The organism is Glutamicibacter sp. 363 (assembly GCF_052379505.1).
In the GTDB taxonomy this organism is placed as follows: Bacteria; Actinomycetota; Actinomycetes; order Actinomycetales; family Micrococcaceae; genus Glutamicibacter.
Window position 1 is genome coordinate 1 of record NZ_JBQSYR010000025.1, and the last position, 57,671, is coordinate 57,671.

Consider the following 57,671-nt stretch of genomic DNA (forward strand, 5'->3'; position numbering starts at 1 on the left):
GTCCCCAGACTTTTGCCGAGGGCCCGATTCTCTTCAAAGAATCGGGTCCTCGCATTCTTTAACGGTGAATGACACCAACCCCTTTGGGACATTGTTCTACCTAGCGTAGAATCGATCTGCAGGGTCAAATACTCCAACTGAACGGTAGCTCTTCGTGCTCAAGGACTTCGGCGCCACTCGCGTAATGCGCGGTTGGCTAGCTGCGAGCCTGTGCACCTGGACGGCATTCGCTGCGCACGCACACAGTGCGCCAACGCGAGCCTCGCTCGTGGTGATGGTTTTGATTACCTGCGTCTCGGCGGTCATCGCTACCTCCATGCTTGGCAAGAAATTCAGTTTGCCAGCTACCAGCATCGTAGTGCTGCTCAGCCAAGGGCTCTATCACCTGGCTCTGTCCGTCATGACTCACCATGCGCCGGCCGCATTGCCGATGACTCAACAACATGCCGGGCACCATCACGGTGCTGAGCTGACAGGAAATATCGCATCACAGTACGGTGCCGTGCAGTCCGATTCGATGCTCTACGCCCACATCTTGGCGGCGGTGACCAGCATTGTCGTATTGCATACCGGCGAACAGCTCTTGGCGATCATTGGTGGCCTGCTGACGTTGAGCACGGTGCGCCACATTCTGGCCCGCGCCCGAAGGCTCGTTCCAGAATTTCCGCAGGCACCAGCGACATTCATCGAACCGGTACTGAACCAAATCTCTGTCCTGCTCCGGCTTCCCGCCCGACGCGGGCCACCTTCCAACGTGTTGACCCTCTTCGCCTAAACGAATCAATACGCTTCGATCGTGCACCGAGGTGCACCGATCATTGGAAGGAAAAATCTTGAAAAACCTTACAAGCCAGCAGTCATCCCGCACGCACCTCGTGCGACTTTCGGCCGCCATGCTCGTGGCATTCTTTGCCGTGTTCAGCAGCATTAGCGCCGCTTCGGCCCACGACCAATTGATCTCCTCGGATCCTGCCAGCGGTTCGACAGTGACCGAATCACCGGAAGAAATCGACTTGGAATTCTCCGGAGTATTGCAGCAGCTTGCTGGAGCGGAAACCAGCGTGGTGGCCTTGAGCTCCGAGGACGGGACAAAGATCGCCAGCGAAGCTACGACCGAGGGCACCAACGTCACAGTGGTACCAGAGACGAATCTGAGCTCGGGAGCGTACACGTTGACCTACCGTGTCGCCTCCTCTGACGGACATCCAATCGAGGACAGCATCTCCTTCACCGTAGACGTGGCAGCGGAAGCCAGCGAGACCGCTAGCGCCTCAGCAAACAACGCGCCGGTGGAATCGGAACCCGCAGACCAGCAGCCTGAGCCGATTCAGGAACTCGGCTCACAGGTGAACCCGATTATTTGGGTCGTGCTTGGTGTGGTGATCCTCGGTGCTGCCATTGCGGTACTGGTGAAATTCACTCGCCAGAATAAGTAGGCCGCAGCGCCCCACGCGCAACAGCATCCACCTTTATGAGATCTTCGCAAGGCGAGGTGAGCCAGAGTAATACCGGCTGACCGATCGCGCGCATTTGCGCGCCCGATTCGCCGACCCTGCTGGATCAAGCCTTGCGAGCTAGCGAAAGCTGACACACCAATGAAGTATTTCAAGCTCACCGCCGCTCTTGCCGCGGCCACCACGTTACTGCTGACCGGTTGCGCTCAAGAACCCGCGAGCACAGCACCACAAAGCTCCACCGAGCAGGTGCCGGACACCCAGGCAGAAAATCTGCGAACGAACGAGACCTGGGCTAAAGCCGCCGAGTATGGCATGAGCGCCGCGTTCGGCGAATTGCGCAACGAAGGCGACTCAACGCTGGAACTGGAGTCTGTCACCGATAAAACTCACGGCACGGTGATAGAAATCCATGACACGCAGGACCAAGGCGCCGAAGCGCGGATGGCGCAGCACGAAGGTGCATTGCTCATCAAGCCAGCCGAAGAAGTGGTTTTGGCTCCCGGCGGCACGCACTTCATGTACATGGATTTGAAGACCGAGCTGATTGCCTCGCAAACCTCCACGCTGGAACTGAACTTCAGCGATGGCTCCAGCGCTGAAGTGCAGTTCCCGATACGCAACTTCAGCGGCGCCAACGAAAGCTACCACGGGTCGTCCGAAGAGCATGCTGAACACGAGGGCCACTAGATGGGAGCGGCTAATGTCCAACCGACTAGGCGCGTAGTACTCGGTGGTTCGGCCGCCGCAGCCATTGGCGGCGTCTTTGCGGGCTTCGGCGCTGGGCGCGCTACCGCCGCCGAGAACGGTGGTGCCGAGCCAAAGGCAACCGACGCTGCGCACAACCCGCGATTCCAACCTTTCCACGGTAAATATCAAGCGGGTATCCTCACGGAACCGCAGGCTCATGCGGAATTCCTCGGATTCAACATGCACCTTGACGGGCTGGACCGCTCCGAGCGGATCGAACGGATTCGTTCGATCCTCAAAATGCTGACCGCGGACGCCCAGCGGCTGATGTCAGGTAGGGGAGTGCTTGCGGATACCGAACCGGAAATGTCGCATGCGGCAACCGATTTGACCGTGACGGTGGGAATCGGCCAAAGCATCTTGGATCTTCTCGGGCATGACTCCGCGGTCTTGGGAAAGCTTCCGGCCTTCGCGGGAGAGAAACTCGACGCGCGCTACGGCCAGAGCGATCTGCTCATTCAATGCTGTGCTCAAGATCCGACCGTGCTGCACCATGCGGTACGTGCACTGCGTAAGAATCTACGTGGAATTACCGAACCCGCCTTTGCCCAACGCGGTTTCATGCACGCGGCTCACCCCTTACGCCAAGGCCAGGGATTCCGTAACCTGTTCGGACAGCTCGACGGGATCAACAATCCCACCGGGGAGGCGCGCGAATTAGCGGTGTTTGGCGATGCCCAGGAGCCGAGCTGGATCGCCGGCGGCACCACCTTGGTGCTTCGCCGGATCGAAATGAATCTGGACGAGTGGGACGAGGTGGATCGGGCCGGTCGCGACTTCGCTCTGGGGCGACGGCAAAGCGACGGCTCTCCGCTATCCGGGACGAAGCCAACGGATCCGGTGGATCTGCAAGCGGTCGACGGCATGGGTTTGCCTGCTGTTGCGGCTCATGCCCACGTGGCCAGAGCGAAACCGGAAACGGCTGATGAGGTACTGTGGCGCCGCGGCTATAACTACCACGAGACTCAGAGCTCGGGGTTGTTATTCGCTTCGTACCAGCGCGACCCGAGGCGCAGTTTTGTGCCGGTCCAACACCGCCTGGCGCAAGTCGATGCGCTCAGTGAATGGATTACCCACGTGGGCTCGGCGTTGTACGCAATCCTCCCCGGGGTCGCGGAAGGCAAATATTTGGGGGAAGGCCTATTCTCCCAAATTGAGCAGTAGGAGCACTACCAAGCGGTGAGGCGGTGTGAGATGCACCGCCTCACCGGCCCAAAACCACTACCCGATTCAAAGCCGGGTAAATGCAAGTGAGATGATGGAGAGGTTATGGCCACTCAAACTCCAAAGCCACCGGCGACCAGGTCGGCACCGCAGCAACCCTCCATATCGCGATATCTGCTACCGGCAATCCCGGTTATGGCGCTGGTCTTCCTCGGTGCGGCGCTATTCACCGGAATCGCCGCTCCCAGCGAGCTCGCAGACCCCGGGGCCTTCGTGCGTTGGGCGTTGCCCATCTCCCGAGCGATCCACCACAGCTCCATGGCAATCACTATCGCCGCGCTCATCTTTGCCGCGGTCATACTTCCCCGCAGCACCAAGATCCGGCGCCCCAGCGTCGACGACGTGCGAGTAGAAGTGGGCCAGAGCCATCCGGCTTTCAACCGCGCGATGAACATTGCCGCCGGCGCTGGTGTGGTGTGGACCCTCGCGGCCGCTACCGTGCTGCTGCTGACCTTCTGGGACCTTGCCGGTGTGCCGATGAACCTCGACGCGAGCTATACCGCAGCAATTCTTGACTACATTCTGCAGTTGGCCACCGGCCGGGCCTGGGCTTGGATGATCGTCATCGCGGCGATCACCAGTTCCCTGGCCCTGGCAATTCGTTCGCACACCGGGGTGGGGCTGGCCGCGGTGTTCTCGCTCTTCGGCATTGTCCCCATGGCATTTATCGGCCACGCCGCCGGCGGAGATGACCACTACGGCGCGGTGAATTCCATTGCCCTGCACCTGCTTGCTGTGGTCATCTGGTTCGGTGGCATCGTGGTGCTGGCCTTGCTGTCGCCGACGCTGACTTCTGCCGCCCCCGGACGCTTCGAAACCCGTCCGGTGCTTGCCGGGCTGGTGCTCAGGCGTTTCTCCGCCTTGGCAACGGTCGCCATTGTCTTGATGGCGGGATCCGGTCTGGCCTCTGCAACGATCCGCATCACCGAGCCGGACCAATGGCTTTCGAGCTACGGGCTCGTGGTGATCGCCAAGGTGGGCTTGACTCTGGCACTTGGTTTCCTAGGCTTCATGCACCGCCGAAACGTCATTCCGCAACTGCTGGCCGGGAAACTCACGGCACTCAATGCGGCTTGGCGTGTGGTGCTGGCCGAATTCATCCTGATGGGCGCCACGATGTCGCTGGCTACGGTGCTGGCACGGACCGCTCCGCCCACCGATGACCAGCCCCCGGTGGAGGCCACCCCCGCGCGTCTGCTGACCGGCTATGAACTTCCAGCGCCGCCGACCACTGCCAGCTGGTTCACCGTCTGGCGCCTGGATTGGCTGTGGGTTGCGGCGTGCTTCTTCCTGCTGGCCTTCTACCTCTGGGCGTTTATCATCCTGCGTCGCCGCGGAGATAAGCCAAGCTTCCCGCGGCTGTTCAGCTGGATCATCGGCTTGGTGGTGCTGTTCTACATCACCAGTGGTGCGCTGGCCGTCTATGGCAAGGTGCAGTTCTCGGTCCATATGGTCGACCACATGTCGCTGACCATGATCGCGCCGATCTTCCTGGTGCTCGGAACCCCGATCACCCTGGCCCTGCAGGTGCTTGGTTCACGAACCGATGGAACGCGTGGACCCCGCGAATGGATCTTGTGGGCGGTGCACTCGAAGTATTCGGCTGTGGTCACCCATCCGATCTTCGCCGCGGTGATGTTCGCCGGTTCGATTGTCGTTTTCTACTTCACCCCGATCCTGGAAATCGCGATGAGGTACCACGCGGGGCACGAACTGATGAACGTGCATTTCCTGCTCACCGGCTATATCTTCGCGCTGTCGCTGGTCGACGCGGACCCGATCCCCAAGCGCTACCCGTACCCGATGCGACTGATCGTGCTCCTAGCCACCGTCGCCTTCCATGCCTTCTTCGGAGTGGCGCTGATGGGCAACGAAAACCTGCTGGCTCCGGATTGGTACGGCAATATGGGGCGTACCTGGGGTGGCACCGCGATGGAGGATCAAGTGGTGGGCGCCGGGGCGATGTGGGCCATTGGAGAGGTGCCAACCTTAGTTTTGGCCATGCTCGTGGTGGTTTCCTGGCTGCGCCAAGATAAGAAGGACACCAAACGATATGACCGCCAGGCTGACCGTGACGGAGATGCCGAACTGGCAGCGTACAACGAGATGTTTGCGAAGATGAAGCAGCAAGATGCAAAGGGAGAATATCGTGGCCGCTAAGGTATGGAAGCTGACCGCCGGAATGCTGGCCGGGGCACTGCTATTTTCCTCCTGCTCGGCTCAGGAAACGGGCACCGAAATGCCTGATGACCTCACGCACCAAAAAGCCACCGAGCAACCGAGCGAATCCGCCAAGGATCCAGCACCATCGGACTCCGCGGAAGCCGAACTGACTAAGGCGCAGGTGGTTGCCTCCACCGGTGCGGTGATGGCAGCGACCCTGGGTTTCCCGAACTCACGTCAGATCACCGCGGAAGAGCTCAAGGGCCTCGCGGTCGCCCCGACCGACACGCTGAAGGGTGTGGTCGTGCTGCCCGCGCAGTGCTCGGAACCGGTCGAAGAGCTGAACTGGTCCCCGGCGCAGTTGGGCACCGAGGTTGCGCGCACCGACTTCACCAATGAGGCGCAGAACATTGCCGGATCCATCGAAGTCGCCGAGGTGAAGAACCGCGAGAAGCTGGAGGATCACTACCGCACCGTGTTGGAGATCCGCACCGAATGCGAGAGCGTGAAACTCAATGGACCGGAATACACCGAGACGCTGAAGTTCTCCAGCCCCGGAATATCCGAGGTTGAGTCTCAGTTGTACTACACACGCACCGGAGATTCCGCGAACGCCCGCGAATCGCTGGTGCTATTGCAGAGCAAGGGAGACTATGTGGTGATGGTTTCATTCATGTCCACCGCTTCGCTGGCCGAGCAAGAATTCAACGACGTAGCCAAGACCATCATGGACACCGCGACCGCCCAGCTCTAAACGGCTTAGCATCGCTTCATACTGTTCTGCGGTGCAGGGCTAGTGGCAGATAATTGAAATCTCACTGTCGCATCTAGATAGTGAAGTCGCCTTGAAAGGACAATCATGAGTGCAACTTCCGACTCGGTACGCGCAAACTACAAGGTCAGGGCCAGCGAACTGGTGGGCCGCAACTGGCTGAATACCGGCGGAGAACAACTGAATCTCGAAGCCCTGCGCGGCAAGATTGTCCTTCTGGATTTTTGGACCTTCTGCTGCATCAACTGCCTGCATGTGCTGGACGAGCTGCGTCCGTTGGAAGCGGAGTACTCCGATGTCCTAGTCACCGTAGGCGTGCACTCGCCAAAGTTTGAGCACGAGGCAGACCCGGAGGCGCTCGCCGCCGCGGTGGAACGCTACGAAATCCACCACCCGGTGCTTGACGATCCAGAGCTTGTCACCTGGCAGGCCTACGGCGCTCGCGCCTGGCCGACGCTGGTGGTGCTCGATCCCGAGGGCTACATCGTGGCGCACCTTTCCGGGGAGGGCCATGCCCAGGGGCTGGGCTCTCTGGTCGACGAACTCGTGGCAGAGCATGAGGCCAAGGGAACCCTGCACCGCGGCGACGGACCCTACGTGGCGCCCGAGGCCCGCGAAGGGGATCTGCGTTTTCCGGGCAAGGCAATCGCCTTGGAGAACGGGAACTTCCTGGTCGGCGATTCCGGACACCACCGCCTCGTGGAGCTGGGCAATGACCTGAGCACCGTGGTGCGCACCATCGGCGCCGGGGTCAAAGGCTATGCCGATGGCGATGCGGATACCGCACAGTTCAACGAACTGCAGGGCCTGACCATACTGCCGGCGGAACTCGCCGCGAAGGTCGGCTACGACGTGATCGTCGCCGATACCGTCAACCACCGGCTGCGCTCGGTCAATTTGAGCACCGGGGCGGTCGGAACCGTTGCAGGCAATGGAGTGCAGCGCCTCTTGGACGCGGAGAACGCCCGCCAAGAGCAGCAGCCTACCGAGCTTGGCACCGACGCGTTGAACATCTCGCTGTCCTCGCCCTGGGACGTGCTCTACCACCCCTCGGGCAAGGTCATCATCGCGATGGCCGGCACGCACCAGATCTTCTCCTTCGACCCGGTCACCAGCGCGGTTGATGTCTTCGCCGGCAGCGGCCTGGAAGGCCTGTCCGACGGCAAGCCGCTCGAAGCGTGGTTTGCCCAGTCCTCGGGTTTGACCTTGGACACGAATGACGATGTGTGGATCGCCGACTCGGAGACCAGCGCCCTGCGCCGGTTGGAAATCGACGCGCAGGGCAACGCTGTCGCGGTGCACACCGCGATTGGCGCGGGACTCTTCGACTTCGGTTTCCGCGATGGCGAAGCCGAGCAGGCTCGCCTGCAGCACCCGCTGGGCGTGACCGCATTGCCAGATGGTTCGATTGCGGTGGCCGACTCCTACAATGGTGCGGTGCGCCGGTTCGACCCGGTGACCGGTATGGTTTCGACTTTGGCCAAGGGGCTGAAGGAACCTGCAGACGTGTTGCTGGACGATTCGGTCGACGGGGCCCCGGTGCTGCTGGTTGTGGAGACCAACACCCACCAGCTGATCCGCATCCCGGTTCCTGCCGAGGCGCTAGTGGTAGACGAGGGCGCGAGCCAGACCCAGCGTCCCAAGACCAAGGTGCAGTCCGGGAACCACGAGATCCTGGTGCGTTTCGCGGCGCCGAAGGGCCAGAAGCTCGATGACCGTTGGGGCGACCCGACACAGCTGAAGATCTCCGCCAGCCCCGAAGAGCTGATCCTCGAAGGTTCCGGTACCTCGGTGGGGCTGACGCGCACCTTGGTGCTGAACCCTGAAATTGCCGACGGCGTCCTGCATATCACCGCACGTGCAGCGGCCTGCGACGGCGAGCCCGGCGGCGAGATCCCAGATCATGCCGCGTGCCACCTGTACCAGCAGGATTGGGGCATCCCGGTAGAACTCGATGCCGGCGGCGATAACGAATTATTGCTTGATCTGCGCGGCGTGAACTAGCAATCATGCACTCAGCTCGGGGCGCGCCAAGTATGACTTGGTGCGCCCCGAGTATTTAAGTGACAGGAAATTGAGGAAACCTCACCAATTTTTCGGTACCCGGTCGCTAGACTGGATGCCGACGGGAGGAGTCGAAACATCTGGTGTTCGGCTAATTAATTCGTGGCAAATAAGATGTTCCGGGCACTGGAAGTGCCGAACTATCGTTTATGGGTTATCGGTGCGCTCGTTTCAAATATCGGCACCTGGATGCAACGTGTGGCCCAAGACTGGCTGGTGCTCACCGAGCTGACCGATCATGACGGGGTGGCCACCGGTATTACCACCGGCCTGCAGTTCCTGCCCATCTTGCTCCTCGGGCCCTACGCAGGCCTGGTTGCCGATCGGTATGACAAACGCAAGGTCCTGCTCGCCACCCAGACCTTTATGGGCCTCTGCGCGCTGGTGCTGGGCACCTTGGTCATCACCGGAACGGTTCAGCTGTGGCATGTCTATGTGCTGGCCACCCTGCTAGGCATCGGATCGGCCTTTGACGCCCCCGCCCGTCAGGCATTCGTCTCCGAGATTGTGCCCGGCACCCATCTGACAAACGCGGTGGCGTTGAACAGCGCCAACTTCAACCTTGCCAGGCTCGCGGGACCGGGCATCGCCGGTGCGGTGATCGCCTTGGTCGGGACCGGCCCGGCCTTCCTGCTCAACGGTTTGTCTTTCTTGGCGGTGCTGTTCTCGCTGAGCACCATGAAAGTCTCCGAACTGAGCCAGTCCAAACCCGTGGCTCGCGCCAAGGGGCAGGTGCGTGAGGGATTCAGCTACGTTAAAAACCGTAAGGACCTGCTGCTGATCTTTGCCATGGCTTTTGTCATTGGCACCTTCGGGCTGAACTTCCAGATGACCAACGCGATGATGGCCGCCGAAGTGTTCGGGGTGGGCGCCGCAGAATACGGAATCCTGGGCAGCATTATGGCGGTCGGCACCTTCGCCGGCGCCTTGCTGGCGGCACGCCGCTCGAGGCCACGCTGGCGTTTCGTGATCGGTGGCGGCATCGCCTTCGGTGCGACCGCATTGCTCTCGGCGTTCATGCCGCACTATCTGCTCTTCGCCGCGAGCCTGGTCCTCGTCGGGTTGAGCGCGCTGACCTTCCTCAACAGCTGCAACACCATGGTGCAGACCTCCGTCTCGCCACAGTACCGGGCCAGAGTTCTGGCGCTTTATCTGATGGTGGTGCAAGGCGGAACGCCCCTAGGCGCCCCGCTGGTGGGTTGGCTCGCCGAGCTGCTGGGCGTGCGCGCAGCAGTGGCATTCGGCGCGGTGCTTTCGCTGCTGGTCAGCGTCGTCGCTCTGCTGGTTTGGCAGCGCTTCCGTCCCGACGCGGTGCCATTGCGCACCCAGTTCAGAGAACTCGTACCGGTTCGCAAACGACGAGGCTAATCCGGACTTATTCCTCGGTGCCTGCTACCGGAACCACGCTGACTTCGGAGGTGCTGGTGGTCAGCTGGGCGGTGAAGGAGAACTGCTCATTCACGGTCTTCTTCTCCAGCGTTCCGGTACGCAGATCCTGCTCGGTCAACGACAATTTTGCGGTCACTTTCAACGGGCTGAGCACCCACGCGCCATTGTAATAATTGACTTCAATGGTCGGGTACTTCGCGATGGACCACTCGATGGTCTCGGGGTTCACCCGTGAGGGGGTGTGATAGGCGAAGGGGCAGCCCGAAGGCATCAGCACCTGCTGCGCGGCGCATTCATTGAGGTAGGTGCGTACCTTGGAGTTGACCTGAGCAATAAATTCCTTGGTCGGCTGCGTCTTCAAGGAAATTTCCACCGGTTCCTTGGCAGGACCGGTCACCACGACTCCACGGGTGTCGGCCTCGAAGTTCTTGGTGCTGAAGCTCGCGTCGGTAATCGAGGGGTAGAACACCGGCAGGGTGCTCACCCCCTTGACCAGAGGGATCTTCTGATCATTGACGGCGACCTCGTTGACGGTATTGGCCTTGACCCGCACCGTAGGGAGCATCACCGGTTCAAAGGACCACTGGTCGAAGAACAGCCAGGACTTGCCGGTGCGGCGCAGGGTATAGGTGGATTCCTGTTCGACACCGTCGGCCTTGTACTTGGCGGTGACCGTATGCAAATCCGGGTCGTTCTCGGAAGAATCGGCCTTCTGCGCGTCGAATTCGGTAATCCCCGCTTGGGTGCGTTTGAGCACCTCACCGTCGAGTGCCACGGCGTCGCCCTGGGGAACTTGGGCACCCATTAGGCCAAGTGCCTCGGCGCCTTCACCGGCAAGCAGATGCTTGTGCAACGACTCGACCGCGTGCTCTGCTGAGAACAGCGTGCGGTTGGCAACGAGGGCGCTAGTTACCGCCAGTGCAACGATGATGATGGCCGCAGTTGCCCAGCGCAGGGCGAGGCGCGGCACGGAGATACGAGATTTCATTATTAATCAGGCTAGCGGGTTTCCGTTCAGAGGTTGTAACTCAACGGCGGCGGCGTCGGCGTTTTGTGCCGAACATTCCGCGGAGCATTTCGCGCCCCACCATTTTCGCCGCGTCCATTGCGAAGTCCATCAGCGGGTTGACTTGATTGTTTGAAGAATCGTTGGGGCGCTGTGGGGGCGCGGAGGATGACGACGGTGATTTTGTACGTGACGAAGACGGCGGCGTGGATTCAACCGGTGGCTGTTCCGCCGGGCTCTGCGAACTGGGCGGTACCGAAGTGGGCTTGCCAAGAATTGAATCTGCGATCCGGCGTGCTTCGGCATCGACATCTTGCGCGTCCGATGATCCGGAACCTGGCGCCGCAGCCGGGGGTGCCGACTCTGCGGCCGCCGGTTGGCCATTGAGCATCTCCATGGCCGAACGCCTATCGACCGCCGTGGCGTATTTTGCTGCCAGCTCAGAAGCCTGGATCAGCGAAGCCTGGGTTTCCGGGGACGGAGGACCGATGTGTGAGCCCGGCGAGGTGAGCTTGGTCCAAGCCACCGGCGTCGGCGCACCGCGTTCATTGAGCACGGTAATGACCGCTTCGCCAACACCGGCCTGGGTGAGAGCCTGGCGCAGGTCCAGGGGACCAGCAGGGAAAGTCTTGATAATCGCCTTGAGTGCTTCACCGTCCTTGGGCGTGAAGACGCGGACGGCATGCTGTATCCGGTTGCCGAGCTGTCCGAGGACCTCGTCGGGCAGATCCGCGGGCGATTGCGTGACAAAGAATAGGCCAACACCCTTGGAGCGAATGAGGCGGACGGTCGAAATGATCGCATCGATGAAGGCCTTGGAAGCGTCTTTGAACAGCAGGTGCGCCTCGTCGAGGAAGAAGACGAGCTTTGGCTTATCCAGATCGCCGGCTTCTGGCAAGTCATCAAAGAGATCGGCAAGCAACCACATCATGAAGGTGGAGAACAGCAGCGGCTGGCGATTCAGCGAGGGCAGTTCCAGGCAGCTGATGATGCCGTTCCCGGCCTCGTCGAAACGCAGAAAGTCATCGGTATCGAATTCGGGCTGGCCGAAGAATTTATCCAGGCCCTGTGACTGCATGATGGTCAGTCCGCGCAAGATGACTGCGGCCGTTGCGGCGGGAACTCCGCCGAGACCTTCGAGGTCCTGCTTGCCGTCATCGCTGAGCAAGAAATTAAAGACCGCTTTGAGATCCTTGAGATCGTCCATGGGCAGCTCACGCTGGTCGGCGTAGTGGAAAACCAACTGGAGGCACTCCTCCTGCGTCTCATTGAGTTCCAAAACGCGTGCAAGCAGGATCGGGCCGAAAGAATCAATGGTGGCACGCACCGAAAGCCCGTCGGTGCCCTCGCCAAGGGTCAAGAATTCCACCGGGTTCGCTCGTGCGGTGAACTCGTGGCCAATACCTGAAAGGCGTGCGGTGAGTTTGTCGCTGGGCTCTCCCTGCTGGGCCAGACCGCCCAGGTCGCCTTTGATATCGGCTAAGAAAACCGGCACGCCCTGAGCGCTGAGCTGCTCGGCCATCACCTGCAGGGTGACGGTCTTGCCTGTGCCCGTAGCGCCGGCAATGATGCCATGGCGGTTCAGCATTCGTAAGGGAACACGAACTTGTGCCTCAGGCTCCGGCGTTCCAGCGACAATTGCAGCGCCAAGCTCCAAGCCTGCGCCGTCGAAGGCGTAACCAGCTCGAAGCTGCGTGATGATCTCCTGCGAGGTACTTTCAACCATGCACATAGCCTACGCATCGCGTGAAGCTATCGGGAGAACGGCACGTAAAAATTCGTAGAAGACTTAGAAGGGATGCAAAAGCCGCTGCATAAAGGCCTTGGTGCGATGATGCGAGGGATTACCGAGAACCTGGGCGGCCGGCCCGTGTTCGACCACAACTCCACCATCCATGAACACCACGGTATCGGCCACATCACGGGCAAAAGCCAGCTCGTGGGTGACTAGCACCATTGACCAGCCCTCCTGAGCCAACTCCTTGATCACGGTCAGCACCTCGCCGACAAGTTCCGGATCCAGGGCGCTGGTTGGCTCGTCAAAGAGCAGCAGGTCCGGCTGCAGCATCAGCGCCCGTACGATGCCCACGCGCTGCTGCTGACCGCCGGAGAGCGAAGAAGGATAAGCCGCGGCCTTCTGTGAAAGTCCGACGCGCTCCAACAGTTCATTGGCTCTAGCCATCACCTCTTCGCGGGGCCGGCGCTGCACCTGCAAGGGGCCAATGGTCACATTTTGCAGCACCGTGAGATGGGGGAACAAGTGGTGACCTTGAAAAACCATCGCTGAGCGATCGCGGAGCACCTGGGCTTTCTTGGTCGGCAGCCCAGGGACAAAATGCACCTCGGGGCCACCGGCAAATGCTACGACTCCTTGATCCGGATTTTCCAGGCCGTTTAAGCAACGCAGTGCGGTAGTTTTGCCCGAACCAGACGGTCCAATGAGTGCTACAACCTCACCGGAATGCACAGTAAAATCTATGCCGCGCAGAACCTGATTGCTGCCGAATGCCTTGTGCAGCCCGGTGACGTTGAGCAAGGGGGTGGTATTCCTAGGCGACATACTTTTCAAGCCTGCTTTCCATGCGGTCCTGGATTGCCGAAAGGATCAGGCAAATGACCCAATAGATGGCTGCCGCTTCGAGATATAGCAGCATGAATTCATAGGTGGTAGCGGCGATTTCCTGGGCGCGCCGGAACATCTCGGTCACCAGAATCATCGATGCCAACGAAGTGTCTTTAACCAGCGAAATGAAGGTGTTCGACAGCGGCGGTACTGCCACACGCGTCGCCTGCGGCAAGATGAGCCGATACAGGGTGCGCGTACGGGACATCCCAATGGTGTAACCGGCCTCCCACTGCCCACCAGGCACCGACAGGATTGCGGCGCGGATGATTTCCGCGGCATAGCCTCCGACGTTGAGGGTGAATGCCAAAATGGCCGAAGGCCAAGGATCAATGGTGACTCCCAAGGAGGGCAAGCCATAGAAGATCACGAACAATTGGACCAATAACGGGGTGCCGCGGATGATCGAAATATAACCACGGGCAATTCCGGAGACCAGCTTGTTCGCGCTGATCCGCATCAGCGCGACCATCAACGCCAACGCCAAGCCCAGGCTGAAACTGATCAAGGTCAGGGGAATGGTGGCCATTAATGCGCCGCTGACCATCGGCCACAGCGAATCCAAGGCTAGCTGCCAGAGTGAATCCATTTGTTCTCTTCCCGTCCTAGACAGCGGACACTGGCCCAAAGTGGGTCCTTGGGCCAGCTTACGTGTCGAGGTGCGACGATCGAGGCTAGTTACTTGGTGATGTCTTCGCCGAAGTACTTTTCGGAGATCTTGGTGAGGGTCCCGTCAGCCGACAATTCCTCCAATGCGGTGTTGATGGCATCGCGAAGTTCGGTCTGGTCCTTCTTCAAGGCGACGACGGTCTCGGACTTCTCCTCGGACTCGGCAGCGATCTTGATGCTGTCATCCGGGTTGGTCGTCTGCGAATCCAGGAAGGTGAGTTTGTCGTTGACCGTGGCATCAACCCGGCCCTGCTTGAGCAGCGTGACGGCCTGGGCCCAACCCTCGACCGCCTGGATCTTGGCGCCCGCATCCTTGGCATCATCGTGGAAGCTACTGGTCAGCGACTGCGCAGTGGTTTTACCGTCCAGCGAATCGAAGGAAGTGATGTCGGTGTTCTCGCTTTTGGTGACGATGACACCGCTGGAGAAGTTGTATGGCTCGGAAAGCAGGTATTTCTCAACCCGTTCCGGGGTTACGTTGACCTGGTTGGCGATGACGTCAAATCGTCCGGCTTCCAGACCGGCGAAAATGCCATCCCACTGGGTTTCTTGGAACTCGACCTCTACGCCGAGCTGATCGCCGACTGCCTCAATGACTTCAACATCAAAACCGGTCAGCTGATCGCCTTCGTGGAAGGAGAAGGGACGGTAGGTGCCTTCGGTGCCCACGGTCAGCACGCCGCTGTTTTTCACATGCTGCAGCAGGTTTTCATCCGCGGCGGGGGAGCTGGCGGAGTCTGTACTTGAGGCACCGCATGCACTCAGTGCCAGTGCGAGTACTGCCGTAATTGCCAGAAGGGGAGCTGTGCGCTTCATGATGACCTAACATTTCGAGGTGACGAGGTGTTCTCTACCCAAATCAACGGTGCTGACTTACCGGGTATTCCGTAAGATTTCCGTGAATAAACCTATGAAGCAACTGACATGTCATATATCTTCTTCTGTAATCGATCATCCTTCACGGAATCTTCCGCTAAAGCCCGAGGAGCAATGCCAGAATCATCATCATGGGGACGGCGCAGATAGTGGTGATTAACACCGTATCCTTGGCGACCGTCACACCACGCTCGTAGCGTTGCGCGGTGACAAAAATATTCTGTGCGGTGGGTAGCCCGGCCATAATGACCGCCGCGACCAGCATCCCACCGGAAAGGCCAAAGAGGTAGGCGGCGGCCAACCATGCGAGCAGTGGCTGCAGGAATAGCTTCGCAACCGAACCCAGCAATACATCTGCCCGGCGTCCGGACTTCTTTTCCAAGGGTTTGGAACCGACCAGGGAGATGCCGAATGCCATCAGCATGGCTGGAATCGACGCACCGGAAATTAGTTCGATGGGCGCCAAGACCAATTCGGGAACCTCGAATCCCGTCAGCGCCACCACTAGTCCCAGCATCGAACCGATAATCATCGGGTTCTTCGCAGTGGCAACCACCAAGGCTATCGGGGTAGTGCGATGTGTGCTGGTCGTAGCATCTAGCATGGCCAGATTGATCGGCTGGTAGAGAGCCAGCTGAAACAGGATGATGGGCGCCGCATGAGACACGTCGCCCAGCACGTACAAGGCGATGGGCAGGCCAAGATTCGCGGAGTTCACCGTGGAGGCCGACATGGCCGCCACGATTCGTTCGGCCGGTTCGCGTTTGAGCCACTTATAGGTCACCAGATGGTAAGCCAGAGCCGTCAAACCGGCAGAGATCGCGGCAACCCACATCAGCGGCCCCAGTACGGCCACCGGTTCCGACTCGGCCAAGGTGACAAACAACAGCGCCGGACTGGCGACGAAAAACGTCAGCCGGCTCAGCACATGGCGTCCCTGTTCGCCCAGCACTCCGGTGCGACCCACCAGATAACCCACCAAGATCACTATCCAGATGATTGAGAATCCTGACAGCACACCGGTCATGGAAACTCCTCGGTTCGATAAGGCGCGGGATGCCAACGCAAAACGTCGGGACACCTGAGGTGTCCCGACGTTCGGCATAATGCGAGCGGGCGACGGGAATCGAACCCGCGTATCGAGCTTGGGAAGCTAGCGCTCTACCATTGAGCTACGCCCGCAATGCTCCGGGCGGCCTAATGGCGGCCCGGGCGAAGTCCAGCTTATCCTACGAAATCGCAGGTCAGAAATCTGCGAACCGAGATGTCCGAATTTTGACCCGATCTCACTCGGCCCGTTTTTCCTTGAGCAGTTCTTCCTTCAGGATGGCCACTCCATCCGCTGGAACTTCAAAGCTCAGTTCATCTCCCGGATTCACCACGAAACCGGTTCCTTCCAACGCGCGCACAATCGTGGCACCCTGCACCTTAACTCCATAGGGGGCCATGTCGATGTAGGAGCCAGGGATACGATCCAATCCGGTAAACAGCGCGACCATTGCGGCCCCTGCCGGGTTGGTGAGCAGCATCGGCTGCGCATTCTTGTTGTCCTCGGTCACCTCTTCGCGTGAGAGGAAGTAAACCTCGGCGGTCATGAAGGCGCTGATCACGGATCCGGAAAGTTCGGGTTTGTTAAGTCCGGCCTGCAACATCATCTCGAAGTGCGTTTTGGGACGTTCGCGTTCCTTGTCCATTGGCGTTTCGACGACCATATTCGGCTGTTCGTCGGGATTGCGTCCGTCCCGCGGGGCGTTGCTGTTATCGGAGCTCATGTACTCAAGCATGTCGCGCCAAACCCGCAGGTGCAAACGCCGAATGAGGAAAATCGGCGCAAAGGCCTAAAATAGTTGAAGAGCAATCATCATCATTTCCAAGGACTGAGCATGCCTGAATTTCGCTATGAAGATCTTCTGCCAATTGGCGAGGATCAGACCCCATACCGCAAGATTTCCTCCGAGGGCGTCAAAGTTGTCGCCGGACCGGACGGCAAGAACTTCCTGCAGGTAGCCCCCGAGGCACTGGAACAGCTGGCCGAAACCGCACTGCACGATATCTCGCACTACCTGCGTCCGGCCCACCTGCAGCAGCTGCGCAACATCCTCGACGATGACGATGCCAGCCCGAACGACAAGTTCGTGGCACTGGATCTGCTGAAGAACGCAAATATCGCCGCCGGCGGCATCCTGCCCATGTGCCAGGACACCGGAACGGCAATCGTCATGGGTAAGCGCGGCCAGCGTGTGCTGACCGAAGAGCAGGACGAGATTTCGCTATCGCGCGGCATCTACAACGCGTACACCCGGCTGAACCTGCGCTACTCGCAGCTCGCCCCGATCACCACCTGGGAAGAGAAGGCCACCGGCAACAACCTGCCCGCGCAGATTGACCTGTACGCAGACACCAAGGCCTGCCACGACACCGACTACAAGTTCCTGTTCATGGCCAAGGGCGGCGGCTCCGCCAACAAGTCCTTCCTGTACCAGGAGACCAAGGCGATCCTCAACGAGAATGCGATGCTGCGGTTCCTGGATGAGAAGTTGCGTTCGCTGGGAACGGCCGCTTGCCCGCCGTACCACCTGTCCATCGTCATCGGTGGAACCAGCGCCGAGATGGCCTTGAAGACCGCCAAATACGGGTCGGCCAAATACCTTGATTCGCTGCCCACCGAGGGTGCCATGACCGGACGCGGATTCCGCGATACGGAGCTTGAAGACAAGGTGCTGGAGCTGACCCGCCACTTCGGCATCGGCGCCCAGTTCGGCGGCAAGTACTTCTGCCACGACGTGCGCGTGGTGCGCCTGCCACGCCACGGTGCCTCGCTGCCGGTGGCTATCGCGGTATCCTGCTCCGCCGACCGCCAGATGATGGCGAAGGTCACCGCCGACGGACTGTTCGTCGAGCAGCTGGAAACCGATCCGGCGCGCTTCATGCCAGATGAGAACCACCCGGCGATCGCCGCGCACGACGACGAAACCGCTGGGGTCTCCGGCACCGGCGGATCCTCCGTGGTCAAAATCGACCTGAACAAGCCCATGGATGAGATCCTGGCCGAACTGTCCAAATACCCGGTCAAGACCCGACTGTCGCTGAACGGTCCGCTGGTCGTGGCTCGCGATATCGCGCACGCCAAGATCAAGGAACGGCTGGACGCCGGCGAAGAGATGCCGCAGTACCTGAAGGACCACCCGGTCTACTACGCGGGTCCGGCGAAGACTCCCGAGGGCATGCCCTCGGGTTCCTTCGGCCCAACGACCGCCGGTCGCATGGACTCCTACGTGGATCAGTTCCAGGCAGCCGGCGGCTCGATGGTCATGCTGGCCAAGGGCAACCGCTCCGGCCAGGTCACCGAGGCCTGCAACACCCACGGCGGGTTCTACCTCGGTTCGATCGGCGGCCCGGCCGCCCGCTTGGCGCAGGACTGCATCAAGAAGGTCGAGGTCGTCGAATATGAGGAGCTTGGCATGGAAGCTATCTGGAAGATCGACGTCGAAGATTTCCCGGCGTTCATCGTTGTCGATGACAAGGGCAATGACTTCTTTGAAGCGACCATGAAGCCGACCTTCACCGGCATTCCGGTTCGCGCCAAATAGTACGCGAACGTGGCTTAAATGCTTGGGGGCTCACCGAATGGTGAGCCCCCAAGCATTTAACATATGGGTATTGAACTACTTTTCGGTGAAACCGAAACCCCAGTCGCGATACGGGGGAAGGAAACGAAGCACCAGCAGGTCGTCGTCCTTGACCGGACCTGATTCGTCCTTCTTCTTGGAAGCCGGCGGAGCGGAATCTTCTTCGACGGTTGCCGCGTTTTCCACGGTTTTCTCGCCAGCCTCTTCGCTTGCCGCTGCTTTCGCGTCGTGCAGGAATTCGTGATACTCCTCGAAGGTTTCGGCCTTCGATTCCTTCATGGCCGCGGCGTGCTCCTTGCCGATATAACGCACATGCCATGGCTCGTACTTATAGCCGGTGATCTCTTCCATGCCTTCCGGATAGCGAATGATCAATCCGTAGTCCACCGCATGCTCGGCAACCCACATGCCGGCGTTCGTTAGGCCGAAAGATTCTTTGAGATCGGTGCTGCCGCCGATGCTTCCAACATCTGCGGCCAAGCCAAGCTGGTGCTCGCTGGTTCCTGGGCGTGCAGAAATGCGTTCGGCATAGGCCGTACCGTATTTGGCCTGGTACTGGTTGAAGAGCACCGCTTGGCGTCCATAGGATCGGTAGGCGCTCAAAAGCTTGATGGGGTGACCGGACTTGCGTGCCCCGGCAATCAAAGCCTCAACGGCCTCGGCCGCTTCGGGGCGCAGCTTATGGGAAGTTCCCGCGACATCCACCAGCTTCTTTGGCGTGTAATCGGCAGGGGAGAGCTGGGTGTCGGGATTGATCAACGCGAGGAAGCTTGCGGCATCGGTAAACTCTCCAGCCTCGACTACTGGCAGCGCTTCGGGAGCCGCATGAGCTGCCACGCTGCCAGAGAGCACAACAACGCCCGCCAAAACGGCACTAGTGACTGCTGAAGCCAAGCGCATGAAACGTACCTTCTGTTGTGGATCGGCGAATGGGACACAAGTCCCTAGACCACGATAGCCTCAAATCCTCTATAAACTATGGGAATTTGAGCAGAACCACATGTTTCGATGTCACCGGGTTCACCCGGTGCACAGCACAGTGTCCGCGAGAATGACCGGTAGCATCAAGGAGACGAATCAAGAGTCTTGCTTCGCGCATAAGATCCGCACCTAGCCCCAATCATGCAAGGAACTCGATCTAGTTGAATAAGAACGAACTCAAGGCCGATGGGTTCACCGGTTTTCGGCCCTTTAAGGCGCTGGAGACGAACCGTGTGCCACAGCGTCAGGGCATCTTTGCGGTCTTGCGCCCCGCGGATTTCGAACCGCGTTTCCTGGCGCGCAGCGGCGCCGGAATATTCAAGAAGAAAAACCCTTCGCTGCCGATTGAAGACTTGAAAGCCCGCTGGGTCCAGGAGGCGGACATCTTGTATATCGGAAAGGCCAGCCCGGGCAGCCAAGGAAATCGCGGCCTCCGCATACAACTGAAAGAGATCATCGATTTTGGGGCGGGCAAACCCCCGGGGCACTGGGACAGCCGTTTGCTCTGGCAACTTGCGGGCTCCGGGAAGCTCATCATTGCCTGGAAGGAACTACCAGCCGAAGACCTGAACCAGGCTCTGGCCAACTATCAAGCGAAGTTCCTTGCGCACTATGGCCAGCTACCCTACGCGAATATCGTTCAAACGCGCGCCTAGGGTGAGCGATTCAGCAGATTCGGGAATAGTTTGCCCTAAAAACGCTACTTTTTGGGTTTCCTACTGCGACTTACAGGGATGAACAGGATAAATTTAGTTACGTGTTGTATTCAGATCGTGATATTCGTCGAGAAATTGTATCCGGTGAAATTGGCTTAGAGCCGTTTGACCCTGAGATGGTGCAGCCCGCATCGGTTGATGTGCGCTTGGACAGATTCTTTAGGCTCTTTGATAATCACAAGTACGCTCATATCGATCCGGAACAGGATCAGAATGAGCTGACCCGGCTTGTTGAGGTCGCCCCGGACGAACCCTTCATCTTGCACCCGGGAGAATTCGTGCTGGGATCCACCTATGAGGCGGTGACTCTTGGCCATGGAGTTGCTGCGCGGCTCGAAGGCAAGAGCTCCTTGGGCCGCCTGGGTCTGCTGACGCACTCAACCGCGGGATTTATCGATCCGGGTTTCTCCGGTCACGTAACCCTAGAGCTGTCGAATATGGCAACACTGCCGATCAAGCTTTGGCCGGGATCGAAGATCGGGCAGCTGTGCTTCTTCAAGCTGACTTCGGATACCGAACACCCCTACGGCTCGGGTCCATACGGGAATCGCTACCAGGGGCAGCGCGGGCCGACCGCTTCACGTAGCCACCTGAATTTCCACCGCACCACTATCGAAGAATAAGTCCCGAGTTCCCCGCGCGCTGTTCTAGGGCAGGCTGCCCGGATAGGCCTTCGAGGTGTGGTTGCTCCTTAGCGCTAAGGAGCAACCACACCATCGCCATTTAAAGCATCAGGGCGCTTCCGCCGAGCCAAGAGCCGATGGCGAAGGTGACGACCAATGCCGTGGCCCCACCGATCAGCACGCGCAGCGTTGGGCGTAGCACCGGTGCGCCACCGAGCTTGGCACCTAAGATGCCGGTGACCGCCAGCGCGAGCAACACCGCGGCAAAGGTCACCGGAATCTTCAGTGGCCCAGGCAGCAGGACGGCGGTGGCAAAAGGCAGGACCGCACCGCTGAGGAAAGCAATAGCCGAGGCGATGGCCGCGTGCCACGGACTGAGCACCTCATCCGGATCAAGATTCAATTCGGCATCCAAATGGGCTCTGAGCACATCGTGCTCGGTCAGCTCAACGGCAACCTGTGCCGCGGTGCGGGCGCTCAGCCCCTTGTCCCGGTAGAGCTGGGTCAGCTCTTCGAGCTCGGCTTGGGGCGTGTCGCGCAGTTCGGCCTGCTCCTTCTCGATCAGCGCCCGCTGAGAATCTGCGGCGCTGGCGACCGACACATATTCACCGAGAGCCATGGAGATGGCTCCACCAATCACGGCTGCGGCGCCGGCGGTGAGGATCGGAGCGTTGGCGGTCGTGGCACCGGCAACACCGACGACCACGGCGGCAACCGAAACGATTCCATCATTTGCCCCGAGGACTCCCGCGCGTAACCAATTGAGCCGTTCGGCCACCCCCGAATCATGCGGCTCGACACCGTGCTCGGTATTTTCTGCGTTCATGAGCGACAGTCAATCACTAGTGCACCGGGCTTAGCCAGCAGGAGAAGATTTACGGCATTCGCGTTTCTAGCTGCCCGGTGTTTTGTGAGGCGAGCGGATCGGCAGCAGCAACAACAGGCCTAGCAGAAGCACCACTAAAATTCCCAGGATTCCATAACGTTGTGCCTGACCGCTCTCCACCAAGGGGGTGGCAAGGGCAATGGACAGTCCAAAGAGCGTCGGAGCAAGGAAGGAGACCGCACGTCCGGTGGTCGCGTAGAGACCGAAAAGTTCGCCCTCTCGCCCTTCGGGGATCATCCGGGACAGGTAGGAGCGCGAGGCCGACTGGGCCGGTCCCACGAATAGGGTGAGCAGCAGTCCGAAGATCCAGAATCCTGAGGCACCGGGGGAGAAGAACACCCCGGCCCCGGCAATCAGCAAGCCAATGAGCGAACCGGTGATTACCGCCTTCGGTCCAATCACGTCATCGAGGCGACCGCCTATTACCGCGCCGAGCGCGGCGACCATATTGCCCACAATTGCGAAGATGATGACCTCGGTGAGCGTAAAACCGAAGGTTCCGGCGGCAATCACGCCGCCGAAGGTAAAGATCGCGCTGAGCCCATCGCGGAAAACGGCCGAGGAGCCTAGGAAGAAGAGCAGATTGCGGTCTTCATGCCACAGGCCCACGATGCGGCCCCACAACACCTTGTAGGACTGCGACAACGGAATCTTCGTTGACACCGTCGAGGTGCTTTCGGGGATGACGAAGAATAGCGGCAGCGCAAAGATCAGGCACCACAGTGCGCTGAACACCGCGACCCACCGCAAGTTCAGCGAGTCGGCGGTATTCGCTCCGGGCCAGTCGACGATTGGCTGGACGAATCCGAAGAGCACCAGGGCCAGCGCCAGAATTCCGCCGACATACCCCATGCCCCAGCCGAAGCCGGAGACCTTGCCAACGGTGGCGCGCGTGGAAATCTGGTTCAGGACCGCGTTGTAGTTCACCCCGGCGAATTCAGAGAACAGCGACAAGGCCGCAATGATCCCGACACCAAAGAGCAGGTAGTTCGGATCGGGGTAAACGAAGAAGCCGGCGGCGCAGACCAGCACAAGCAGCAAGGTATTAACGATGATCCAGAGTTTGCGCCGCCCGGCGGCGTCCGCCCGGAGCCCGGTCACCGGAACGAGCAAGGCGATCAGCAAGCCTGCGATGGATAGGGCTTGCGAGAGGACCAGCGATGAATGGTCGGTATCACCGAAAAGTTCACTGGTCAGATACACGGTGAACACGAAGGTGATCATCACTGCGTTGATCGCCGCCTGGCCCCAATCCCAACTTGCCCAAGCCCAGGTGTACTTATTGAGCCACTTGCCACCGTGTTGGTCTACCACCGGTTCAATATTCGATCCCATGTGGGCATCGTACAGGTTTGCGGTGATCAGAAAATGAATTAGCACATGCATATGCCAGTGTCGGAATTCATCATGTTGTTCTCCGGTGGCGCAATTACTCCCCGAAGCGCTCAACAGTGCATAAAATCCCCTCTGGACTGATAAAATTGCGTAGCGGACATTTTCTGTTCGTCGGACTCTGGCCCCTTGTTCAGTCGACAGAGGAGACGTGTGTTAATAATTCTCATTGCACTCTTTGCAACGGCGACGTTGTCCCCAATGCTGTTCCGGGCGCTCAAAAGAAACGCCTTCTATGTAGTGGCAATTGTTCCCGCAGTGGGTTTTATCTGGCTCATCACACGCATGCCGGCCGTCCTGGCAGCAGACCCGACCTTGTCATCCGGGGCCCCGAACGCGCCACCTTCTTTGAGCATCGACTGGATCCCGGGCCTGAATATCGGGCTGAACTTCCGCATGGATGCGCTAGCCGCAAGCCTGCTGCTGCTGATCCTCGGCGTTGGCGCACTCGTGCTGATCTACTGCGGACGCTACTTCAAGAACGATGACCCGCAAATCGGTGGCTTCGCCGCCAAGATGGTCGCCTTCGCCGGCGCCATGACCGGCCTGGTGACCGCCGACGACGTCATCATCATGTTCATCTTCTGGGAAATCACCTCGGTGCTTTCCTACCTGCTCATCGGCTTCAGCCAGCACCTGATCACCGCGCGACGCTCGGCAATGAACGCGCTGATCGTAACCACCTTCGGTGGATTGGCCATGCTCGCCGGGCTGCTGATGCTTGGCGCTCAAACCGGCAGCTACCGGCTCTCCGAGTGGATCGCGCAGTCCGAACAGCTGGTCTCCACCGGAATGTTCGTTGACGTGGCAATCGCCTTGATCCTGCTCGGAGCCATCTCCAAATCCGCGCTGGTTCCCTTCCACTTCTGGCTGCCCGGAGCGATGGCCGCACCGACCCCGGTTTCCGCCTATCTTCACGCCGCGGCCATGGTCAAGGCCGGGGTATACCTCATCGCCCGACTGGCCCCGGGCTTTTCCGAAACTGCTTTTTGGGTGCCGCTCACCGTAGGCATTGGCGTGCTGACCATGCTGATCGGCGGTTACCGCGCGCTGAAACAGTATGACCTGAAACTGATCCTTGCCTTCGGCACCGTCTCGCAGCTTGGCTTCATCATTGCGATCTTCGGCTTCGGCACCGCCGAAGCCGCCTTCGCCGCGCTGGCATTGACGCTGGCACATGGCTTGTTCAAGGCCACCTTGTTCCTCACCGTGGGCATCATCGACCACAACACCGGTACCCGTGATATCCGCAAGCTCTCCGGACTGCGGCGCAGCATGCCGATCCTGGCGCTGATCGCCGCTATCGCCGTCGCGTCGATGGCGGGGATCCCGCCATTGTTCGGATTCGTCGCCAAGGAGGCGGTCTACGAGGCCGCCTTGCACCTGGACACCGGCTGGGGGACGTTCGCGCTGATCGGGCTGGTTCTGGGCGCCGCGCTGACCATGGCCTATTCCTTGCGCTTCCTCATCGGGGCCTTCGGCGTGAAACCGAAGATCGCCGGCGAGACCACGTATAAGCGTCCCTCGCTGATCTTCCTGAGCCCCCTGCTGGTGTTGACCTTGTGCACCCTGGCGCTGGGCCTCTACCCGAAATTCATCGAACCGCTGATCGCCCACTGGTCGCTCCTGCAGGGCGGACCGGGGCAGATGCATCTAATGCTTTTCGCCGGGTTCAACCCGGCCTTGGGACTGAGCGCCATCTCGGTGGCCATCGGTATTTTGTTCTTCTGGCTGCGCAAGCGCACCGATACCGGAGCGCCGTTGCGGCGCAGCGTGATTTCCGCCGAGGAAGTCTACCGCGGGAGCATCAACGTGCTGGACCGTGTCGCCATTTGGACCACCGGTCGTACCCAGCGTGGTTCGCTGTCCTTCTACCTGGGCGTGATCCTCATGGTCGTGCTCATCTTGCCGCTGTCCATCGCGTTGACCGTCGAAACTCCGTGGCCCACCAACTGGGTCATCGCCGATCATCCGGCCCAGCTGGTCATCGGCGCGATCATCATCACCGGTTGCGTGATCGCGATCGTGGCGCCGAAGCGTTTCATGGCGGTGCTGATGGTCTCGGTGACCGGCTACGGGATGGTTGCCATCTTCGCGCTGCAGGGCGCCCCGGATCTGGCGCTCACCCAGCTGTTGGTGGAAACCATCGTGCTGGTCTCCTTCGTGCTGGCGCTGCGCGCCCTGCCCAAACGCCTCTGGGTTGGCCTGACCGAGATCAATTGGGGCCGCGCGGTGCTCGCCATCGCGCTGGCGATCATGGTGGTGTATATCGCTATCGCGATGATGGCCGCACGCACCGAAGCCCCGATCTCGCTGGCCTACCCGGATCTGGCCTACTACGAGGGCTTCGGCGAGAACATCGTGAACGTGACGCTGGTGGACATCCGCGTCTGGGATACCTTCGGCGAGATCACCGTGCTGGCGGCTGCGGCCACGGGCGTGGCCTCGCTGATCTTCGCCGGCCGGAGCTTCGGGCAGCGCGTGCGCGCCCATCATGTAGCACCGGGAAGCATCGACCGCGGCTCCGAAGCCATGGGCGACCAGCGGAGCAAGGAAGTTGGGCTGCGCGTGGCCCGGCGTTTCGCCAGCTCCAGCAACCAGGACTGGCTGATGGCCGGCAACACGCTGGTGGCCGAACGGCGTTCGATCATTTTCGAGATTGTCACCCGGCTGGTATTCCACACGGTGCTGCTGCTCAGCGTCTATGCGCTGATCGCCGGGCACAACGCCCCCGGCGGGGGATTCGCCGGCGGGCTGATCGCGGGGCTGGCCTTGACCATCCGCTACCTTGCCGGCGGACGCGTGGAGCTCTCCGAATCGATGCGTGTCGCACCTGGCATGCTGATCGGTGGCGGCTTGGCCCTGGCCGGAATTGCCGGAGTGATTCCGGTGCTTTTCGGCGACCCGATCTTCACCACCTACGTATGGGAATTCTGGCTGCCGGTCTTTGGCGAACATAAGTTCGTCACCTCAACGATTTTCGATATTGGAGTGTATCTGGTGGTCCTTGGCCTCGTACAGGACGTCCTGCGCTCCCTGGGTAGCGAAATCGATGAGCTCTCCGAGGGGCGCTCACCGATCGAACAACACGATGTCACCCACGCCACGGCTTCGGGGGTAGGACGATGAGCGTGAATATTACCTTCCTGGTGATTACCGGCGTGCTGCTGGCCGCCGGATTCTATCTGGTACTGGAACGTACCCTGACCCGCGTGCTGCTTGGCATCATGCTCTTGGGCAACGGGGTGAACCTGCTGATCCTGACCAGCGGCGGACGCCGCGGGGTGGCGCCGCTGTTCGATTCGAGCATTGCCCCGGAGGAGTACTCCGATCCGTTGCCGCAGGCCTTGATCCTCACCGCCATCGTGATCACCTTCGCGGTGACCGCGTTCCTGCTCGCGATGATCTATCGTTCCTGGGCGCTGACCAGCGCCGATGTGGTTGCCGACGATACCGAGGATATTAAGGTTTCGCAGTCCACCGCATATGACGAAGAAGAAGATTCGCCGGTAGCCGAGGACACGACAGAATTCGTCGATGAAGAAGGCCGACCGATTAGAGAAGGGGAAGAGTAACCATGGAATTTCTCGAACTCTCCCCGCTGGCTGTTCTGCTGCCGATATTCGGTGCCGGCGCAGCGTTCCTGGCGCGCCGCCGCCTCCGTGTCCAGCGGCTGATCACGATCGGCATCCTCTGCCTGACGCTGGTTCTCGAAGCCGGCATGGTGGCAGCGGTGTGGGGCGGCGAAAGCTATGCCATCCATATTGGCGGCTGGGACTCGCCGTTCGGCATTGCGCTGATGGTCGACGGCTTCAGCTCCTTCATGCTGCTGATTTCGACCGTGGTGTCCCTCGCGGTGCTGTTCTACGCGACCAGCCAGGGCCTGGCCGATGGGGACGAACCGGGGCCGGTATCGGTCTTCCACCCGGCCTACCTGATTCTGCTCGCCGGCGTGTCCAACGCTTTCCTCGCCGCGGATCTATTCAACCTGTATGTCGGCTTCGAAATCCTGCTGACCGCCAGCTACGTGCTGCTGACCCTCGGCGGTACCGCCGAACGCATCCGCGCCGGAACCACCTATGTGGTGGTTTCGGTGGTGTCCTCGGTGATCTTCCTGATGGCGATCGCAATGATCTATGCCGCCACAGGTACCGTGAACATGGCAGACCTGGCGGTGAAGCTGCCCGAACTGGACCAAGGCCCGCACCTGATCCTGCACGTGCTGCTGCTTATTGCTTTCGGCATCAAGGCCGCCGTTTTCCCGCTCTCACTCTGGCTTCCGGACTCCTATCCAACGGCTCCGGCCCCGGTCACCGCGGTATTCGCCGGGCTGCTGACCAAGGTCGGGGTGTACGCGATCATCCGTACCGAAACGCTGTTGTTCCCCGGCGGGACGGTTAACGCCGCGCTGCTGGTGGTTGCGGCATTGACCATGGTCATCGGTATTCTCGGTGCGCTGGCCCAGACGGACCTCAAACGTATGCTTTCGTTCACGCTAACCAGCCACATCGGCTACCTGATCTTCGGTGTTGCCGTCGGCGGACCGCTGGCCATCGCCGCCACCATCTACTACGTGGGCCACCACATCATCGTGCAGACCTCGCTATTCATGGTTGCCGGGCTCATCGAACGCCGAGCAGGCAGCGCGAACGTGACCAAACTCGGCTCGCTGGCCAAGCTGTCTCCGATGCTTGCCGTGCTCTTCTTCATTCCGGCCATCAACCTCGGCGGCATCCCGCCCTTCTCCGGATTCCTCGGGAAGTTCGGGCTGTTGCATGCGGCGTCGTCCGAGGCAGACGCCTTGACTTGGGTGGTCATCGGCGCCGGGCTGCTGACCAGTTTGCTGACCCTGCTTGCGATTATTCGTGTGTGGGCGCGTATGTTCTGGCGCCGTGCGGCGGATGCCGAGGTGCCGAACGCGCAATTGATCGCAGAATCGACGCGGGTTCTGGAACATGCCGCGGCAGGCGGCGCCGAGTCCCCGCATCTGGGCAGGAAGCTTGCCCGCGAGTTGGAATCCGAGTCCCTGCCTTGGGGGATGCGCTACGCGACCGGTTCGCTCGTTGCCGCAGGTATCGCGCTGACCATTTTCGCCGGGCCGATCTTCGCCTTCTGTGAACGCGTGGCGGCCGAATTGATTGCACGTGAACCATTCATCAACGCAGTACTACCGTTGAGTTAGGAGGAAAGGCGCATGAAGGACAAGAACCTCAAACATCGTGACCAGCGCATCGATGATGCGCTGGATACCTCCGGTGTCCGTCACCGTGCCACCTTCAAGCAGGAGTGGCCGTTGCTCCTGCTGCTCATCTTCGTATGGGGTGCACTGTGGCAGGACTTCTCGGCCGGGAATCTATTGTTTGGCGCGATTATTTCGATCGTCATCGTGAATCTATTCCCGCTGCCGCCGGTGGTGCTTCCCGGACGAATAAACCTTTGGTATTGCCTGAAGCTCTTCGCGTGGTTCCTGATGCAGGTATTCGTCGCCAGCGGCCATGTGGCGCGAGTTGCGATAGTACGCCGTAAGAAGGCACGCAGCGCGGTGATCGCAGTGCCGCTGCGCACCGAATCTGACTTGGTAGTGATGACCGTGGGCCATGTGCTGACCCTGATCCCAGGTTCCTTCGTGGTGGACGTGGACCGCAGCAGTTCCACCTTGTACCTGCACTATCTCGATGTGAATAGCGATGCGGATGTGGAAAAGGCGCGAGCGAATATCCACGACATTGAACGCCGGTTGATCATGGCCATCGGAAGCCCCGATGAATACGAGGCGATCAAGAATGAATGCGGTCCGGATTTCTCCAGCAGGAAGCCCAAGAAATGATTGAAATAGCTGTATGGATTGGCGGAGTGATGTTGGCGCTGGCCTCTATCGCTTGCCTGTGGCGGGTTTTCAAGGGCCCCTCGATTCTTGACCGGGTGCTCGCTCTCGACGTCATGCTGTTGATCATTTCCAGTGCGCTGTGCCTAGACATGGCGCTGAACCGGCACACCGATTACCTGCTGTTCACGGTGGTTGCCTGCACCTTGGGATTCATCGGCTCGGTTACCGTCTCGCGGTTCGTATCGGATCAGAGGAACGCCTAATGGACACGTTCTTAGAAGCACTCGCTGCGCTCTTGCTGGTACTTGGTTCCCTGATGTCGCTGATCGCCGGAATCGGTTTAATTACCTTCCCGGATCTGCTTTCACGCATGCACGCGGCCACCAAACCACAAGTATTGGGCTTCCTGCTGCTCTTCGCCGGACTCATCATCCACTTGCGCAGCTGGGGACTGATCCCGGTCTTTGCTTTGGCCTGGGGATTGCAGCTGCTGACTGCCCCGGTATCGGCGCACATGATTGGCCGCGCCGGATATCGCACGAAGCACGTGGCGAAAGAAACCTTGCATGTTGATGAACTAAAACAGGTCATTAGCAATCATTCGCAGACGACCGGAACCACCGCAGCGGTGCCGCCAGCGAAACCTGCACAGAACGACGAGCCCGAGAGCACCTAGCTGCTGGTTAAACTTTGGTGGGGCAGGCCAAATGGCCTGCCCCACCAAAGGAATTCGGCAATGTTACTTGCTGAACTTCTTCATGGCCTTGTTGGTGCCGCGATCAGCCAGCACCTGGATAATCGATGCGACCACGGCGGAGAAAATGGCGAACCCCAAAGCCTGGCGCATACTCGCTTCCGCGGCTGCTTCCTTGCCGTGACGTGGCGCGTCGTTTCCGGTGAAGCCTTTCCAGACCTTGTCGACCAGTCGGCTTCCAAGCATTCCCGCTCCCATTGAAATTCCAAGGGTAACAAGCTTCTGCACTGAGTTCATGAGGACCTCGCATTCGCGTCGTAAGGTTTCGTTCTGTAGCCCAGCATACCTGCGGTATGGTGGTTGAGCAGTAATCATTCCGACAGGGGAGCGTCATGCCGTTCGCGGTGCAAGACGCTGAGAGTGCGATAGATCGCAGACCCTCGAACCTGCCCCGGCTAGTACCGGCGAAGGAAGTCGAGCATCTCGGATGCGGATCATGGCGCGCGATTAAACGCCCACCGGTCCGTGCATCTCCCCTCCTTACATAGGAGGACAAACCTTATGAACGTTGCACCAGCAACTAACCGTGCCAGCTGGCGCGTGGTCGACATCGTTGTGGCCTCGGTAATCGCGGTCGCCTCGGGCGTTATCTTTTGGGCTTGGAACGCCGGATACGGATTGGTCAGCCTTGCTTTCGTGGCTTTCCCACCGGCAAGCGCCTTCGTATCTGGCATGTGGCTTTTTCCCGCGGTGCTCGGTGCGTTGATTATCCGGAAACCCGGTGCCGCGCTGTATTGCGAGATCCTCGCCGCCGTCATCTCAGCCTTGCTAGGTTCCCAATGGGGATTAGCGGTGCTGTTCTCCGGCCTGATCCAGGGGCTCGGAGCCGAGGTGGTCTTTGCCGCAGTGAGGTACCGCCGGTGGAACCTGCCGGTGGCACTGCTTGCGGGATTCATGTCGGGAATTTTCGGCGGAATCGGCGAAGCCTACCTGCTGGGTTACTTCGCTGAGTACACCGAGGCGATGAAGCTGTTCCACGTAGTTGCCATGGGCATTTCCGGCCTAGTTATTGCCGGACTTCTCTCGTGGTTGGCAACCCGTGCTCTGGCGAAGACCGGTGCTCTGGGAGCATTGGCTAGCCGTTCGGCACACCTTGAAGGTTCGCTGCGCAGTGCCTGAATTGAGTTCTTCGACTACCGAAGCCACCCCCGGGCACCTCGGCGGTGGCGGCTTTGAGATCACGGCCGACAACTTTGGCTGGCACCATGCCGAACGTCCATTGCCGGCGCTCAGCGGACTGGACGTGCATATTCCTGCCGGGCAAAAGGTCCTGCTGCTAGGCCCATCCGGCGCCGGTAAATCAACGCTCTTGCACGCCTTGGCTGGAGTTCTTGAGATCGACGAACGGCAGCAGGCGACCGGCAAACTGCAGATTCAGCGACGAGATGCCTTCGCCCGAAGCTTCCCGGTCGGGCTGATGCAGCAAGACCCCGAAACACAGATCGTGCAGAGCCGGGTCGGTGACGATGTCGCCTTCGGCGCGGAGAATCTTGGAATGGCTCCGGAACTGATCCGGTCGCGAATCCCCGAGGTGCTTCGCGCGGTAGGACTTGGGAATCTGGACTTGTCGCACCGCACCCAGGAACTCTCCGGCGGCCAGAAGCAGCGGCTGGCCTTGGCCGGGATTCTTGCCATGGGCCCCGGTCTGATGCTTCTGGACGAACCAACCGCAAATATCGACCCTTCGGGGATCGAGCCGCTGCGTGATGCGGTGCTTGCCGCCGCCAATGACACCGGTGCGACACTGCTTGTGGTGGAACATCGCTTGCAAGCCTGGGCAGAGCACGTTGACCGCGTACTCGTCCTTGCCCCTGGCGGCGGGATCGCCCACGACCTCGAGCCGCGGGCGCTCTTTGAGAATGAAAAGATTCGCCGTGAATTAGCCATGGCGGGTATCTGGATTCCCGGCTACGTTCCACACACCGAACCTCTCCACTCACGCGAGGGCGAGGAACTGCTCGCGGCGGTGAAACTGCGCGCGGCGCGCCATGCACAAGCGGTGCCCACAGCCGAAATCAACTTGCGGCTGCGCGCCGGCCAAGCGTTGGTGATTCGCGGGGAAAATGGTGCAGGGAAATCCACCTTGGCGCTGACCTTAGGCGGATTGCTTGAGCCGGCTACGGGCAGTGTCGAAGCAAGCAGCAACCTGGCCGATGGGCTGAGTCCGCAGCCCTTCAGCTGGCGGGCAGGGGCATTGGTTGCACGGATCGGGTCGGTATTCCAGGAACCGGAACATCAATTCGTCACGCAAAGCGTCCGCGAAGAATTGGCATTCGCACCTACCCGGGCACGCCAGGCCGGGGTGGAGAACGAGAAGTACGCTCCAGCGCAGATAGCTCTGCGGGTGGAGGAACTGCTGGACCGCTTGGGGCTTGCCCATCTGGGCGAGGCCAACCCGTTCACGCTCTCCGGTGGCGAGAAACGCCGACTTTCGGTAGCGACGGTGCTGGCCGCCTCACCAGATGTATTGATCTTGGACGAACCGACCTTCGGGCAAGATGCCAATACGTGGCTGGAACTGGCCAACATCCTGATCGAGGCACTTGAATCGGGGATAACCGTGGTCGCGGTGACCCACGACGAAGATTTTGCTCACGCGCTCAACGCGGCGCAGGTCGTGCTGACCCGTGAGCATCCGGATGCCAAGCCGACACCGGTACGCCAAGGCCCGATGCTCGACGCGCCCCTAGGGGAGAGCTGGCTTGCAAAGATCAATCCGCTGGCCAAGCTGGGTGCGATCGCTGCGGCAACCTTGCCGTTGATCTCGACGATCGACTGGGTCTCTGCCTGCGTGGTTATCCTTGCCACGCTCTTTGCCTTGCCGCTGGCGGGCTTGCGTTTGGGCACGTTTATGCGCCGCGGCTGGCCACTAATTGTTGCCGGGGCCCTCGCCGCCTGGGGAATTGCCTTGGTAGGAGAAGACTCCGGCAAAACGCTGCTAAGCCTGGGGATGCTCAGCATTACCGAAGGATCGGTGAGCGCCGGAGTAGCTACCGGACTGCGTACCCTGGCGCTCGCGGTGCCCACGGTGCTCTTGCTTAGTTCCACGAACCCCAGCGACCTCGGCGGCGCCTTGGCGCAACAGCTCAACGTTCCGCACCGATTCGTCTTGGGAGCCCTTGCCGGGATGCGTCTGCTGGGGTTGCTGGTTGAGGAATTCACCACCCTGACCCTTGCCCGCCGCGCGCGAGGAGTCGGCGACCTTCGCTCACCAACCCAACGGGTGAAGGCGAAGCTCGGGCAGGTGCTAGCGCTGTTGGTGCAGGCGCTGCGCCGTGCCGGAAGGCTTGCGGTGACCATGGAAGCCAAGGGCTTTGGCACGGGAACACGTACCTGGGTGCGCTCCGTGTCCTTCACCTGGCTTGACGGCGCGGTGTTGGCGACGGGTGTGCTACTGGGTGCCTTGGCCATAGGTGCCGCCTTGTGGACGGGCACCTTCAACCTGGTCTGGAGTTAACGGACCGAAGCGCTGAGGTCGCTGAGCTCCGCATGGAGCTCGGCGTCTAGGCGCAGCGGTTTGGCGTCAAGGGTGTGGACCGCGGTGAGCAGCCGTACCGAAGAAACTAGCCAGACCCCATCGGCCTGATAGAGGTCCTCCGGTCGGAGCGGACCGTACCCCAGCTCCCAACCGTACTGTTCCGCCGCGTCGAAGATCGCGCTTTGGGTGGTACCGGGCAGGATGCCAGTTTCAAGCATCGGGGTGATCAGTCGTTTGGTCTCCCCGTCGCGTTGGGCAATGAGCACGGTGGAAGTTGGGCCCTCCAAGACCACACCGTCCGACGAAGTGAAGATGACGTCCTGGGCTCCGTGCTTGTGCGCGAAACGCAAGGCCGCCATATTCACCGCATAGGACAAGGTTTTGGCGCCCATCAGAAGCCAGGGGGCACGCTCGGCTAGCTTCGAATCGTAGCCGCGGTCCAGCAGCAGAACGTCGATTCCCGTCTCGCGCTGGTCTTTGCCCAACTGCGGGGCGGGGGCCACGGTAACCCAGCACAGCGCCTGCTCGGCGTCGGAATCAGCGCGGGAAACCACGAGCTTGACTACCGCTTCTTCGGCGCCGCCATCGGCGTCAAAGTCAGCCACGGCGGTATCGATGGCCGCGCGCCAGCGGTGCTCGTCGGGGATGACGAGATCGCAGGCCTCGGCAGAAATAGCCAGACGGGCCAGATGCGCTTCCATTTTGCGTACGGCCTGGTTGGTGTACAGCATCGACTCGAACACGCCATCGCCACGAGTCACGCCTTGGGCGGTTACTGGAAGTTGTGGTGCGTTAATATCGGCCAAGCGCCCGGCAGGATACGCCGGATCAAGGAATACGAGTGAGCTCATGGTTAAAGATTATCGAAACTTTGCCGCACTACGCGCCAATGAGGGCTTCAAGCACGCACAAGTCGCCAGGGATTGGATAGTCTAAGTCAAGGAGTTTGGCGCGCTGACTGCGTCAAAGACGCAAAATTCGTAAATGAAAAAGAGAGCGGAGCGTGTTTAGATGTTGCCTAGCGGCGAACTGTTGCTTCAGATTGGTGCCGTCCTGTGGCCAATCGCCGTAGCAATTGACATCATTGTGCGCTTCGTGATGATCGGCATCGTCCCCGGAAACCGCCGTCCAACCACCGCCATGGCCTGGCTATTGGCGATCTATTTCATTCCCGTGGCAGGTCTGGCCGCCTACCTGCTTTTTGCGAACCCGAGGCTTTCACGGCGACGTTTGGAGAAGCAACGCCGCGCCAACGAAAGCATCACGGACGCCACCGCCCACATGCAGCTTCCCGAAGAATTCCACTCCACCGAAGAATGGGTGGAATCTGCGGTCGTCCTCAATCGCAAGCTTGGGGCGTTCCCGCTTGACGGGGGAAACAAAATTGAGGTGCTATCCAACTACAAGGCATCGCTGGAATCCATGCGCCAGGCCATCGAACAGGCGCAGCGCTACGTGCACATCCAGTTCTACATCATGGGCGATGATGAAGAATATGTTGGCCCGGTCCTGGACGCGTTGGAAGCCGCGTCGCGCCGCGGGGTGAACGTCCGCCTGCTCTTCGACCATCTAGGCACCTTGCGCGTGACCGGCTACCGGGATTTGAAGAAGCGGCTGCGCAAATCCGACATCGAATGGCGCGCGATGCTGCCCATCGACCCGATTGGCCGGCGCTGGCGACGCCCTGATCTGCGCAACCACCGCAAGATCCTCGTGGTGGACGGTGCGGTAGCGTTCACCGGCAGCCAGAACCTGATCGAACCGGGCTACAAGCGCGAATCATCCCATGCCTTGGGCCGCGAATGGGTCGAGATGATGCTGCGCGTCGAGGGCCCCTTGGTGCGCAGCCTGGATGTCACCTTCGCAACCGATTGGTGGCAGGAGGATGACACTACCGATGTCTTGTCGGATTTGACCGAAGCCTCGCACCCGCTGTCACAGGCAGATCAGCCCGGAGCAACACTCGCCCAGGTATTGCCGAGTGGACCGGGCTACGAATCCGAAAATAACTTGCGGCTATTCAACACCCTGATGTACTCGGCCACCGAACGGCTGAAAATCACCAGCCCGTATTTCGTGCCCGACGATTCGCTGCTATACGCCATCACCACCGCCGCGCAACGCGGCGTCGAGGTCGAACTTTTCGTCTGCGAAAAAGGAGACCAGTTCCTGGTGCATCACGCGCAACAGTCGTATTATCAGCAGCTGCTGCAAGCTGGCGTGAGAATCTACCGCTACCCGGCCCCGAAGGTCCTGCACACGAAGTGTTTCACCGCCGATAGCGATGTTGCGGTGGTCGGCTCCTCGAATATGGACATGCGGTCATTCAGCTTGAATATGGAGATTTCGGTGATGATGCTCGGCCCCGAGATTGTCGACGCGGTGAACCAGGTGCAAGATCACTACCGCGAAATATCTTCGGAGCTGACCTTGAGTGAATGGCGCCGCCGTCCACGCTTGCAGCGCTGGATCGACAACGTCTGCCGGCTGACCGCGACGCTGCAGTAATCCACAGGGCTCACTCCCGCACCGGGAATTCCGTGCCGAGCGCCGAAAGCACACCCACGGATTTGGTGAGCACTTCTTCCCACTCCTCCTGCGGGTCGGAATCGGCGGTGATGGCACCGCCAAGCCCGAGGCTCAATTCCCAGCCATTGGTGGACAGCCGATCGCAGACTAGGCTACGGATGACTACCGAAAAATCCGCCGATCCGTCGTGGCCAAGGTAGCCTACGGCGCCGGAGTAAAGCCCGCGGGGCCGTTGCTCTTCCAATTCGTCGAGGATCTCCATACTCGAGAGCTTCGGTGCTCCGGTCATCGACCCCGGTGGAAACGCCTCGCGCAGGGCCAGGGCCGCGTCTTGGCGGCTTCGCAGCCTGGCATCAATGGTGGAAACCATTTGATGAACCGTCGCATAGGTCTCCACCGCGCACAGGCGTTTGACGGCTACCGTGCCGGGGAGCGCATAGTGCGACAAATCGTTGCGCAGCAGATCCACGATCATGATGTTTTCGGCGCGGTCTTTCGGGTGCGTGGCCAGATCGTGAGCCAGCGCTAGGTCTTCGGGCTCGCTTTTTCCGCGGGGGCGGGTTCCCTTGATCGGTTCGGCACGAAGTTTGCCGTGGGCGTCCAAGCTCAGGAATCTTTCCGGAGAGATGCTGGCGACTTCCAGATCCGCCAAGCGAAGGTAGTGCGCAAAAGGTGCGGGGCTGGATTCGCGCATCCGGCAGTAGGCTTCGAAGGGCGAGAAATCTTCGACCCGGGCTTTCAGCACCGTGGTGAGGCAGGCCTCGTAGGTGTTTCCCTCAAAAATCTGTTGTTGCACCCTCCGGACCTTCTGCCGATATCCGTTGGCCGAATCTGCGCATTCGAAGGCCAGGTTGGGCAACGAGGCGCTTTGGCGCGTGCCGGCCGCGGCGGCCGCCTCGATGATCTCGTTAAGCGCGGCTACCTGGTCGGCGGCGCAGTGGAGCATCAGTCGATCCAGCCGGTGGTCGACGACCAAGACGGCATCGGGGCAGAAGAACTGCGCGTCGGGCCGAGCCGTGCCATCTGCCAAAAAGACGGTGCGATCTCGCGCGCCGACCTCGCGGCCTAATTCATAGCCCAGATAGCCCACCCATTGCGGCAGCGGATAGTCGTGGGCCATCGCCGAATGCTGGGGCCACAACCGGTGCAGGGCGGTGAAGAACTCCCCGCCTTGCTGCACGGTGGCCGATCCGGCATGGACTACGGTCCGACTCGCTACGCTCGTAAGGACCGCGGAGCCCGGATCCAGCGCCAAGGCGAGCAACGAGTACCTATTGCGATCCAACGGATCGGTAAGTTTGTGGCTCGTGGATTCCAGCAGTGCGGCCCTCGGCAGGGCGGAGGCTACGGCCTCAAACAGGGCCGCTACATCTGCCGGCGCCGCGAAGGTCGCCTGCAGCGCTGGGGCCGGCGCCGGTTCATCGTGGGGGAGCAGGCGTTGCAGCGCGGCCGGGAGGAATCGATGCGCCGCGCGTAGCTGTTGGCTCGGGGTTTGCTCCGTTGCCGCATTCAGCACGATGGTGGCGTGTTCTTGCGGGGCCTCTGCGTGGAGATAGGCCGTCTCTTGGGCAGCCCACTGCTGCCAGTACGGGCGGTAGGTTTCGCCGTCTCGCGCCAACGCCCGCTCGCGGCGCAGGGTCGCGGGCGCGTCCAGCCAGATGCTCACATCCACGTAGTCGCGTGCAGCGGTTCCAGCGGCGCCAACGCCTTCGATGATGAGCACCGGGCCGGGGGCAAAGGTTCGTGGCGCCCCATATTGGTTCGTTTCCCAGTCCCAGGCTTGCCAAGCCACTTCGTGGCCTTGAGCCAGTTCGGGAAGGAGCTCAGCGTAGAGCTTCCGGGCGCGTCCGAGCCCATCCCATCCGGGATACAGGTCTTCGAGGTGCAAGATATCTGCGCTTGCGCTGGCCCCCAGGGTGGTGGCTAGGGCGGCCGCGAATTGTGTTTTACCCGCGCCGGAACGACCGTCGAGGGCAATAATATATGGTCTAGCGGTTTCCACGGGAGGCGATATTACTCCGCACATAATCGACGAGGGCGGGCAGGCTGGCAGCGATCATCTTCCAAGTTTCCCTGAAATCCCCGGCGTCGCCATACCAAGGGTCGTAAACCCCCTGGCTCTCATGGGGCTCGTTGGCAATCGCCGGATCGAAGGACCTGAACATGCGAAGCAGCGGACGATCGGCCTGGTCGATCTCGGCGAGGTCCGGCACAAGGAATTCGAAGTGATCGGTGTCCATCGCCAATACCAGATCCATTTGCGCCAGTTCTTCGGCGGTGAGCTGTTGCGCCACATGCCCGGTGGCATCGAGGCCATGCGCGCGCAGGGTATTTGCCGCCCGCGGGTCGATGGGATGGCCAATTTCCCCATCGGTGGTCGCCCTGGAAGAGAGCTCGACCTCGGAGACTCCAGCGTCGCCCAACGCATTTTTGAGCATGTACTCGGCCATAGGCGAACGGCAGATGTTTCCCGTGCACACGATCATTATCCGGAACATGTCATTAGTCTAGGCACAAGTGGGGCCAACCTTCGAGAGCTACGCGCCCTATTTATGAGAACAAAAAGGCAACGATTCATCTACGCGCTTCGGTGCCGTGGTGCTGCGCGGTGACTAATGCAGGAAAAGCAGCAGGGCCGCCACGAAAATGAAGAGCGTGCCAAAGACCAGATTGAGGATCTTTGCTCCGCGCGCGGTGGCGGTGAATCGTTGAAAGGTGCGTGCCGTGGCGGCGAAGAAGAACCACATCACCAAGATATCTACACAAATGATCGTGCCGATGTAGATGGCATACTGCGCGATGAGCGGCTGATCCGGACGAATGAACTGCGGGGTGAACGCCAAGAAGAACACGATGGCTTTGGGGTTTAGCAGATTCACCAGGATCCCGCGCCGAACCATCGCCCAGCGGCCCATCGCACCGCCTTGGGTGGTTCCGTCCGAGGTGACATCCGGTTTGGAAAGAATCATGCGGATACCCAGATACACCAGATAGGCCGCGCCGGCATAACGCACCGCGGCGAAGATCGCCGGTGAGCCGGCAACTAGGAGCCCGACTCCGGCGGCCACGATGATCACATGCATGAGCAATGCGATCTGCTGGCCGAGGATTCCCCAGATGGATGAGCGGAAACCGAGCCTCATCGCGTTGGTCATCGTATTGATTGCGCCAGCGCCCGGAGTGAAGCTGATGACGATGCTCGCTCCGAGCAGGGAGATCCAAAGTGCAAGAGTCACTTGATCAGCTTAGATTGTTTCGGCCCCCGGAGCAGATTTGGCTTCGTGACGTGACACCACTTCGGCTCTAGCGGCGTCGACCCCGGCTACGACTCGGCTCATGAATTCGGTAATGAGCGAGAGCTGCTCGGCATCGTAGTCGGCGACGATATCAAGCATGTTCTTGCCTAGGGGCAGGAACATCTCCCGTCCTTCGCGGCGTGCTTTGTCGGTCATCGCGATGCGTACGACACGGCGGTCCTTGTCGGTACGCTGCCGTTCGATATAGCCGATCTTTTCCAGCCGGTCAAGCATCGCCGTCGTTGCCGGCGAACTCAGCTGCAGCTCCCGGCTGAGATCACGCGGGGAGGGGAGGGTACTGCGTATCTGATACTTCATGATGATCGAAAGCGCATTCATATCGGTGCGGTGCGTGCCGTGGATCGATCCGGTCGACTCAACATATCGATCGGATGCAAGGCCGAATTCTCTTAATAGCGCCACAAGCTGATGGTTTGTAGTCGTAGACATGACTTTGATTGTATAGGCCATCAAATCATTCCATAATGGAACTACTTTCTGCTAGGCTGAGCTTGCCCGACATTCTTGGCAGAACCGTGTCATTGCGAAAAGGAACAAATCGTGCCGCATCTGAGAAAGCCAGAGTTGCCTTCGAAAAAGAAAGCCGTGGGAGTCCGCTTGGGGGTGTATTCCCTGGTGATCTTGCTTTGGTTGGCGATTGCAGGGGTGGGCGGGCCAACTTTCGGCAAGCTCTCCGAAGTCCAGACGAATGACCAGGTTGCCTTCCTGCCGGCAACCGCAGAGGCGACCCGAGCCCTTGAATGGCAGAACAAGTTCCGCACCTCGGATGCGATTCCGGCGGTGGTTCTGGTCACGAGCGAAACCGACCTCCCGGCCAGTGCCGGGGAGGACCTGGCCGCGCAGCTCGCGGACTTCGCCTATCTTGACGGGCAGGTTACCGGCCCCTTCGTTTCGGAAGACGGGCAAGCCGTTGAACTGCTGGTGCCGGTGAGCGCAGAGGTGAAAGCGAATGTTGGAGTCGAAGACCTTCGGGCGAAGCTGGCGCAGATCATCCCCGATGGCACCACGGGTTATGTCACCGGCCCCGCCGGGTTCAGCGCCGACCTCACCGAAGCCTTCGGCGGAATTGACGGGGTGCTTCTGGGCGTAGCCCTCGTGGCCGTGCTCGTCATCCTGCTGCTGGTCTATCGATCGGTGCTGCTGCCATTTGCAGTATTGCTCACCTCGGTGGTGGCGCTTTGCGCGGCGATCCTCACTGTTTACTACATGGCCGATGCGCAGTGGATCAGCCTCGACGGGCAGTCGCAAGGAATCCTGTCGATTCTGGTGATCGGTGCGGCGACGGATTACTCGTTGCTCTTCGTGGCGCGGCACAAGGAAGCTCTGGCGGAAGGCAAGGACAAGCGCCAAGCCGTCGCCAAGGCCTGGCGCAGCTCCTTGGAGCCGATTGTCGCCTCCGGCGGCACCGTGACGGTCGGCCTGCTCTGCCTGCTGTTCTCCGATCTGAACTCGAACAAGGCGCTGGGGCCGATTGGGGCCAGCGGCATCATCTTCTCCATCATTGCCGCTCTGACCTTCCTGCCCGCAGTGCTTGGCCTGCTCGGCAGGGCCGCCTATTGGCCATTCCCGCCGAAAGCCGCACAGCACGGTGAGCATGCCGTGGTGAAAGAAGGGCTGTGGGGGCGCATCGCGAACTTCGTCGCTGCCCATCCGCGTCCCATCTGGATCCTCACGTTGTTGGTTCTTGCCGCGGGTGCGCTGGGGGTAACCCAGCTCAAGGCGCATGGCGTTCCGCAAAGCGAGCTGGTCATTGGCGGTTCGGAATCACGGGACGGGCAGGCCGCCCTCGGTGAGCACTTCCCTGCGGGATCCGGCTCACCAGCCATCGCGGTGGTGAGCGAAGCCGATGCGGCCATCATCCTCGAAGATGTACTGGATGTCACCGGAGTGGACTCCGCTTACTTGCAGGCAGAAGACGGCGGGCCAGCCATGGCCGCACGCGGTGCCGACCCGCAAGTGATCGAGGGACGCAGCCTGATCTCCATCACATTGAGCGACGCCGCGGACTCGGATGAAGCCAAGGAAACCATTGGCGCACTCCGCGCGGCGGTTCATGCGGTGGACGCCGAGGCGCTGATCGGCGGAACCACCGCGACGCAGCTCGACACGGCCGATACCGCTCTGGCGGATTTGGCCAAGATCATTCCGCTGACACTCATAGCGATCCTGATCATTCTGATGCTGTTGCTGCGTTCGGTGCTCGCGCCGGTGCTGTTGATCGTCACCACGGTCATCTCCTACGGAACCGCAATGGGTGTGAGCGCCTTGGTGTTCAACGGCGTCTTCAAGTTCTCCGGCGCAGACCCGGCGGTTCCCCTGTTCGGTTTCGTATTCCTGGTGGCCCTCGGCGTGGACTACAACATCTTCTTGATGACGCGGGTGCGTGAGGAAACCTTGAAGTACGGAACCCGCGAGGGCATGCGCCGGGGGCTGAAGGTAACCGGCGGGGTGATCACCTCGGCTGGTGTGGTTCTGGCAGCGACTTTCGCGGCCTTGGGAGTCGTGCCGATCATGTTCCTCGCTCAGCTGGGATTTATCGTGGCCTTCGGGGTTCTGCTTGATACCTTCATCGTTCGAAGCCTGCTGGTGCCGGCGCTAGTGGAGGAAATCGGGCCGAAAGTCTGGTGGCCTTCAAAGCTCTCCAAGAAGGCCGAATAACCCCCGACGTGTCTGAGATCTCTTGATTTGCGGGCATTTGACGGACTCAGGCACTGTCTGGGTCCGTCAATGGCCTGTAGACTGGGGTTGTGCGCACCAGCAAGTGATTTGGTGATTCTCCCGGAAAGCTCGGTGCGCATTCGTCGACAGTTTAGATTTCCCGCTGATGATCTGCGCCGCAATGCGCCTTTCCTCTCCCCAAGTTATCGGCCCAATTACGGCTTTTGCTTGTGGTGGACTTCCTCCTGGCTCGGCGAAACCAAACGTCGAAACCGGCGTGCGAATCAGAGAGAAAGTTTGAGCGTGACTACAACTTTTAGCGCCCTTGGCGTGCCCGAAAACCTATCGAATGTTCTAGCGAAGCTAGGCATCGAATCGGCCTTCCCAATTCAGGAAGCAACCCTTCCCACCACACTTGCAGGCGGAGACGTCCTGGGCCGCGGACAGACCGGTTCCGGCAAGACCCTTGCCTTCTCGATCCCATTGGTAGCGCGCTTGGCGCAGCGACCACAACGTCGCAAGGCCCGCTTCCCACGAGCATTGATCATGGCTCCAACCCGCGAGTTGGCTACCCAGATCGCCAAGGCAGTGGACCCGCTGGCAGCAGCCTCCGGACTGCGCACCACCGTGATCTACGGTGGCGTGGCCCAGAGCCGCCAGGAGAGGGCCATGAACGAGGGCGTTGACATTGTCATTGCCTGCCCCGGTCGCCTTGACGATTTGATCAAGCAGAAGGTCGTTGACCTGTCCCAGCTGGAAATTTCGGTTCTGGACGAAGCCGACCACATGGCCGACATGGGCTTCTTGCCGGTAGTGCGCCGCATTATGGACCGCATGCCAACAGGGATCCAGCACATGCTGTTCTCCGCCACCTTGGACAATGGCGTGGACAAGGTCGTCAAACGCTACCTGAGCAATCCAACCATCCACTCGGTTGACGCCCCGGAAGCCGCGGTGAATACCATGGAACACCACGTCTTCGTGATCCCGGCTGACGACAAAAAGGAACTGATCCGTATTCTGGCTCAGGGCACCGGACGCCGCATCATGTTCATGCGCACCAAGCACCACGCCAAGAAGATGGCAGTTGTCCTTTCAAAGGCTGGAGTCCCGGCCGTTGATTTGCACGGCAACCTGTCGCAGAACGCTCGTGACCGCAACCTCGCAGCCTTCTCCTCGGGTGAGGCGAAGGTACTGGTAGCCACCGACGTGGCCGCCCGTGGCGTACACGTTGATGGTGTGGAGCTCGTTGTGCACGTGGACCCACCGGCAGAACACAAGGCCTACACGCACCGTTCGGGCCGTACCGCCCGCGCCGGTTCCAGTGGCACCGTAGTGACCATTTGTACTCCAGATCAGCAGGGTGATGTCGCGACCCTGCTCAAGCAGGCTGGCCTGAAGGTTCCTTTTGAGAAGATCAACTTGAACTCCAGCGTCGTTGCGAACGTCGTCGGTGAGGTCGCGGAATCGGTGGCTTATGTCGCTCCGGTTCAGCAGAAGTCATCGCCACGGAAGAAATCGGTGGCGGCCTCCGGTAGCGGATCCTCGCGTGGCGGCAACGGTGCGGTCCGTGGTGGCCGTTCGGCCCGTGGCACTCGCTCGGGTGGCGAAGGCGAAGCGCAGCGGAACTCCAACCGTCGCCCAGCTCGCGGCGCATCGGCTAACGCAGAGCGCCCAGCACGCGCAGGACACTCGGCCAATGCCGAACGTCCCTCGCGCGGCGGACAAAACGCCAATGCCGAGCGCCCAACCGGTGGCAACCGTGCGCCAAGCCAGGGCGGCCGCGGCGCAAGCGCCGGCGCGCCAGCTGCTGGTGGACGTTCCCGCGGTCCACGCCGCGCCTCGAGCCCGGCAACTCGTAGCCGCTAAGCTCTAGCGGCTAGTCCTTAGTCCTAGTCCCTCGGATCCGATCTCTATCGGATGCGGGGGACTAGTTCGTTTAATCCGCGCAGCTGCGGTCCGAAAGATTACCTCTATCGGATGATCCTGTGCGACTAGGCGAAACGTAGAGTTAAATTTACGAACTCACCCGTGAATTTACCCCATCAGGAGCTCTAACCGTGATCGAGACATTGCAGGATTTTGCCACATCATTCCCCGAACCGCTGCAGTGGCTAGCCGTGGCGATAGTCGCCGCGATCCCATTTGTGGAATCCTATTTCGGATCGGTGATCGGTGTACTGCTCGGGATGCCGGTGGTATTCGCGGTGATTGCGGCCGTGGTCGGCAATGCGATTTCGATGCTGCTCTTTGTCAATAGTGCACATGCGGTGCGTACGAAGGTGCGGCAGGGTGCCGGAACGGAAAACAAGGCACGCAAATACGAGAAGCTGCACAAGGCATTCGACAAGTACGGCATTGCCGGTGTCAGCCTCTTGGGGCAGACCATTCTGCCGTCGCAAATCACGTCCGCGGCATTGGTGTCCTTTGGTGCAAATAAGCAGAAGGTCATCTTCTGGCAGCTGATCTCCATTGTTCTATGGGGCACCGCTTTCGGGGCGCTTGCCGCTACTGGCCTCCCATTGCTGAGCAAGTAGGCATGCTCTGAGCGAACGAGCCACCCGCGGAAAATCCGCGGGTGGCTCGTTCGCGTGGTGCCCGACGGCAAATGCCAGCTGCTTCTGGCAGTTAAAAAGGAAGCAGGCAATCGGTCCGAAGGTGTTGACAACGCCGGCTAGCGCCCACATCTTCTGGGCGCCTTCGACCCGCGCGGCCGGTTGTGTGCCAGGGGTGCGCAAGGTGACAACTGCCAATGTCAGCTCAATAATTGCGGTGACCATGAGGCCGGCTCGTGAGCCGGCGGAGCGCCCGCTGAATGTTTTGCTCGCTGCCATGACCCGCCCCTTGCATAGTTCAGCCCAGCTCGCGGGTAAACCTGATCGCCGGGATTTTTTGCCTGCTGGGAATTATTCGCGCAACATGTCCGTTGTACAGTGCAGAACGCAAAGTTGAGTCAGGTTCGCTCAAGTTGATTTGACAGCCAAAAAAGGCCGTGCATAAACTTGAGTGCAGAACGCTCAATAGGGGCATCCGCCCCAAGCGTTAGTAATTTCCAACTACTGCAAAGGAGAGCCAATATGTCGCGTGCTGTAGGCATTGACCTAGGAACCACCAACTCGGTTGTATCCGTGCTTGAAGGCGGTGAGCCAACCGTTATCGCAAACGCGGAAGGCAACCGCACCACCCCGTCGATCGTTGCTTTCTCGAAGAGCGGCGAAGTTCTGGTCGGCGATATCGCCAAGCGCCAGGCAGTGAACAACATCGACCGCACTATCGCTTCGGTCAAGCGTCACATGGGCACCGACTGGTCCATCGACGTGGACGAGAAGAAGTACACCGCTCAGGAAATCTCCGCTCGTACCCTGATGAAGCTGAAGAACGACGCCGAGTCGTACTTGGGCGAAAAGGTCACCGACGCGGTCATCACCGTCCCTGCATACTTCAATGATGCCGAGCGCCAGTCCACCAAGGAAGCCGGCGAAATCGCGGGCATGAACGTGCTGCGCATCGTCAACGAGCCAACCGCTGCGGCGCTGGCCTACGGCCTGGAAAAGGGCAAAGAAGACGAACTCATCCTGGTCTTCGACCTCGGTGGCGGTACCTTCGACGTCTCCCTGCTGGAAGTTGGCAAGGACGAAGACGGCTTCTCCACCATCCAGGTCCGCTCCACCGCTGGCGATAACCGCCTCGGCGGCGATGACTGGGATCAGCGCATCGTTGACTGGCTGCTGGCTCAGGCCAAGCAGAAGGGCGCAGACCTGTCGAAGGACAAGATCGCACTGCAGCGTCTGAAGGAAGCTGCCGAGCAGGCCAAGAAGGAACTCTCCTCGGCCACCAGCACCAACATCTCGTTGCAGTACCTCTCGGTCACCCCAGAGGGTCCGGTTCACCTGGACGAGCACCTTTCGCGTGCCAAGTTCCAGGACCTGACCAAGGACCTGCTCGATCGCACCAAGAAGCCATTCCACGACGTGATCGCCGAAGCCGGCGTGAAGGTCTCGGAGATCGCACACGTGATCCTCGTTGGCGGTTCGACCCGTATGCCAGCCGTTGCCGATCTGGTCAAGGACATGGCCGGCAAGGAAGCCAACAAGGGCGTCAACCCCGATGAGGTCGTCGCCGTGGGCGCTGCCTTGCAGGCAGGCGTGCTGAAGGGCGAGCGCAAGGACGTGCTGCTCATCGACGTCACCCCACTGTCCCTGGGTATTGAAACCAAGGGCGGCGTGATGACCAAGCTGATCGAGCGCAACACCGCGATCCCAACCAAGCGTTCGGAGACCTTCACCACCGCGGAGGACAACCAGCCTTCGGTGTCCATCCAGGTCTTCCAGGGCGAGCGCGAGTTCACCCGTGACAACAAGCCACTGGGCACCTTCGAGCTGACCGGCATCGCCCCGGCACCGCGCGGCATCCCGCAGGTCGAGGTCACCTTCGACATCGACGCCAACGGCATCGTGCACGTCTCCGCTAAGGACAAGGGCACCGGCACCGAGCAGTCGATGACCATCACCGGCGGCTCCTCGCTGTCGAAGGAAGACATCGAGCGCATGGTGCAGGAAGCCGAAGCCCACGCCGAAGAGGACAAGGCCCGCCGCGAGGCAGCCGAAACCCGCAACGCCGCCGAACAGGCAGCCTACTCGGTTGACAAGCTCATCAAGGACAACGAGGACAAGCTTCCGGAAGAGGTCAAGACCGAGGTTCAGGCCGACGTCGACGCGCTGAAGGAAACCCTGGAGAAGCAGGACAACGACGACGAGGTCAAGGCCGCGTTTGAGAAGCTGCAGGCTTCGCAGACCAAGCTGGGCGAGGCAATCTACGCCAATGCCCCGACCGAAGGCGCCGAAGCTCCCGAGGGTGAGCAGGCTTCGAATGCTGATGAAGACATCGTCGACGCCGAGGTAATCGACGAAGACGACGAGAACGTCAAGAAGTAAGGGAGAGACGGGAATATGTCCGAGGCACAGGACCAGAACGCCAACTCCGGCCAGGAGCCGGAGAACGAGCAGGATGCCGCCAATGAGCAGCAGACTGCAGACGCTTTGGGTCAGGCCGAGGCGATCCTGAACGAGGCGGCCGCCGGCGTCGAAGAGGCGCAGGCTGAGGTCACCGAGAAGGAAAACGAGTTGCGCAACGACCTGCTCCGCCTGCAGGCCGAGTATGTCAACTACCGCAAGCGCGTCGAGCGCGACCGGGTGGCAGTGCGTGACAGCGCCGTCCAGTCGGTGCTCTCCACCTTGTTGCCGGTACTCGATGACATCGATGCCGCTCGTGCTCACGGCGACCTGGCCGATGGACCGTTCGCGGCCATCGCCAACAAGCTGGACACGGTATTGGCATCGCACGGCCTGGAGCGAATCGACGAGGCTGGGGTCGAATTTGACCCTAACGTCCACGAAGCTTTGCTGCGCCAGCCGGTCCCCGAAATTCCGGCGGACCATGTGGGACAGGTATTGCGAGCCGGTTACCGCAAGGGCACCTACACACTGCGCGCCGCGCAGGTGCTGGTCGCCACCGGCGAATAGCCGCACATCTAGATAGCGAAACTGCCCACTGCCGAGAATTCGTCAGTGGGCAGTTTCGAATCGCTAGTCGAAAGAAAGGGGGCCCTGATGGCAAGTCAGGACTGGATCGACAAAGACTTCTACGCCATTCTGGGCGTCTCCAAGGACGCCAACGAGGCGGACATCAAGAAGGCGTACCGCAAGCAAGCGCGTAAGTACCACCCGGATACCAACCAGGGTGATGCGGACGCCGAGCGGAAATTCAAGGACATCTCCGAGGCCAACTCGGTGCTTTCCGATAAGGAAGAGCGCGAACAATACGACGCCATCCGCGCCATGGGTGGAGGCGCCCGGTTCAGCGCCGGTGGCGCTGGCGGTGCCCCGGGCGGCCAGGCAGGATTCGACGACGTCTTCTCCAACCTCTTCGGTGGTGGGGGAGGCCCGCGCGGCCGCGGCGGACAGCCCGACTTCTCCGATCTCTTCGGCGGCGGGGCAGGCTTCGGCGGCGGATTCGGCCAAAGCGCCCCGCCACGCAAGGGAGCCGACCGAACGGCGAGCACCACCATCTCCTTCGCTGGTTCCATCAAGGGCACCACCATCGGATTGCGTGAGCAGAGCGGTGAAGTCATTGACGTGCGTGTTCCGGCCGGAATCAAGGACGGACAGTCGGTGCGCGTGCGCGGACGGGGCCAGGCTGGGGGAGCCGGCAACGGCGACCTGCTGGTCAAGGTTAAAGTCACCGAGCACCCGTTCTTCAAGCGCGAAGAGAACAACATTCGTGTTCACCTGCCGGTCACCTTTGATGAGGCAGTCCTCGGAGCGAAGATCCACGTGCCGACCCTCGACGGGGAACAGGTAGCCGTGAAGGTGCCTGCCGGATCGAACTCGGGCCGTACCTTGCGCCTGAAGGGGCGTGGGGTGAAGACCTCGAAGTCCACCGGCGACATGCTGATCGTCTTGGATGTGGTGATTCCACAGAACCTGAACGACAAGGCCAAGGCGGCCATCGAAGAATTCGCTGCCGCCACCGAGGGTGAAGATCCTCGCGTGGGTCTTGAGGCCAAGGCCAGGCTCTAGGCATAATCCTGGAGCGATGTAGTGCAACGCGTCGGCGTGCCCCGAAAGGGGCGCGCCGAGGTGGACAATGGATGTATCCCCAGCAGCGGAAGTAAGGAGACTGAATTTCATGGCCCACGAGTTCTTGCGACCTGTATTCGTCATTTCAGTCGCCGCGCAACTAGCAGACATGCATCCGCAGACGCTGCGGCAATACGACCGCATCGGATTGGTCTCTCCAAGCCGCCAAGCCGGCAAGCAGCGTCGCTACTCTCAACGCGATGTTTCGCTGCTGCGCCAGGTGCAGCTGCTGAGCAAAGAGGGCGTTTCGCTCGAAGGCATTAAACGCATCATCGAGCTGCAAAACCAGGTAGCCCACCTCCAAAGCCAAGTGGCCGAACTGCGCGATGAGCTGCACGCGGTCCAGCAAGGCCAAACCCGGGTTTTCGCCGCAGGTACGGCCGCCGGAGATGTGGTCTCCATGGCCCGTGGCATGCGACCGGCACGTCGCGAACCAAGCGTGACCCTATTTACCACCCGCCGCGCCATCGGCCGCTAGGCCCGCGCTCCGCGTACCTTGTTTTTGAGGGACCGAAAAATAAAAACCATGCAGGTCGCGGCGGGGAGGATCCTTCGCGTCATCAAATTTCGCAGGATCTAGAGAAGGTTTTCTGTACGGCGCTCTACAAGAAAACGATTAGCGGCCAGGCATACTGGTACCTGCGCGAAATGGCCTGGGCCGATGGGGGCAACCCAAGATGGATTCCGAATCCGGGCTGGAGAGCGCCAAGGACATCGAGAAATTGCTGGACCCCATGGAAGCGGCAACTGTACCGGAGGAAACGCGGCACCTGGGATTCGGATAATCAGCCATGGCCAAGGGGTATCCTGCAACGCCCGGACACCCCCGGGGCCACCGAGGGGAGCGGTGCGATGCTTTCCTATGGAATCCGACTTGCCCTCGTGCCTGTTGAAGATCCGTTGCCAGACTCGGACCCACCGGTAGTAGAGGGTGCCGCATTCGTCGAGGCAGGATATCTGGATCATGCGCACAGGCGCATACTCCCGCCGGACTTCTTCTGTGGATCGAGACAGGCCGTGGTTCGACGGCGCATCGTGTCCGGGGTCTTGAATTGGCGCACATCGCAATCGCGGCGGGCCCCGACTCTACCGGTCCCACGGGTATGGTCAGTTGCAAGCCGCGGTGTTAGGCTCTCGGCATGCGACGAGTCCTGCTTTCGACGGGTGTAGAGATGGCCGTAGAGGAAATGGGCGAAGGCAAGCCGGTTCTTCTCTTGCATGCCTGGGCTGAGACCCACCGCGTTTTCGATCGGCTCGCACCACTGCTTTCCACGTCCCTGCGACTGGTCATTCCAGATCAACGCGGTGTCGGCGAGAGCGACAAGCCGGCGGATGGATACGGGCTGGCCGACTCAGCCGAGGATGTAATCGCACTGCTCGATGCCTTGGGAATCGACTCGAGTTGGCTGGTTGGGACATCCAGCGGAGGCTACCTGGCGCAGCAGGCTGCTGTGACTTATCCAGAACGAGTGCGTGGATTGGTCCTTGTAGGCTCACCGAGCAACTTGCACCAATCACCTCCGGCCGCCATACGTGAACTGCTGGAATCGCTCCACGATCCGGTGTCCATCGAAGACATGAAGGCCTTCCGCGACGCTCTGCCCCTGCTAAGCCCTGTCCCGGATGCGTACGTCGAAACCCAGAAGCGTGCCGCGCTCACCATACCCCCGAGAGTTTGGCGGTCGACCTTCGACGGTCTGGTTGCCGCAACACCGCCGATTCGGTGCGGCCCCATCATCGCTCCTACACTGATCCTCTGGGGATCAGCAGAATACTTACTACCCGCGGACCAGCTCCACGAGCTGTCTGAGGCGATCAAGGACAGCTACATCGAGTCGTACGAAGGCACCGGTCATCTCGTGTTGTGGGAAAGGCCCGAGCGTGTAGCCGCCGACATAATCAAATTCATCTCGAGGGCACCGAATTGAAGCGGACTTGCCCCGCCCCGCGCCGATGGTTGATCAGTGCAATGCTGACACCTGCATCGCCCGGATACAGCGATGAACTAGGGCACCTCGACGAGGATTCTCCCGGTCTGAGGCGGAAAGCATAATTGCGGCGGGCGCGATATCCGGCAGGGCGACCCGGTCCAGGTGTTTTCGCCGATAGCGAGCAGCGCTTCCAAGGTATCCATCGCGTCCGGGGCGATGAGATGCACAAGACGGTCGATGGGGCTGATCCGTGGAACTTCCGGTTCGCCGGCTGCGGCCGCTGCGAGATCGAAGCGCAAAGCACGTTGCACAGCGGCCAACCATCACGCCAAAAGCCGAACTCTCCATAACCTGCTCGGCGAAGGTCAGCAAAACCAAATCCGCATGGCTTCAGTGTCGCTCCTTGCCTTCGAAAACGCCGAAGGCCCGAAGATCAGTGCTCAAAAACACGACCTTCTGCCCCGCCGAGGCTGACGGGACGGGACTGCTAGCGGGCGTTTCTTAGCTATGCACTTCGAGTTTCATGGGCTGCCTAGTTAACCTATATTTTGCTGGCCAGAAATGTATGGCCGAACTTTCCTTCGGGGCTAACTTGCCGAGGTTGAAGATCTCGGAAAGGTCCGAGCGGGCGGCGATCCCTTCGGTGAGCATACGTTGGGTCTTGGGCTGGACACCGGTGGGGGAGTAGTTCATTACGGTTTCCTGGATGCTACCGAATTGTTCGAGCGGCTCTCGCACCGAATGGTGTTCGTCAGCTTGTTCGTCTTCGCGACGCATGAGGAGGGCGATGTACCGGGCTTGGACGCAGATGAAGGCGTGTACGCGGATGTAGCGTTCGTTCCAGTGGTTCATCGGAGAAGCGGAAACCACGTGGGGTCCTTGAATTGCCGGAACCCGGATTCGGTATCGGACTGGACCGGAAGATCGGCTCTGCATCCCGGTGCCGTTTTACCACTGCTTTGGCATGGTGATGGGAAATCTCGGATGCACCGCGCACGGGACCACCATGGTGATTCCCGCCCCGAGCTTCGATGCCGAAACCACCTTGCGAGTCATTGCCGAGGAAAAATGCACCGGGGTATATGGGGTGCCCACCATGTTTATCGCCATGCAAAATCATCCCAGCTTTGGCACCCACGATCTGAGCACCTTGCGAACCGGAATCATGGCCGGCTCGGTATGCCCTGTCGAGGTGATGCGCCGCTGCCTCGAGGAGATGAACATGACCGAGATATCCATCGCCTATGGGATGACCGAAACCAGTCCGGTCTCCTGCCAGACTCGTGCCGATGATGATTTGGCCGCTCGCACGGAAACCATCGGCAGGGTGCATCCGCACCTGGAGGTCAAGATCGTGGACCCGGCAACCGGCGCGACGGTGGAACGCGGGCAACCCGGGGAGTACTGCACTCGAGGCTACTCGGTGATGCTCGGCTACTGGAACGACGCGGCGAAAACCGCAGAGGCCATCGACTCCGAGAATTGGCTGCATACCGGAGACCTCGCGGTGATGCGCGAGGACGGCTACTGCACCATTGTCGGGCGAATCAAGGACATGGTGATCCGCGGGGGAGAGAACATCTACCCGCGGGAAATCGAGGAGTTCCTATTCGGGCATCCCGATATAGAAGATGTCTCCGTGGTGGGGGTGCCAAACGAAAAATATGGTGAAGAGATCTGCGCCTGCATCACGATGAAGACTGGCAAATCGCCCCTTGGGGTCCAGGACATCAAGGACTTCGCCGAAGGGCAATTGGCGCATTACAAGATCCCGGCCTATGTGATGATCCTCGATGAGTTCCCGATTACGGTCACCGGCAAGATCCGCAAGGTGCAACTGCGCGAAGACGCGGCGAAAACCCTGCTTGGCTAAGGACCGCGGGAGCCTAGATGCGGCCGTGCTTGGCCAAACGCGCCAAGAGCCCCTGCTTTACGGTGGGCCATTCTTGCGGCAAAATCGAGAAAACCACGGTGTCGCGCAAGGTGCCTGTGCCAGCGTCATACATGTGATTGCGCAGCACCCCATCTTGCTTAGCGCCTAGCCGGGCGATAGCTTCCCGGGACTGCTGGTTATGCCAATGCGTGCAGAAAGCCACGGCGATGCAGTCGAGCTCTTCGAAGGCGCGCTGAAGCAGTAGGTACTTCGCCGCGGCATTGATGCCCGTGCCCTGGTGGTCAAGCCCCAGGAAGGTCGAACCAATTTCCACCCGACGATTGACCGCATCGATGGTGAGGTAGGTCGTCGCGCCCACCGTTTTATTGCTTTGCAGGTCGAGAATTGCGAACGGGGCCATCTTGCCCTCGGCCTGCAGAGCCAGCCGCCGGTCGATCTCGGAGTCCATGCCCTGCGCCGAAGGGATCTTGGTGAACCAGGCCTGGTCCAGCCCATCGCGGGCCACCATGGCTCCCAGATGTGCCGAATGCTTCCGGTCGAGCTGTTCGAGCCGGACGCCGGCGAATTCTAAGGTGGGGGATGCGCTGAGGGCCATGACTGCAAGTCTATTGCAATCATGGCCCTGCGAAACCAAGACTTACTTGGCTGTTCGGGCGAAGGCCAAGTCGAAGACTAAACGTCCTGCCTTCAAGGCCTTGCCTTCGAAGCTGGTGAGGATGCGACGCTCGAATCGTGGTGCCCAGCCACCGAGGTCATCAACGAATTCCGGTTCCGGGGCAAAGCCCTCCATGCCGTTCTGGCGCACCTTGGTCAGGTCGCTTTCCTCCCCGGCGGCGTTGCCGGGGTGCAGATTCTCGAATGCCTGGTGTGCTTCCAGCACTTCGCGCATTTGCTCGGCGTAGTTCGACCAGTCGGTGGCCAGGCGCAGGGTCCCGCCGGGTTTCAGCACGCGCGCGACCTTGTCCAGGAATGAGGAGGTAATGAGCCGGCGCTTGTGATGACGCGGCTTATGCCAAGGGTCCGAGAAGAAGATCCAGAGCTCATCGGCGCTATTCTCTTCGAGCATGACCTCTAGAACTTCTGGCGCATTGGCCTGCACCGCGCGAACGTTTTCCAGCTCGAATGATTCAACCTTGAGCATCAGCTGGGCCAATCCCGGAAGGTACACCTCAACGGCCAGATAATTGCGCTCTGGGTCATCCTTGGCGGCATTGGCGATGCATTCGCCCAGGCCCGTGCCGATTTCGACGATCAGCGGGGCAACACGTCCGAAGGCCTGCTCGGGGTCCAAGCGGAAGTCATCCGCCACCGAAGTATCTGCAATTTTACGCGGCGGCTCGATCACGTAGCGATCGGCGTTGCGCTCCCAAGCAGCCGCGCGGCGTCCTTGCAGTCGATTGCCTCGGCGTACGAAAGAGACCGGTTCGGCACGGAAATAAGATGGGTCTTTGGCCGCCTTGCCGGAGACTGCAGGCTGCTCTTCGCTACGTTCGCTCATGATTATTAATCCTAGCCGAGTACCGGCCGGCACAAACTTGGAAATTATGGGGCGTTGCACACCCGCCGAGCGGGAATCGAGAAATACTAGGGGGCGTTCCGGGTGTTCCCCTATGGCGAAAAGCCGCCTCGAACAGGCATCCTAGAAGTATGACAGATCTAGTGCGCGGTTTATTGAACATCATTTGGCTTGTATTCGGAGGACTTTGGCTGGCGTTGGGCTATGTCCTAGCCGGCATCATCTGCTGCCTTTTGATCGTCACGATTCCTTTCGGCATCGCGTCATTCAGAATTGCCGGTTATGCGCTGTGGCCCTTTGGGCGCACGGTCGTCGACCGCGGGCCGGTCGGCGCGTTTTCGACATTGGGCAACGTCATCTGGTTGATCTTCGCCGGTATCTGGATTGCCATTAGCCATGTGCTCACCGCGATCCCGATGTTCGTCTCGATTATCGGCATCCCACTAGGCATCGCGAACCTGAAGATGATCCCGGTATCCTTGATGCCGCTGGGCAAGGAGATCGTTCCTTCCGACTACTTCATCGGCAACGTTCGCCGCTAGTAGTCCGGTAACGAGCTAGGGGCCGATTTCCAGAACTTGGGGAGTCGGCCCCTACGCATTTGCGAGGTTTGCTCAACTTTCGGTGCGTGCCTCGAGCAGCTGTTCGCGAAGGATTTCTGCGTGTCCGCAGTGTTGGGCGAGCTCGCGCAGCAGGTGCAGCTGGACCCATGCGAGCGAGAGCGGACCACGTCGATTTCCGGAAAGCACCGCATCGTCCGCTAGGCCTTGGCGCATCTCGCGGGAGCGGGCTACCGCATCCCGATAGGCCATGCTGACCGAAGCGATAGTGTCCTCTGGCGCCAGGTCAAATGATTCATCCGGGGACTGCGCAATACCGAGTTCGGCGCGCGAGGCTCCGGTGACCGCCTCGCCAAACCAGACTCGTTCAACAAACACCGCGTGCTTCAGCAACCCGAGCAGGGTGGTCTTCGAGGCAACCAAACGTGCCCTGGCCTCGGTTTCGGTCATTCCGTCAAGATAGCCGAGCAGCATCTGGCGGTGCTGCTCAATGAACTCGTCCACCAGCTCGGCTGGGTCTTGGCGGTAGTGAATTGGCGCATCTGGATTAGTCATGCGACATACTGTGCCAGATGCGGTAGGGAGGACAAGACCGTGGGCTGCCAAAGATCGCGCGCAGACCCCTCGGCAATCCCGCGAGCTAAACGCCAGCAGGCCCTAGGCACGGGCTGAACACAGGACTAGAATCTTGAACATGCGTTCAGCTAAGGGTGGGCAAAACCCTGCGGGAAGCGCGTCGAACGCGTCGCCGCCGGGTAGCAGCGACCTGACCGCGCGCGCCAGGATCCGCGATGCGGCGGCCTTCCGGTTCGCGGTGGAGGGCTTCGGCGCCTCGGTGCGGGCCATCGCCTCCGACGCCGGGGTGAGCGCCGGCCTGGTGATGCACCACTTCGGCTCGAAGGCGAGGCTCCGCGCCGCGTGCGATGAGAACATGCTCGCCACGATTCGCCGGCTCAAGCGCGAGAATGTCGCCGAGGCCGCCGCGGGCCAGAGCCTCTTCGACAAGTTCGCGGCCGCCGAGGAGAATGCGGCGGTCCTCGGGTACGTCCTGCGGTCCATGCAGGACGGCGGCCCGCTGGCCCGGGAGTTCATCGACCATATGGTCGATGACGCGGTCGGCTACAGCCGCGAGGGCGTCGCCGCGGGGGTGATCGTGCCCAGCCGGGACGAAGCGGCGCGGGCGCGCTACCTCACGCTTTCCGCGCTCGGCGCACTGCTGCTGGAGGTGACGCTCAATCCACCGGCGGACCCAGCCGACCTCGCGTCGATCGTCCGCGGCTATCTGCGCAGCAGCTACCTGCCGATGCTGGAATTGTTCACCGAGGGCTATCTCACCTCCCGTCGTGCGCTGGAGGACTGCCTCGCATACATGTCCACCCCGCCCTAGCGGCAGGCGGCATTGCCCGGCGCGCCAGAGCGCGCTGACTAGCAACACCTGCGACAGGCATTTGAAAGTGAGCGAGCCATGAGCATGAGACCAGCTATCGAGATCCACGAGCTGTCCAAGTCCTTCGGCAGGGTGCGGGCCCTGGACGGGCTGAACTTGAGTGTGCAGCCCGGGGAGATCCGTGGTTTTCTGGGCCCCAACGGGGCCGGAAAATCCACCACCCTGCGGGTTCTGCTCGGCCTGCTGCGGGCCGACGCGGGCTCCGCGCGGTTGTTCGGCGCAGAGGTGTGGCGCGACGCCGTCAAGCTGCACCAGCGCATCGCCTACGTGCCCGGAGACGTCAGCCTGTGGCCCAACCTGACCGGAGGCGAGTGCATCGACTACCTCGCCCGGCTCGGTGGCCGCGCCGACAAGCGCCGGCTCAAAGCCCGCAAGGCCGAGCTGCTGGAGCGCTTCGAACTGGACCCGCGCAAGAAGACGCGCACCTATTCCAAAGGCAACCGGCAGAAGGTCGCGTTGGTTGCGGCCTTCCTGGCCGACGCGGAGCTGTACGTGCTCGACGAGCCGACCTCCGGGCTGGACCCGCTGATGGAGTCCGTGTTCACCGGGTACGTCCGCGAGGCCGGAGCCGCGGGCAAATCCGTGCTGCTCAGCAGCCACATCCTCTCCGAGGTCGAGAAGGTCTGCGACACCGTCACGATCATCCGCAACGGGAAGGACGTCGAGTCCGGCACGCTGGAGGAGCTGCGGCACCTCACGCGCACCAGCGTGAGCGCGGTGGTCGGCGCAGACCCGTCGGCGCTCGCCGCGCTGCCCGGGGTTCATGACCTGGCCACCACGGCCTTTGCCGGTGCCACCCGGGTCACGTTCGATACCGACAACGCGCAGATCGGCGCCGTGCTGACGGCGCTCACCGCACTCGAGGTGCGCAGCCTCAGCGCCACCCCGCCGTCGCTGGAGGACCTGTTCATGCGCCACTACGGCGATGTGCTCGACTCTGGCACCGCAGCGGCGAGTGGATCGCCGGAGGGCGCCAAGGGCGCGGGTGCGCGATGAATGCCCACCTCGCCTCCGTGTCGCCTGCTGCCGGGCCGCGTTCGGCCCGCGGATCGGCCTTGGCCGGAACCGGCGCGCTGGTGCGGTTCATGCTGCGCCGGGACCGCGTGCGGCTGGGCGTATGGACGGCGTCGATCGTATTCTTCTATGCGTACTTCGTGGTGGCACTTGGCGCCTTGGGCGATCAGGCGCTTGCCGGGCGCGCGCTGATCATGCAGACCCCGAGCGGCATCGCCATGGGCGGACCCGGATACGGCATCGAAAACTACACGGTGGGTGTGGCCATCGCCAACGAGGGCATCACCTGGATGGTCATGGGGCTGGCGATCATGAGCATACTGCATATCGTGCGGCACACGCGTGGCGAGGAGGAGAGCGGGCGCTCGGAGCTGGTGCTCGCCCGGACGGTCGGGCGGCACGCGCCCGCGGTCGCGGCGGCAATCACCCTGTGCGTCGTGAACGCGGTGATTGCGCTCGCCTCTGCGCTCGTCCTTTCCGGTGTGGGCGGGGAGGACCTGGCCCTGGGTGATGCGTTTGCACTGACCGCCGGGAGCGCGCTGAGCGCCATGGTGTTCGGCGCGATCGCCTTGGTAGCCGCGCAGGTGACCGAGCATGGCCGCAGCGCGGTGGGCATCAGTCTCGCGGCGTTCGCTCTGGCCTTCATGCTCCGCGCCGCGGGCGATATCCAGCAGCGGCACGGCAGCGCGTTGTCGTGGTTCTCCCCGATCGCCTGGCCGCAGCAGATGCGGCCCTTCGTCGACGTGCGGTGGTGGCCGGCCGCGCTGTGCCTCGTCGCCATCTTCGTGTTCCTCCTCGTCGGCGCCTTCCTCGGATCACGCCGCGACTTCGGCGGGGGGCTGATTGCGGTTCGCGCGGGCCGGTCCGATGCCCGGGCGGTGCTGCGCGGGC

53 protein-coding genes, 1 tRNA gene, 1 pseudogene and 1 riboswitch (1 of these 56 running past the window's edge) are annotated in these 57,671 nt (G+C 60.8%); of the genes and pseudogenes, 33 read left to right on the plus strand and 22 right to left on the minus strand.

The features are described from left to right. The first annotated feature begins 184 nt into the window (after positions 1-184). From ACT3UA_RS14605 to ACT3UA_RS14640, 8 genes are all read left to right on the plus strand, one after another. Complete coding sequence (locus ACT3UA_RS14605) at positions 185-775, plus strand: hypothetical protein (RefSeq protein WP_096283272.1); 591 nt, start codon at positions 185-187, stop codon at positions 773-775. Between the two features lie 58 nt (positions 776-833). Beyond that, complete coding sequence (locus ACT3UA_RS14610; protein WP_096283273.1) at positions 834-1,436, plus strand: copper resistance CopC family protein; 603 nt, start codon at positions 834-836, stop codon at positions 1,434-1,436. Positions 1,437-1,595: 159 nt separating this feature from the next. Then, positions 1,596-2,144, plus strand: a complete 549-nt coding sequence (locus ACT3UA_RS14615; protein ID WP_444617088.1) for a copper chaperone PCu(A)C — start codon at positions 1,596-1,598, stop codon at positions 2,142-2,144. Then, complete coding sequence (locus ACT3UA_RS14620; RefSeq protein WP_444617090.1) at positions 2,145-3,368, plus strand: Dyp-type peroxidase; 1,224 nt, start codon at positions 2,145-2,147, stop codon at positions 3,366-3,368. It abuts the gene before it with no gap. A gap of 105 nt (positions 3,369-3,473) precedes the next feature. Further along, positions 3,474-5,588 (plus strand): cytochrome c oxidase assembly protein, encoded by a 2,115-nt coding sequence (locus ACT3UA_RS14625; protein WP_444617092.1) that lies wholly within the window; start codon positions 3,474-3,476, stop codon positions 5,586-5,588. Then, complete coding sequence (locus tag ACT3UA_RS14630; protein ID WP_096283277.1) at positions 5,578-6,345, plus strand: hypothetical protein; 768 nt, start codon at positions 5,578-5,580, stop codon at positions 6,343-6,345. The genes ACT3UA_RS14625 and ACT3UA_RS14630 overlap by 11 nt, the downstream gene beginning before the upstream one ends. Positions 6,346-6,450: 105 nt before the next feature. Then, positions 6,451-8,367, plus strand: a complete 1,917-nt coding sequence (locus tag ACT3UA_RS14635; RefSeq protein ID WP_096283278.1) for an NHL domain-containing thioredoxin family protein — start codon at positions 6,451-6,453, stop codon at positions 8,365-8,367. A gap of 174 nt (positions 8,368-8,541) precedes the next feature. Next, entirely contained in the window at positions 8,542-9,795 is a 1,254-nt protein-coding gene (locus ACT3UA_RS14640; protein ID WP_105553289.1) for an MFS transporter, read from the plus strand. Positions 9,796-9,802: 7 nt separating this feature from the next. Here ACT3UA_RS14640 and ACT3UA_RS14645 read toward each other — a convergent pair whose 3' ends face one another. From ACT3UA_RS14645 to ACT3UA_RS14680, 8 genes are all read right to left on the minus strand, one after another. Continuing rightward, positions 9,803-10,804 carry a hypothetical protein gene (locus tag ACT3UA_RS14645; protein ID WP_096283279.1) on the minus strand — a complete coding sequence of 334 codons (1,002 nt, stop codon included), beginning with the start codon at positions 10,802-10,804 and terminating at the stop codon, positions 9,803-9,805. A 40-nt stretch (positions 10,805-10,844) separates the two neighbouring features. Continuing rightward, positions 10,845-12,548: a helicase HerA-like domain-containing protein gene (locus tag ACT3UA_RS14650; protein ID WP_444617095.1), complete on the minus strand. Its 1,704-nt coding sequence runs from the start codon at positions 12,546-12,548 to the stop codon at positions 10,845-10,847. Between the two features lie 63 nt (positions 12,549-12,611). Beyond that, entirely contained in the window at positions 12,612-13,382 is a 771-nt protein-coding gene (locus tag ACT3UA_RS14655) for an amino acid ABC transporter ATP-binding protein (RefSeq protein WP_096283281.1), read from the minus strand. Further along, a complete protein-coding gene (locus tag ACT3UA_RS14660; RefSeq protein WP_096283282.1) occupies positions 13,372-14,034 on the minus strand; it encodes an amino acid ABC transporter permease in 663 nt (220 codons plus the stop codon). The genes ACT3UA_RS14655 and ACT3UA_RS14660 overlap by 11 nt, the downstream gene beginning before the upstream one ends. 89 nt (positions 14,035-14,123) lie before the next feature. Next, complete coding sequence (locus ACT3UA_RS14665) at positions 14,124-14,930, minus strand: amino acid ABC transporter substrate-binding protein (protein WP_096283283.1); 807 nt, start codon at positions 14,928-14,930, stop codon at positions 14,124-14,126. A gap of 157 nt (positions 14,931-15,087) precedes the next feature. Continuing rightward, complete coding sequence (locus ACT3UA_RS14670) at positions 15,088-16,017, minus strand: AEC family transporter (protein WP_105553283.1); 930 nt, start codon at positions 16,015-16,017, stop codon at positions 15,088-15,090. Between the two features lie 84 nt (positions 16,018-16,101). Next, positions 16,102-16,172: transfer RNA gene (locus ACT3UA_RS14675), tRNA-Gly, on the minus strand. 104 nt (positions 16,173-16,276) lie between these two features. Beyond that, positions 16,277-16,762, minus strand: coding sequence for an SseB family protein (locus ACT3UA_RS14680; RefSeq protein ID WP_176484064.1), 486 nt, complete (start codon positions 16,760-16,762; stop codon positions 16,277-16,279). Between the two features lie 111 nt (positions 16,763-16,873). Between ACT3UA_RS14680 and ACT3UA_RS14685 the strand changes: the two genes are divergently transcribed. Then, entirely contained in the window at positions 16,874-18,580 is a 1,707-nt protein-coding gene (locus tag ACT3UA_RS14685) for a fumarate hydratase (RefSeq protein ID WP_096283286.1), read from the plus strand. A 75-nt stretch (positions 18,581-18,655) separates the two neighbouring features. On the opposite strand, the gene ACT3UA_RS14690 is transcribed toward ACT3UA_RS14685, so the two are convergent. Next, the gene (locus ACT3UA_RS14690) at positions 18,656-19,519 is read right to left on the minus strand and encodes a M15 family metallopeptidase (protein WP_096283287.1); all 864 of its coding nucleotides are present in this window, start codon (positions 19,517-19,519) and stop codon (positions 18,656-18,658) included. 242 nt (positions 19,520-19,761) lie between these two features. On the opposite strand from ACT3UA_RS14690, the gene ACT3UA_RS14695 reads away from it, so the two are divergent. Both ACT3UA_RS14695 and dcd read left to right on the plus strand, forming a co-directional pair. Next, positions 19,762-20,256 (plus strand): hypothetical protein, encoded by a 495-nt coding sequence (locus ACT3UA_RS14695; RefSeq protein ID WP_096283288.1) that lies wholly within the window; start codon positions 19,762-19,764, stop codon positions 20,254-20,256. A 101-nt stretch (positions 20,257-20,357) separates the two neighbouring features. Continuing rightward, positions 20,358-20,939, plus strand: a complete 582-nt coding sequence (gene dcd / locus ACT3UA_RS14700; protein WP_096283289.1) for a dCTP deaminase — start codon at positions 20,358-20,360, stop codon at positions 20,937-20,939. A gap of 100 nt (positions 20,940-21,039) precedes the next feature. Here dcd and ACT3UA_RS14705 read toward each other — a convergent pair whose 3' ends face one another. Next, complete coding sequence (locus tag ACT3UA_RS14705) at positions 21,040-21,765, minus strand: VIT1/CCC1 transporter family protein (protein WP_096283290.1); 726 nt, start codon at positions 21,763-21,765, stop codon at positions 21,040-21,042. A gap of 66 nt (positions 21,766-21,831) precedes the next feature. Further along, on the minus strand, positions 21,832-23,160 hold the full coding sequence (locus tag ACT3UA_RS14710; protein ID WP_096283536.1) for an MFS transporter: 1,329 nt from the start codon (positions 23,158-23,160) through the stop codon (positions 21,832-21,834). Positions 23,161-23,370: 210 nt separating this feature from the next. On the opposite strand from ACT3UA_RS14710, the gene ACT3UA_RS14715 reads away from it, so the two are divergent. From ACT3UA_RS14715 to mnhG, 6 genes are read left to right on the plus strand one after another with little or no spacing between them, the layout of a single operon-like run. Further along, a complete protein-coding gene (locus tag ACT3UA_RS14715) occupies positions 23,371-26,346 on the plus strand; it encodes a Na+/H+ antiporter subunit A (protein WP_096283291.1) in 2,976 nt (991 codons plus the stop codon). After that, positions 26,343-26,792 (plus strand): Na(+)/H(+) antiporter subunit C, encoded by a 450-nt coding sequence (locus ACT3UA_RS14720; RefSeq protein ID WP_096283292.1) that lies wholly within the window; start codon positions 26,343-26,345, stop codon positions 26,790-26,792. The genes ACT3UA_RS14715 and ACT3UA_RS14720 overlap by 4 nt, the downstream gene beginning before the upstream one ends. Positions 26,793-26,794: 2 nt before the next feature. After that, positions 26,795-28,399: a Na+/H+ antiporter subunit D gene (locus ACT3UA_RS14725; RefSeq protein WP_096283293.1), complete on the plus strand. Its 1,605-nt coding sequence runs from the start codon at positions 26,795-26,797 to the stop codon at positions 28,397-28,399. Between the two features lie 12 nt (positions 28,400-28,411). Further along, positions 28,412-29,044, plus strand: a complete 633-nt coding sequence (locus tag ACT3UA_RS14730; RefSeq protein WP_096283294.1) for a Na+/H+ antiporter subunit E — start codon at positions 28,412-28,414, stop codon at positions 29,042-29,044. Further along, positions 29,041-29,307, plus strand: a complete 267-nt coding sequence (locus tag ACT3UA_RS14735; RefSeq protein ID WP_096283295.1) for a monovalent cation/H+ antiporter complex subunit F — start codon at positions 29,041-29,043, stop codon at positions 29,305-29,307. Before ACT3UA_RS14730 ends, ACT3UA_RS14735 begins: the two co-directional genes overlap by 4 nt. Continuing rightward, positions 29,307-29,720, plus strand: coding sequence for a monovalent cation/H(+) antiporter subunit G (mnhG, locus tag ACT3UA_RS14740; protein WP_096283296.1), 414 nt, complete (start codon positions 29,307-29,309; stop codon positions 29,718-29,720). Before ACT3UA_RS14735 ends, mnhG begins: the two co-directional genes overlap by 1 nt. Before the next feature lie 63 nt (positions 29,721-29,783). On the opposite strand, the gene ACT3UA_RS14745 is transcribed toward mnhG, so the two are convergent. Further along, a complete protein-coding gene (locus tag ACT3UA_RS14745; RefSeq protein ID WP_096283297.1) occupies positions 29,784-30,035 on the minus strand; it encodes a DUF4235 domain-containing protein in 252 nt (83 codons plus the stop codon). 74 nt (positions 30,036-30,109) lie between these two features. Beyond that, positions 30,110-30,228, plus strand: a riboswitch (TPP riboswitch). 71 nt (positions 30,229-30,299) lie between these two features. Between ACT3UA_RS14745 and ACT3UA_RS14750 the strand changes: the two genes are divergently transcribed. Then, the gene (locus ACT3UA_RS14750; protein ID WP_096283298.1) at positions 30,300-30,917 is read left to right on the plus strand and encodes an ECF transporter S component; all 618 of its coding nucleotides are present in this window, start codon (positions 30,300-30,302) and stop codon (positions 30,915-30,917) included. Then, a complete protein-coding gene (locus tag ACT3UA_RS14755) occupies positions 30,910-33,255 on the plus strand; it encodes an ATP-binding cassette domain-containing protein (RefSeq protein WP_343252104.1) in 2,346 nt (781 codons plus the stop codon). Before ACT3UA_RS14750 ends, ACT3UA_RS14755 begins: the two co-directional genes overlap by 8 nt. Here ACT3UA_RS14755 and ACT3UA_RS14760 read toward each other — a convergent pair. Next, positions 33,252-34,127 carry an aminodeoxychorismate lyase gene (locus ACT3UA_RS14760; protein WP_096283299.1) on the minus strand — a complete coding sequence of 292 codons (876 nt, stop codon included), beginning with the start codon at positions 34,125-34,127 and terminating at the stop codon, positions 33,252-33,254. The two genes, ACT3UA_RS14755 and ACT3UA_RS14760, sit on opposite strands and share 4 nt — an antisense overlap. 160 nt (positions 34,128-34,287) lie before the next feature. On the opposite strand from ACT3UA_RS14760, the gene cls reads away from it, so the two are divergent. Beyond that, positions 34,288-35,784: a cardiolipin synthase gene (cls, locus tag ACT3UA_RS14765; protein WP_096283300.1), complete on the plus strand. Its 1,497-nt coding sequence runs from the start codon at positions 34,288-34,290 to the stop codon at positions 35,782-35,784. Between the two features lie 10 nt (positions 35,785-35,794). Here the strand turns inward: cls and pabB are convergent, their stop codons facing one another. The 4 genes from pabB to ACT3UA_RS14785 all read right to left on the minus strand — a co-directional run bounded on the left by pabB (position 35,795) and on the right by ACT3UA_RS14785 (position 39,551). After that, the gene (gene pabB / locus ACT3UA_RS14770; protein ID WP_255248324.1) at positions 35,795-37,807 is read right to left on the minus strand and encodes an aminodeoxychorismate synthase component I; all 2,013 of its coding nucleotides are present in this window, start codon (positions 37,805-37,807) and stop codon (positions 35,795-35,797) included. Then, positions 37,794-38,303: a low molecular weight protein-tyrosine-phosphatase gene (locus ACT3UA_RS14775; protein WP_444617104.1), complete on the minus strand. Its 510-nt coding sequence runs from the start codon at positions 38,301-38,303 to the stop codon at positions 37,794-37,796. Before ACT3UA_RS14775 ends, pabB begins: the two co-directional genes overlap by 14 nt. A 114-nt stretch (positions 38,304-38,417) precedes the next feature. After that, entirely contained in the window at positions 38,418-39,041 is a 624-nt protein-coding gene (locus ACT3UA_RS14780) for a LysE family transporter (protein WP_096283303.1), read from the minus strand. 9 nt (positions 39,042-39,050) lie between these two features. Next, positions 39,051-39,551 (minus strand): MarR family winged helix-turn-helix transcriptional regulator, encoded by a 501-nt coding sequence (locus ACT3UA_RS14785; RefSeq protein ID WP_096283540.1) that lies wholly within the window; start codon positions 39,549-39,551, stop codon positions 39,051-39,053. A gap of 111 nt (positions 39,552-39,662) precedes the next feature. On the opposite strand from ACT3UA_RS14785, the gene ACT3UA_RS14790 reads away from it, so the two are divergent. The 8 genes from ACT3UA_RS14790 (at position 39,663) to ACT3UA_RS14825 (ending at position 50,346) form a co-directional block, all read left to right on the plus strand. Continuing rightward, on the plus strand, positions 39,663-41,780 hold the full coding sequence (locus ACT3UA_RS14790) for an MMPL family transporter (protein WP_444617107.1): 2,118 nt from the start codon (positions 39,663-39,665) through the stop codon (positions 41,778-41,780). A gap of 303 nt (positions 41,781-42,083) precedes the next feature. Further along, positions 42,084-43,649 (plus strand): DEAD/DEAH box helicase, encoded by a 1,566-nt coding sequence (locus tag ACT3UA_RS14795; RefSeq protein WP_096283304.1) that lies wholly within the window; start codon positions 42,084-42,086, stop codon positions 43,647-43,649. A gap of 191 nt (positions 43,650-43,840) precedes the next feature. Beyond that, positions 43,841-44,317, plus strand: a complete 477-nt coding sequence (locus ACT3UA_RS14800; RefSeq protein WP_096283305.1) for a hypothetical protein — start codon at positions 43,841-43,843, stop codon at positions 44,315-44,317. Positions 44,318-44,857: 540 nt separating this feature from the next. Next, entirely contained in the window at positions 44,858-46,714 is a 1,857-nt protein-coding gene (dnaK, locus tag ACT3UA_RS14805) for a molecular chaperone DnaK (RefSeq protein ID WP_096283306.1), read from the plus strand. Between the two features lie 15 nt (positions 46,715-46,729). Continuing rightward, a complete protein-coding gene (locus ACT3UA_RS14810; RefSeq protein ID WP_096283307.1) occupies positions 46,730-47,302 on the plus strand; it encodes a nucleotide exchange factor GrpE in 573 nt (190 codons plus the stop codon). Positions 47,303-47,389: 87 nt separating this feature from the next. After that, on the plus strand, positions 47,390-48,358 hold the full coding sequence (locus ACT3UA_RS14815; RefSeq protein WP_096283308.1) for a DnaJ C-terminal domain-containing protein: 969 nt from the start codon (positions 47,390-47,392) through the stop codon (positions 48,356-48,358). 109 nt (positions 48,359-48,467) lie between these two features. Beyond that, positions 48,468-48,896, plus strand: a complete 429-nt coding sequence (locus ACT3UA_RS14820) for a heat shock protein transcriptional repressor HspR (protein WP_096283309.1) — start codon at positions 48,468-48,470, stop codon at positions 48,894-48,896. Positions 48,897-49,557: 661 nt separating this feature from the next. After that, a complete protein-coding gene (locus ACT3UA_RS14825; RefSeq protein ID WP_096283310.1) occupies positions 49,558-50,346 on the plus strand; it encodes an alpha/beta fold hydrolase in 789 nt (262 codons plus the stop codon). Positions 50,347-50,423: 77 nt separating this feature from the next. Here ACT3UA_RS14825 and ACT3UA_RS14830 read toward each other — a convergent pair whose 3' ends face one another. Together ACT3UA_RS14830 and ACT3UA_RS14835 are read right to left on the minus strand one after the other, a co-directional pair. After that, positions 50,424-50,660, minus strand: a complete 237-nt coding sequence (locus ACT3UA_RS14830) for a hypothetical protein (protein ID WP_141393443.1) — start codon at positions 50,658-50,660, stop codon at positions 50,424-50,426. A gap of 262 nt (positions 50,661-50,922) precedes the next feature. Continuing rightward, positions 50,923-51,263, minus strand: a pseudogene (locus tag ACT3UA_RS14835) (IS1634 family transposase); the annotation flags it as partial. A 50-nt stretch (positions 51,264-51,313) separates the two neighbouring features. Between ACT3UA_RS14835 and ACT3UA_RS14840 the strand changes: the two are divergent. After that, positions 51,314-52,222 (plus strand): AMP-binding protein, encoded by a 909-nt coding sequence (locus ACT3UA_RS14840; RefSeq protein WP_444617111.1) that lies wholly within the window; start codon positions 51,314-51,316, stop codon positions 52,220-52,222. A 13-nt stretch (positions 52,223-52,235) separates the two neighbouring features. On the opposite strand, the gene ACT3UA_RS14845 is transcribed toward ACT3UA_RS14840, so the two are convergent. Next, entirely contained in the window at positions 52,236-52,838 is a 603-nt protein-coding gene (locus ACT3UA_RS14845; RefSeq protein ID WP_096283313.1) for a GNAT family N-acetyltransferase, read from the minus strand. Positions 52,839-52,880: 42 nt separating this feature from the next. Further along, a complete protein-coding gene (gene trmB / locus ACT3UA_RS14850; protein ID WP_096283314.1) occupies positions 52,881-53,741 on the minus strand; it encodes a tRNA (guanosine(46)-N7)-methyltransferase TrmB in 861 nt (286 codons plus the stop codon). A 149-nt stretch (positions 53,742-53,890) separates the two neighbouring features. Between trmB and ACT3UA_RS14855 the strand changes: the two genes are divergently transcribed. Continuing rightward, entirely contained in the window at positions 53,891-54,301 is a 411-nt protein-coding gene (locus tag ACT3UA_RS14855; RefSeq protein WP_255248325.1) for a YccF domain-containing protein, read from the plus strand. A 72-nt stretch (positions 54,302-54,373) separates the two neighbouring features. Here ACT3UA_RS14855 and ACT3UA_RS14860 read toward each other — a convergent pair whose 3' ends face one another. Further along, the gene (locus ACT3UA_RS14860; protein ID WP_096283316.1) at positions 54,374-54,874 is read right to left on the minus strand and encodes a DinB family protein; all 501 of its coding nucleotides are present in this window, start codon (positions 54,872-54,874) and stop codon (positions 54,374-54,376) included. A gap of 139 nt (positions 54,875-55,013) precedes the next feature. Here ACT3UA_RS14860 and ACT3UA_RS14865 point away from each other — a divergent pair, with 139 nt between their 5' ends. The 3 genes from ACT3UA_RS14865 to ACT3UA_RS14875 all read left to right on the plus strand — a co-directional run. Beyond that, positions 55,014-55,706, plus strand: a complete 693-nt coding sequence (locus ACT3UA_RS14865; protein WP_096283317.1) for a TetR/AcrR family transcriptional regulator — start codon at positions 55,014-55,016, stop codon at positions 55,704-55,706. A 78-nt stretch (positions 55,707-55,784) separates the two neighbouring features. After that, entirely contained in the window at positions 55,785-56,762 is a 978-nt protein-coding gene (locus ACT3UA_RS14870; RefSeq protein WP_444617118.1) for an ABC transporter ATP-binding protein, read from the plus strand. Next, a protein-coding gene (locus tag ACT3UA_RS14875; RefSeq protein ID WP_096283318.1) for an ABC transporter permease crosses the window boundary here: on the plus strand, positions 56,759-57,671 show its 5' portion. It continues 758 nt past the right edge of the window; only the first 913 of its 1,671 coding nucleotides appear in the window; its start codon is at positions 56,759-56,761; its stop codon lies off the right edge, out of view. The genes ACT3UA_RS14870 and ACT3UA_RS14875 overlap by 4 nt, the downstream gene beginning before the upstream one ends.

Coding starts and splice junctions, on each gene's coding strand:
- ACT3UA_RS14605 (WP_096283272.1), top strand. CDS start 185: ATGCGCGGTTGGCTAGCTGCGAGCCTGTGCACCTGGACGGCATTCGCT.
- ACT3UA_RS14615 (WP_444617088.1), top strand. CDS start 1,596: ATGAAGTATTTCAAGCTCACCGCCGCTCTTGCCGCGGCCACCACGTTA.
- ACT3UA_RS14620 (WP_444617090.1), top strand. CDS start 2,145: ATGGGAGCGGCTAATGTCCAACCGACTAGGCGCGTAGTACTCGGTGGT.
- ACT3UA_RS14625 (WP_444617092.1), top strand. CDS start 3,474: ATGGCCACTCAAACTCCAAAGCCACCGGCGACCAGGTCGGCACCGCAG.
- ACT3UA_RS14635 (WP_096283278.1), top strand. CDS start 6,451: ATGAGTGCAACTTCCGACTCGGTACGCGCAAACTACAAGGTCAGGGCC.
- ACT3UA_RS14640 (WP_105553289.1), top strand. CDS start 8,542: ATGTTCCGGGCACTGGAAGTGCCGAACTATCGTTTATGGGTTATCGGT.
- ACT3UA_RS14645 (WP_096283279.1), bottom strand. CDS start 10,804: ATGAAATCTCGTATCTCCGTGCCGCGCCTCGCCCTGCGCTGGGCAACT.
- ACT3UA_RS14650 (WP_444617095.1), bottom strand. CDS start 12,548: ATGGTTGAAAGTACCTCGCAGGAGATCATCACGCAGCTTCGAGCTGGT.
- ACT3UA_RS14655 (WP_096283281.1), bottom strand. CDS start 13,382: ATGTCGCCTAGGAATACCACCCCCTTGCTCAACGTCACCGGGCTGCAC.
- ACT3UA_RS14660 (WP_096283282.1), bottom strand. CDS start 14,034: ATGGATTCACTCTGGCAGCTAGCCTTGGATTCGCTGTGGCCGATGGTC.
- ACT3UA_RS14665 (WP_096283283.1), bottom strand. CDS start 14,930: ATGAAGCGCACAGCTCCCCTTCTGGCAATTACGGCAGTACTCGCACTG.
- ACT3UA_RS14670 (WP_105553283.1), bottom strand. CDS start 16,017: ATGACCGGTGTGCTGTCAGGATTCTCAATCATCTGGATAGTGATCTTG.
- ACT3UA_RS14680 (WP_176484064.1), bottom strand. CDS start 16,762: ATGAGCTCCGATAACAGCAACGCCCCGCGGGACGGACGCAATCCCGAC.
- ACT3UA_RS14685 (WP_096283286.1), top strand. CDS start 16,874: ATGCCTGAATTTCGCTATGAAGATCTTCTGCCAATTGGCGAGGATCAG.
- ACT3UA_RS14690 (WP_096283287.1), bottom strand. CDS start 19,519: ATGCGCTTGGCTTCAGCAGTCACTAGTGCCGTTTTGGCGGGCGTTGTT.
- ACT3UA_RS14705 (WP_096283290.1), bottom strand. CDS start 21,765: ATGAACGCAGAAAATACCGAGCACGGTGTCGAGCCGCATGATTCGGGG.
- ACT3UA_RS14710 (WP_096283536.1), bottom strand. CDS start 23,160: ATGGGATCGAATATTGAACCGGTGGTAGACCAACACGGTGGCAAGTGG.
- ACT3UA_RS14720 (WP_096283292.1), top strand. CDS start 26,343: ATGAGCGTGAATATTACCTTCCTGGTGATTACCGGCGTGCTGCTGGCC.
- ACT3UA_RS14725 (WP_096283293.1), top strand. CDS start 26,795: ATGGAATTTCTCGAACTCTCCCCGCTGGCTGTTCTGCTGCCGATATTC.
- ACT3UA_RS14730 (WP_096283294.1), top strand. CDS start 28,412: ATGAAGGACAAGAACCTCAAACATCGTGACCAGCGCATCGATGATGCG.
- ACT3UA_RS14735 (WP_096283295.1), top strand. CDS start 29,041: ATGATTGAAATAGCTGTATGGATTGGCGGAGTGATGTTGGCGCTGGCC.
- mnhG (WP_096283296.1), top strand. CDS start 29,307: ATGGACACGTTCTTAGAAGCACTCGCTGCGCTCTTGCTGGTACTTGGT.
- ACT3UA_RS14745 (WP_096283297.1), bottom strand. CDS start 30,035: ATGAACTCAGTGCAGAAGCTTGTTACCCTTGGAATTTCAATGGGAGCG.
- ACT3UA_RS14750 (WP_096283298.1), top strand. CDS start 30,300: ATGAACGTTGCACCAGCAACTAACCGTGCCAGCTGGCGCGTGGTCGAC.
- ACT3UA_RS14760 (WP_096283299.1), bottom strand. CDS start 34,127: ATGAGCTCACTCGTATTCCTTGATCCGGCGTATCCTGCCGGGCGCTTG.
- cls (WP_096283300.1), top strand. CDS start 34,288: ATGTTGCCTAGCGGCGAACTGTTGCTTCAGATTGGTGCCGTCCTGTGG.
- ACT3UA_RS14775 (WP_444617104.1), bottom strand. CDS start 38,303: ATGTTCCGGATAATGATCGTGTGCACGGGAAACATCTGCCGTTCGCCT.
- ACT3UA_RS14785 (WP_096283540.1), bottom strand. CDS start 39,551: ATGTCTACGACTACAAACCATCAGCTTGTGGCGCTATTAAGAGAATTC.
- dnaK (WP_096283306.1), top strand. CDS start 44,858: ATGTCGCGTGCTGTAGGCATTGACCTAGGAACCACCAACTCGGTTGTA.
- ACT3UA_RS14810 (WP_096283307.1), top strand. CDS start 46,730: ATGTCCGAGGCACAGGACCAGAACGCCAACTCCGGCCAGGAGCCGGAG.
- ACT3UA_RS14815 (WP_096283308.1), top strand. CDS start 47,390: ATGGCAAGTCAGGACTGGATCGACAAAGACTTCTACGCCATTCTGGGC.
- ACT3UA_RS14820 (WP_096283309.1), top strand. CDS start 48,468: ATGGCCCACGAGTTCTTGCGACCTGTATTCGTCATTTCAGTCGCCGCG.
- ACT3UA_RS14825 (WP_096283310.1), top strand. CDS start 49,558: ATGCGACGAGTCCTGCTTTCGACGGGTGTAGAGATGGCCGTAGAGGAA.
- ACT3UA_RS14840 (WP_444617111.1), top strand. CDS start 51,314: ATGGTGATGGGAAATCTCGGATGCACCGCGCACGGGACCACCATGGTG.
- ACT3UA_RS14845 (WP_096283313.1), bottom strand. CDS start 52,838: ATGGCCCTCAGCGCATCCCCCACCTTAGAATTCGCCGGCGTCCGGCTC.
- trmB (WP_096283314.1), bottom strand. CDS start 53,741: ATGAGCGAACGTAGCGAAGAGCAGCCTGCAGTCTCCGGCAAGGCGGCC.
- ACT3UA_RS14855 (WP_255248325.1), top strand. CDS start 53,891: ATGACAGATCTAGTGCGCGGTTTATTGAACATCATTTGGCTTGTATTC.
- ACT3UA_RS14860 (WP_096283316.1), bottom strand. CDS start 54,874: ATGACTAATCCAGATGCGCCAATTCACTACCGCCAAGACCCAGCCGAG.
- ACT3UA_RS14865 (WP_096283317.1), top strand. CDS start 55,014: ATGCGTTCAGCTAAGGGTGGGCAAAACCCTGCGGGAAGCGCGTCGAAC.
- ACT3UA_RS14870 (WP_444617118.1), top strand. CDS start 55,785: ATGAGCATGAGACCAGCTATCGAGATCCACGAGCTGTCCAAGTCCTTC.